Origin of the sequence: Pseudomonas nicosulfuronedens (genome assembly GCF_005877905.1) — a bacterium.
GTDB classification, from domain to species: domain Bacteria; phylum Pseudomonadota; class Gammaproteobacteria; order Pseudomonadales; family Pseudomonadaceae; genus Pseudomonas; species Pseudomonas nicosulfuronedens.
This window is the reverse complement of record NZ_SWDV01000019.1, coordinates 115,344-164,941: the sequence shown is the minus strand read 5'-3', so window position 1 is coordinate 164,941 and position 49,598 is coordinate 115,344. Positions and strand designations below refer to the sequence as shown.

Annotated in this window: 48 protein-coding genes (1 of these 48 only partly in view); 16 read left to right on the top strand and 32 right to left on the bottom strand. The window is 64.9% G+C overall.

Annotated elements, in window-relative coordinates:
* Positions 1–40: 40 nt before the first annotated feature.
* Together FAS41_RS16895 and FAS41_RS16890 are read left to right on the top strand one after the other, a co-directional pair.
* Positions 41–808, top strand: a complete 768-nt coding sequence (locus FAS41_RS16895) for a hypothetical protein (protein WP_138524233.1) — start codon at positions 41–43, stop codon at positions 806–808.
* Positions 809–1,138: 330 nt separating this feature from the next.
* Entirely contained in the window at positions 1,139–1,633 is a 495-nt protein-coding gene (locus FAS41_RS16890) for a phage infection protein (protein WP_138524221.1), read from the top strand.
* 81 nt (positions 1,634–1,714) lie between these two features.
* Here FAS41_RS16890 and FAS41_RS16885 read toward each other — a convergent pair whose 3' ends face one another.
* Entirely contained in the window at positions 1,715–3,025 is a 1,311-nt protein-coding gene (locus tag FAS41_RS16885) for an MFS transporter (RefSeq protein ID WP_138524219.1), read from the bottom strand.
* 218 nt (positions 3,026–3,243) lie between these two features.
* Between FAS41_RS16885 and FAS41_RS16880 the strand changes: the two genes are divergently transcribed.
* Together FAS41_RS16880 and FAS41_RS16875 are read left to right on the top strand one after the other, a co-directional pair.
* Positions 3,244–3,486 (top strand): DUF6868 family protein, encoded by a 243-nt coding sequence (locus FAS41_RS16880; RefSeq protein WP_138524217.1) that lies wholly within the window; start codon positions 3,244–3,246, stop codon positions 3,484–3,486.
* Positions 3,487–3,599: 113 nt separating this feature from the next.
* Entirely contained in the window at positions 3,600–3,815 is a 216-nt protein-coding gene (locus FAS41_RS16875; RefSeq protein ID WP_138524215.1) for a hypothetical protein, read from the top strand.
* 6 nt (positions 3,816–3,821) lie between these two features.
* Here FAS41_RS16875 and FAS41_RS16870 read toward each other — a convergent pair whose 3' ends face one another.
* Both FAS41_RS16870 and FAS41_RS16865 read right to left on the bottom strand, forming a co-directional pair.
* Positions 3,822–4,898, bottom strand: a complete 1,077-nt coding sequence (locus FAS41_RS16870; RefSeq protein WP_425048992.1) for a fatty acid desaturase family protein — start codon at positions 4,896–4,898, stop codon at positions 3,822–3,824.
* A gap of 20 nt (positions 4,899–4,918) precedes the next feature.
* Positions 4,919–6,019: a ferredoxin reductase gene (locus FAS41_RS16865; RefSeq protein ID WP_138524213.1), complete on the bottom strand. Its 1,101-nt coding sequence runs from the start codon at positions 6,017–6,019 to the stop codon at positions 4,919–4,921.
* 155 nt (positions 6,020–6,174) lie between these two features.
* Between FAS41_RS16865 and FAS41_RS16860 the strand changes: the two genes are divergently transcribed.
* The 5 genes from FAS41_RS16860 to FAS41_RS16840 all read left to right on the top strand — a co-directional run bounded on the left by FAS41_RS16860 (position 6,175) and on the right by FAS41_RS16840 (position 9,540).
* Positions 6,175–6,810, top strand: a complete 636-nt coding sequence (locus FAS41_RS16860; protein WP_138524211.1) for a TetR family transcriptional regulator — start codon at positions 6,175–6,177, stop codon at positions 6,808–6,810.
* Positions 6,811–7,150: 340 nt separating this feature from the next.
* The gene (gene ureE / locus FAS41_RS16855) at positions 7,151–7,651 is read left to right on the top strand and encodes an urease accessory protein UreE (protein WP_138524209.1); all 501 of its coding nucleotides are present in this window, start codon (positions 7,151–7,153) and stop codon (positions 7,649–7,651) included.
* Positions 7,648–8,316 (top strand): urease accessory protein UreF, encoded by a 669-nt coding sequence (locus FAS41_RS16850; protein ID WP_138524207.1) that lies wholly within the window; start codon positions 7,648–7,650, stop codon positions 8,314–8,316. Before ureE ends, FAS41_RS16850 begins: the two co-directional genes overlap by 4 nt.
* A 10-nt stretch (positions 8,317–8,326) precedes the next feature.
* Complete coding sequence (ureG, locus tag FAS41_RS16845; RefSeq protein ID WP_045216312.1) at positions 8,327–8,941, top strand: urease accessory protein UreG; 615 nt, start codon at positions 8,327–8,329, stop codon at positions 8,939–8,941.
* 26 nt (positions 8,942–8,967) lie between these two features.
* The gene (locus FAS41_RS16840; protein ID WP_138524205.1) at positions 8,968–9,540 is read left to right on the top strand and encodes a HupE/UreJ family protein; all 573 of its coding nucleotides are present in this window, start codon (positions 8,968–8,970) and stop codon (positions 9,538–9,540) included.
* A 152-nt stretch (positions 9,541–9,692) separates the two neighbouring features.
* On the opposite strand, the gene FAS41_RS16835 is transcribed toward FAS41_RS16840, so the two are convergent.
* From FAS41_RS16835 to amaB, 9 genes are all read right to left on the bottom strand, one after another.
* Complete coding sequence (locus FAS41_RS16835; RefSeq protein WP_138524203.1) at positions 9,693–10,457, bottom strand: SDR family oxidoreductase; 765 nt, start codon at positions 10,455–10,457, stop codon at positions 9,693–9,695.
* A gap of 515 nt (positions 10,458–10,972) precedes the next feature.
* The gene (gene lhpI, locus FAS41_RS16830) at positions 10,973–11,896 is read right to left on the bottom strand and encodes a bifunctional Delta(1)-pyrroline-2-carboxylate/Delta(1)-piperideine-2-carboxylate reductase (protein ID WP_138524201.1); all 924 of its coding nucleotides are present in this window, start codon (positions 11,894–11,896) and stop codon (positions 10,973–10,975) included.
* A gap of 221 nt (positions 11,897–12,117) precedes the next feature.
* Entirely contained in the window at positions 12,118–12,834 is a 717-nt protein-coding gene (locus FAS41_RS16825) for an ABC transporter ATP-binding protein (RefSeq protein ID WP_045216300.1), read from the bottom strand.
* Positions 12,831–13,706, bottom strand: a complete 876-nt coding sequence (locus FAS41_RS16820) for an ABC transporter ATP-binding protein (RefSeq protein ID WP_138524199.1) — start codon at positions 13,704–13,706, stop codon at positions 12,831–12,833. Before FAS41_RS16820 ends, FAS41_RS16825 begins: the two co-directional genes overlap by 4 nt.
* A complete protein-coding gene (livM, locus tag FAS41_RS16815) occupies positions 13,703–15,007 on the bottom strand; it encodes a high-affinity branched-chain amino acid ABC transporter permease LivM (protein ID WP_138524197.1) in 1,305 nt (434 codons plus the stop codon). Before livM ends, FAS41_RS16820 begins: the two co-directional genes overlap by 4 nt.
* Positions 15,008–15,009: 2 nt before the next feature.
* Positions 15,010–15,924 (bottom strand): ABC transporter permease subunit, encoded by a 915-nt coding sequence (locus FAS41_RS16810; protein WP_081515564.1) that lies wholly within the window; start codon positions 15,922–15,924, stop codon positions 15,010–15,012.
* 137 nt (positions 15,925–16,061) lie between these two features.
* Positions 16,062–17,198 (bottom strand): branched-chain amino acid ABC transporter substrate-binding protein, encoded by a 1,137-nt coding sequence (locus tag FAS41_RS16805; protein WP_138524195.1) that lies wholly within the window; start codon positions 17,196–17,198, stop codon positions 16,062–16,064.
* Positions 17,199–17,610: 412 nt separating this feature from the next.
* Positions 17,611–18,894, bottom strand: coding sequence for an L-pipecolate oxidase (gene amaA, locus FAS41_RS16800; RefSeq protein WP_138524193.1), 1,284 nt, complete (start codon positions 18,892–18,894; stop codon positions 17,611–17,613).
* A 262-nt stretch (positions 18,895–19,156) separates the two neighbouring features.
* Positions 19,157–20,647, bottom strand: a complete 1,491-nt coding sequence (amaB, locus tag FAS41_RS16795) for an L-piperidine-6-carboxylate dehydrogenase (protein ID WP_138524191.1) — start codon at positions 20,645–20,647, stop codon at positions 19,157–19,159.
* 120 nt (positions 20,648–20,767) lie between these two features.
* Between amaB and FAS41_RS16790 the strand changes: the two genes are divergently transcribed.
* Entirely contained in the window at positions 20,768–21,661 is an 894-nt protein-coding gene (locus FAS41_RS16790) for a LysR family transcriptional regulator (protein WP_138524189.1), read from the top strand.
* A gap of 190 nt (positions 21,662–21,851) precedes the next feature.
* On the opposite strand, the gene FAS41_RS16785 is transcribed toward FAS41_RS16790, so the two are convergent.
* A complete protein-coding gene (locus FAS41_RS16785) occupies positions 21,852–22,544 on the bottom strand; it encodes an NrtR DNA-binding winged helix domain-containing protein (protein WP_138524187.1) in 693 nt (230 codons plus the stop codon).
* 169 nt (positions 22,545–22,713) lie between these two features.
* On the opposite strand from FAS41_RS16785, the gene FAS41_RS16780 reads away from it, so the two are divergent.
* Genes FAS41_RS16780 through nadE form a run of 3 tightly spaced genes read left to right on the top strand, consistent with a single transcriptional unit; the run spans position 22,714 to position 25,423 of the window.
* Positions 22,714–23,361 carry a nicotinamidase gene (locus FAS41_RS16780; protein WP_138524185.1) on the top strand — a complete coding sequence of 216 codons (648 nt, stop codon included), beginning with the start codon at positions 22,714–22,716 and terminating at the stop codon, positions 23,359–23,361.
* A gap of 2 nt (positions 23,362–23,363) precedes the next feature.
* Complete coding sequence (gene pncB, locus FAS41_RS16775; protein WP_138524183.1) at positions 23,364–24,563, top strand: nicotinate phosphoribosyltransferase; 1,200 nt, start codon at positions 23,364–23,366, stop codon at positions 24,561–24,563.
* A 32-nt stretch (positions 24,564–24,595) separates the two neighbouring features.
* Positions 24,596–25,423, top strand: coding sequence for an ammonia-dependent NAD(+) synthetase (gene nadE / locus FAS41_RS16770; protein WP_138524181.1), 828 nt, complete (start codon positions 24,596–24,598; stop codon positions 25,421–25,423).
* 53 nt (positions 25,424–25,476) lie between these two features.
* On the opposite strand, the gene trhA is transcribed toward nadE, so the two are convergent.
* The gene (trhA, locus tag FAS41_RS16765) at positions 25,477–26,103 is read right to left on the bottom strand and encodes a PAQR family membrane homeostasis protein TrhA (protein WP_138524179.1); all 627 of its coding nucleotides are present in this window, start codon (positions 26,101–26,103) and stop codon (positions 25,477–25,479) included.
* A gap of 113 nt (positions 26,104–26,216) precedes the next feature.
* A complete protein-coding gene (gene azu / locus FAS41_RS16760; RefSeq protein WP_138524177.1) occupies positions 26,217–26,663 on the bottom strand; it encodes an azurin in 447 nt (148 codons plus the stop codon).
* Between the two features lie 381 nt (positions 26,664–27,044).
* On the opposite strand from azu, the gene FAS41_RS16755 reads away from it, so the two are divergent.
* Positions 27,045–27,632 (top strand): cytokinin riboside 5'-monophosphate phosphoribohydrolase, encoded by a 588-nt coding sequence (locus FAS41_RS16755; RefSeq protein ID WP_138524175.1) that lies wholly within the window; start codon positions 27,045–27,047, stop codon positions 27,630–27,632.
* Between the two features lie 7 nt (positions 27,633–27,639).
* Here the strand turns inward: FAS41_RS16755 and FAS41_RS16750 are convergent, their stop codons facing one another.
* The 8 genes from FAS41_RS16750 to FAS41_RS16715 form a co-directional block, all read right to left on the bottom strand.
* The gene (locus tag FAS41_RS16750) at positions 27,640–28,041 is read right to left on the bottom strand and encodes a type IV pilin protein (RefSeq protein ID WP_138524173.1); all 402 of its coding nucleotides are present in this window, start codon (positions 28,039–28,041) and stop codon (positions 27,640–27,642) included.
* 1 nt (position 28,042) lies between these two features.
* The gene (locus FAS41_RS16745) at positions 28,043–31,273 is read right to left on the bottom strand and encodes a pilus assembly protein (RefSeq protein WP_171049499.1); all 3,231 of its coding nucleotides are present in this window, start codon (positions 31,271–31,273) and stop codon (positions 28,043–28,045) included.
* A 32-nt stretch (positions 31,274–31,305) separates the two neighbouring features.
* Entirely contained in the window at positions 31,306–31,761 is a 456-nt protein-coding gene (locus FAS41_RS16740; protein WP_138524169.1) for a pilus assembly PilX family protein, read from the bottom strand.
* A gap of 14 nt (positions 31,762–31,775) precedes the next feature.
* Positions 31,776–32,714, bottom strand: a complete 939-nt coding sequence (locus FAS41_RS16735) for a PilW family protein (protein WP_171049498.1) — start codon at positions 32,712–32,714, stop codon at positions 31,776–31,778.
* A 1-nt stretch (position 32,715) separates the two neighbouring features.
* Positions 32,716–33,189, bottom strand: a complete 474-nt coding sequence (gene pilV, locus FAS41_RS16730; RefSeq protein ID WP_138524167.1) for a type IV pilus modification protein PilV — start codon at positions 33,187–33,189, stop codon at positions 32,716–32,718.
* A gap of 249 nt (positions 33,190–33,438) precedes the next feature.
* Positions 33,439–34,290, bottom strand: a complete 852-nt coding sequence (locus FAS41_RS16725) for a mechanosensitive ion channel family protein (RefSeq protein ID WP_138524165.1) — start codon at positions 34,288–34,290, stop codon at positions 33,439–33,441.
* 110 nt (positions 34,291–34,400) lie between these two features.
* A complete protein-coding gene (locus FAS41_RS16720) occupies positions 34,401–35,537 on the bottom strand; it encodes an SO2930 family diheme c-type cytochrome (protein WP_138524163.1) in 1,137 nt (378 codons plus the stop codon).
* Entirely contained in the window at positions 35,534–36,781 is a 1,248-nt protein-coding gene (locus FAS41_RS16715; RefSeq protein WP_138524161.1) for a parallel beta-helix domain-containing protein, read from the bottom strand. Before FAS41_RS16715 ends, FAS41_RS16720 begins: the two co-directional genes overlap by 4 nt.
* Before the next feature lie 178 nt (positions 36,782–36,959).
* Between FAS41_RS16715 and FAS41_RS16710 the strand changes: the two genes are divergently transcribed.
* The gene (locus tag FAS41_RS16710) at positions 36,960–37,370 is read left to right on the top strand and encodes a bacteriohemerythrin (protein ID WP_138524159.1); all 411 of its coding nucleotides are present in this window, start codon (positions 36,960–36,962) and stop codon (positions 37,368–37,370) included.
* Between the two features lie 36 nt (positions 37,371–37,406).
* Here FAS41_RS16710 and FAS41_RS16705 read toward each other — a convergent pair whose 3' ends face one another.
* Positions 37,407–39,656, bottom strand: a complete 2,250-nt coding sequence (locus tag FAS41_RS16705) for a YgiQ family radical SAM protein (protein ID WP_138524157.1) — start codon at positions 39,654–39,656, stop codon at positions 37,407–37,409.
* Between the two features lie 197 nt (positions 39,657–39,853).
* Between FAS41_RS16705 and FAS41_RS16700 the strand changes: the two genes are divergently transcribed.
* The gene (locus tag FAS41_RS16700) at positions 39,854–41,731 is read left to right on the top strand and encodes a GGDEF domain-containing protein (RefSeq protein ID WP_138524155.1); all 1,878 of its coding nucleotides are present in this window, start codon (positions 39,854–39,856) and stop codon (positions 41,729–41,731) included.
* On the opposite strand, the gene alr is transcribed toward FAS41_RS16700, so the two are convergent.
* The 8 genes from alr to rnr all read right to left on the bottom strand — a co-directional run.
* Entirely contained in the window at positions 41,732–42,808 is a 1,077-nt protein-coding gene (gene alr, locus FAS41_RS16695; protein WP_138524153.1) for an alanine racemase, read from the bottom strand. It abuts the gene before it with no gap.
* 68 nt (positions 42,809–42,876) lie between these two features.
* Positions 42,877–44,271, bottom strand: a complete 1,395-nt coding sequence (gene dnaB / locus FAS41_RS16690) for a replicative DNA helicase (RefSeq protein WP_138524151.1) — start codon at positions 44,269–44,271, stop codon at positions 42,877–42,879.
* A 142-nt stretch (positions 44,272–44,413) separates the two neighbouring features.
* On the bottom strand, positions 44,414–44,860 hold the full coding sequence (rplI, locus tag FAS41_RS16685) for a 50S ribosomal protein L9 (RefSeq protein ID WP_015479134.1): 447 nt from the start codon (positions 44,858–44,860) through the stop codon (positions 44,414–44,416).
* Positions 44,861–44,881: 21 nt separating this feature from the next.
* Complete coding sequence (locus FAS41_RS16680; RefSeq protein WP_045216250.1) at positions 44,882–45,751, bottom strand: hypothetical protein; 870 nt, start codon at positions 45,749–45,751, stop codon at positions 44,882–44,884.
* 34 nt (positions 45,752–45,785) lie between these two features.
* The gene (gene rpsR, locus FAS41_RS16675) at positions 45,786–46,016 is read right to left on the bottom strand and encodes a 30S ribosomal protein S18 (protein ID WP_003095634.1); all 231 of its coding nucleotides are present in this window, start codon (positions 46,014–46,016) and stop codon (positions 45,786–45,788) included.
* 29 nt (positions 46,017–46,045) lie between these two features.
* A complete protein-coding gene (rpsF, locus tag FAS41_RS16670; protein WP_015479136.1) occupies positions 46,046–46,462 on the bottom strand; it encodes a 30S ribosomal protein S6 in 417 nt (138 codons plus the stop codon).
* A gap of 203 nt (positions 46,463–46,665) precedes the next feature.
* Positions 46,666–47,418, bottom strand: coding sequence for a 23S rRNA (guanosine(2251)-2'-O)-methyltransferase RlmB (rlmB, locus tag FAS41_RS16665; protein ID WP_138524149.1), 753 nt, complete (start codon positions 47,416–47,418; stop codon positions 46,666–46,668).
* Positions 47,415–49,598, bottom strand: partial view of a ribonuclease R gene (rnr, locus tag FAS41_RS16660; protein WP_138524147.1) — the 3' portion only. 546 nt of this gene lie beyond the right edge of the window; only the last 2,184 of its 2,730 coding nucleotides appear in the window; the start codon falls outside the window, past its right edge; its stop codon occupies positions 47,415–47,417. The genes rlmB and rnr overlap by 4 nt, the downstream gene beginning before the upstream one ends.

Sequence of the window (49,598 nt, the reverse complement as noted above, 5' to 3'; positions counted from 1 at the left end):
CTGGATCAGGCGAACTCCCCACTCTTTCTGGAGCCGCATCATGAAACGCACCCTCGTACTTGGCTTTGCCCTCTCCGTACTTGCTGCCAATGCCGCTTTCGCCGGCTCCCAGCAGGAATCCCCTGTGATCAATGCCAGCCAGACCCAGGTTCTGGTTCAGGAAGGCGCCGAACGCAGCCTGGGTCAGCAGCAGAAACTGCTGGACGCGGCCAAGGCCCGTATCGCCGAAAACGGCTCCAGCCAGTCGGTCGATCGCCTGATCCAGAAAATGAACGTGGCCGAGAATGGTTCCAGCCAGACCGTCGACCGCCTGCACAAGCAACTGGGCGTCGCTGAAAACGGCTCGAGCAAAACCGTCGACCGTCTGCACGACGAGATGAGCGTCGCTGAAAACGGTTCAAGCCAGTCGGTTGACCGACTGCACCGGGAAATGAACGTCGCCGAAAACGGCTCCAGCCAGACCGTCGACCGCCTGCACAAGCAACTGAGCGTCGCTGAAAACGGCTCGAGCAAAACCATCGACCGTCTGCACGACGAGATGAGCGTTGCCGAAAACGGTTCGAGCAAGTCGGTTGACCGTCTGCACCAGGCAATGAACGTCGCCGAAAATGGCTCCAGCCAGACCGTCGATCGCCTGCACAAGCAACTGGGTGTCGCTGAAAACGGTTCGAGCAAAACCATCGACCGTCTGCATGAAGAGATGAGCGTTGCCGAAAACGGCTCCGAGCACACCATCGACCAACTGCACAGCAACATGGTGGCCGAATCGGGTGGCGACACCGTCTTCGATGCTCACCTGAAGGCATGAAGCTCCAGGCAGTACACCGCAAGGTGAGAGAAAAGCCCGGCCCCGCCGGGCTTTCTTATCGCTGGAAACCCGTGAAGTCCCGCCATCGATAACAGGCCAGCCGTGTTTTGTAACAGCTTCTTGCCTGAAACCTCCTGAAACACGCCTCTGAACACCGCCCTAGAGCGGTTTTCGTCGTTCCATCATTGACGGCGATAGTTGAAATTAGCCGGCTAAATAATCGACAACACTGATGCTCTGTATCACGCATCATCGTTTTTAAATCGATTTATCCGAAGGGAAAATAACCCTGTAGCCAAAACATATCGCCCCCCTTCGGAGCCGCACAACATGAAAACCAAGATCGCCCTCAGCCTTGCACTGACTTCCCTGATGACCGCCAGCGCCGTCTTCGCCGCCCCGGCCATCCTCAACAACGGCCCGCGCAGCACCCATCAACTGCAGCAGCAGAGCGCCGAACCTCGCGTATCCGCCAATGGCTCCGAACGCACCATCGATCGCCTGCACAAGCAAATGGGTGAAGCTCGCGTAGCCGATAGCGGCTCCGAACGCACCATCGACCGCCTGCACAAGCAAATGGATGACGCCCGCGTCGCCGACAACGGTTCCGAGCGCACCATCGACCGCCTGCACAAGCAAATGGACGATGCCCGCGTTGCCGACAACGGCTCCGAGCGCACCATCGACCGCCTGCACAAGCAGATGGATGACGTCCGCGTTGCCGAGAACGGCTCCGAGCACACCATCGACAAGCTGCACAGCAACATGGTTGCCGAGTCCGGTGGTGACACTGTGTTCGATGCCCATCTGAAGCGTGTTTCCTGATCGGCGTGAAATACGCCGAACAGGCGAAAGAAAAGCCCGGCATCTGCCGGGCTTTCTCATTTCTGCGCTAGCGCAAGGGGATCAGCTCTTCGTCTCGCCAGCACCCGGCTCGCCATCGGAGCGACCAATGCTCGCCGGCGCTTCCACCACCAGCTCTTCCGGTACTTCCTCGACACGCGGGTCCAGCGCGGCGGCCATCGGGCTGACGGTGTCGGGCATGGCCACGTGGTGCAACGGCGCCTCGTCGACGCGGTGTACACCGGTGACGCGCTTGGGCTGCACCCAGAAGATCAGGATCAGCGCATAGGCCGACACCAGCATGTAGAACATGCCCGGGCCGAAGTGACGCATCATCGCGCCAGCGAGCAGCGGGCCAATACAGGCGCCGACGCCGTAAGTGGTCAGCAGCATCGCCGACAGCGCCACCCGGCGCGACTGCTCGACGTGGTCGTTGCCCAGGGCCACGGCCAGCGGATAGAGGGTAAACAGCAGCATGCCGGTGACGAAACCGTTCACCAGCAGCAGCGTATAGGGCAGCTCGACCAGACCCCACATCGGCACCGCCGCCAGGCACAGCAGCAAAGCGTTGGCGCGAATCAGCCAACTGCGGTTGACCCGGTCGGACAACCAACCCAGCGGCCATTGCGCGCAGAAGCCGGCGACGATGCACATGCCGACGAAGAGGCTCGACTGCGCGGTGTCCAGGCCATTGCGCGCCGCATACACCGGCGCCAGACCGTAGAAGGCGCCAACCATCAGGCCGGCGACGAAGATGGTGCCCAGCGACTGCGGCACACGCTTCCAGAAGAATCCGATCTCCAACGGCGCCGCCACCAGCTTGGCCGGGTGGACGCGGCGAGTCAGCGCCAGCGGGATCAGGCAGGACGAGAAGCAGATGGCGACCAGCAGCAGCGGCTTGTAATCCAGCGCCGGGCTCAGCGCCAGCAGGCCCTGGCCGACCACCAGGCCGGCGTCCACCGCCACCATGTAGCCGGCGAATACCTTGCCGCGCTGGTGCCCTTCCGCCTGCTCGTTGAGCCAGCTCTCGATCACCATGTACTGGTTCATCATCACTGCGCCCATCACGAAGCGCAGGAAGATCCACACCTCCAGCTGCGAGACCAGCGCGTGGATCAGCACGATCACCGTGGCCATGCCGGCGCAGGCCACGTAGGAACGGATGTGGCCGAAGCCGGCGATCAGCTTGTGGCCGAACTTGCCGCCACAGACCAGGCCGAAGTAATAAGCCGCCATCAGGCCGCCGACCCACAGGTCACTGACGCCTTCCTGGGTCAGGCGCAGGCCCATGTAGGTGGTGAACAGGCCGGAGCCGGCGAGCATCAGCAGTGTGGCGGTATAGAGCGCAGGAAAGGTGACGAGCGGGCTGAACATGGCGAGTCCGGCAGGCAGATGAGAAAGGTGGGGTGTAACGGCAAGGTTAGCCGTCCGCACATCGGACAGCGGTCGCGCGGCAAAGATCACATGGTTTGCGGCAGGTGCGCATTATGGCCGTCGGCCAGCGCGCCGGCTATCGGACCGACGCCGGTTCGGTTGCCGGAAACCATCCCCGCTGGCACGCGTCCAACCCAGTACGTATCCGGAGAATCACCATGCTGCTCCAGGATCTGAAACCCTTCCTGCTCTACTGCACCCTGATCAACTACGCCATCCTGCTGGTCTGGTTCGCCGCCTTCGTCCTCGCCCACGACTTTGTCTATCGCTTGCATTCGCGCTGGTTCGCGCTGCCGGTGGAGAGGTTCGATGCGCTGCATTACGGCGGCATGGCCGTCTACAAGATCGGTGTGCTGCTACTCAACCTGGTGCCACTACTGGCGCTGTGCATGCTTTCCTGAATCGATGTGCCGCGGGTAGCGACATCATGACCGCCGATCGGAAAGCAACTTGTTGAAATTTATTGGAAATACTCAGGTCGTAGGGTGCACGCAGTTTTCAGGAGATCACCCACGTGCACCACGCAACCCGCAGCCTGCGAAAGACTCTCGACGCCGTCGCCACCAACAACGAGGCCACGGCCCTGGAAGTCATGCGGGCAGTCGAACAGGTCCAGGATGACCTGCTCCGACAGAAGCTGCTCAAGTCCATTCACCACCTCAACCAGGACGCCGCCGACCTGCGCGCCCTGCGTGAGGACATCGCCTCGCCGATGACCCGCCGCGCCTGATCCGCCTCAGGCGTTGGCCGGCACCGTTGGTCGACGGTGCACCCAGATGCGCTTGAGCACCGTGGCGAATTGCGCCGACAGACGGCCACTGTTGTAGGTCTGGCCGTAGCGCGCAGCAATCGCCTGCACGTCCTTCGACAGCTGCGCATAACGGCGCGCCGGCAGGTCCGGATAGAGGTGATGCTCGATCTGGTGACTGAGGTTACCGGTGAGGATATGGAACAGCGGGCCACCTTCCAGGTTGCTCGACCCACGCAGCTGGCGCAGGTACCAGTGGCCGCGTGTCTCGCCCTGCAGCACCTCGGGCGGGAATACCGCCGCCTTCTCGGTGAAGTGGCCGCAGAAGATCACGGTGAAGGTCCACAGGTTGCGCATCAGGTTGGCGATGACGTTACCCAGCAGCACCGCGCCGAAAGCACCGGTGAACAGGCCAAGCAGCGGGAATACCAGGTAATCCTTCACCCACTGGCGCCCGACCTTGGCGTTGAACTGGCTCAGCAGCGGGCGCAGCTCCTCCTTGCTCATCCGCCCCTTCACATACTTGTCCAGGCGCAGATGCTGCACCGCCACGGCGTACTGGAACAGCAGCGCCTGAAGGGTCACCCAGATCGGTTGCCAGCGGTAGAACGGCTTCCACTTCTGCTCGGGGAACAGCCGCACCACGCCGTAGCCCACGTCATCGTCCATGCCCAACACGTTGGTGTAGGTGTGGTGCACATGGTTGTGCGTGTGCCGCCAGAAGTCAGAGGGACCGACGATGTCCCACTCGTAGCTGCGTCCGGAGAATTCCGGGTCGTTCATCCAGTCGTACTGGCCATGCATGACGTTATGGCCCAGTTCCATGTTCTCCAGGATCTTGCCCAGCCCGAGCAGGAAGGTGCCCAGCAGCCAGGTCGGGGGGAACCAGCCAGCCATCAGCAGCACGCGGCCGCTCCAGCAGCAGAAGCGCACCGCCGCGCGGATGCGGCGGATGTAGCGGGCGTCGTTCTCGCCCAGGTCATGCAGGGTGCGCTGGCGCAGGGCGTCCAGTTCTGCACCGAAGGCTGCCAGCTCGGCAGCGCTGAGGTCGCGGTCTTCACGCATGGCGATGGCTTCCCGATTATTCAGAGATCGACAGTCAGGTCGCCCTGGGGCGCGCTGACACAAATGCGGATGGGCTGGCCGGGCTCGTTGAATAGCTCTCCGCTGCGCAGGTCGCGCACGCAGCCGCTGACCAGCGTGCAGGTGCAACTGGTGCAGACGCCTTGGCGGCAGCCATGCACCGGACGCAAGCCATGGGACTCGGCTTGCTCCAGCAGGCTGCGGCGGCTGTCACCAGCCACCTGCCGAGCGCTGCGGGCGAAGCGCAGATTCACCGTTCTTGCCGGTTCGTGGTCGTCCCAGGCCGGCGGGCTGAAGCTTTCCACCTGCAGACTTCGGCTACTCGCACCCAGCACCTGCCGCACGGTTTCGACGAAACCGCCGGGGCCGCAAGCGAGCACGTGACGGCCCTCCAGGTCGGCCACGTGAGCGCGCTGGAAACGTCCGGACAACTCGCCGTCCTGCGCGGTATCACCGCTCAGCGCCCAGCGCAGTTCGAGATTGGGGTATTGCCGCGCCAGCGCTTCCAGCCCGACGACGAAGGCCTTCTGGCCACGCTCGCGGACGTAATGCAGCAGCGTCACCGGGCCGCTGTAACCGCGCGCCAGTGCCTCGCGCAGCAGGCCGAGCAAGGGCGTCAGGCCGCTGCCCGCAGCCAGCAGCAATACACCCTGGTCTTCGGCCGGCCAGCTCAAGTCGCCATCCGGCTGGCCCAGCTCCAGCACTTCACCGACGCACAGTTGCTGCAGCAGGAAAGTGGAAATCCGCCCGCCCGGCTGCAGCTTCACGGCGAACTCCAGGCAGCCGTCCTCGGCGATACGGGTCAGGCTGTAGCTGCGGCTGTGGCGCACGCCGTCGCGCTCGACGAACAACTGCAGGTGCTGGCCGGGCCGAGCACCGCGCCAGTGCGCATTGGGGCGCAGGCACAGCTCGAGCATGTCGTCCGCCACCCACTGCCGCGCCTCGACCCGCGCGAACACCCGGCGCAGCGACCAACCGGGGTTGCAGGCGCGCAGCACAGCATCGACATCCGACTCGCGCAGCCACTGGCCGCGCACCAGAGCGCGAAGCGGAGACAGTAGCGGCGAGATGAAGCGCAGGCCGGCGAAGGGAAGCAGGGACATGATGGAACACCAAAACAGTAAACATGTGTTCACTTAAAATCTCACGAGGAGAGGTTTTCAGTCAACACTCGTTCACTATTTGCCGCAGGAACTTCCCCTGCACCGACCGGCATTTGTTAGAGTGCCTGCGCCCTCGCCCTGGATAGCACTGCCGTATGGCCACTCCCCGCGCCGAACAGAAACAACAGACCCGCCTGGCCCTGATGGACGCCGCGCGCAGCCTGATGGACAGCGGCCGCGGCTTCGGCAGCCTGAGCCTGCGGGAAGTGGCGAAGACTGCTGGGATCGTGCCGGCAGGCTTCTACCGGCACTTCACCGACATGGACCAGCTCGGCCTCGCCCTGGTGGCCGATGTCGACGAAACCTTCCGCGAGACCCTGCGCGTGGTGCGCCGCAACGAGTTCGAGCTGGGCGGCGTGATCGAGGCCTCCGTACGCATCTTCCTCGACGCCGTCACCGCCAACCGCACCCAGTTTCTCTTCCTCGCCCGCGAGCAGTACGGCGGCTCACACCCGATCCGCCAGGCCGTGGGCGCCCTGCGCCAGCGCATCACCGACGACCTGGCCGCTGACCTGGCGCTGCTCAACAAGCTGCCGCACCTCACCGCCCAGGACATCGACGTGATCGCCGACCTGGTGGTGAAGACGGTGTTCGCCACCCTGCCCGAGCTGATCGACCCGCTGGCGGACAGCCTGCCGACGCACCTCTCGCCCCAGGCCAAGATCACCCAGCAGCTGCGCTTCATCATGATCGGCGCCAAGCACTGGACCGGGATCGGTTCGCGGCCCTGAGCCCCACTCGATAATTCAAACGCAGGGTAGATAACGCCCAAGGCGTCATCCGTCGGTCCGGCTACGCGCTGATCCGCTGGCACGCGCTCGAAAATCCGCTGTTGGAGCGAGCTTGCTCGCGAACGGATTTCGCAGCGGGGCCGGTTCGCGAGCAAGCTCGCTCCTGCAAAATACCTGTCGCCCCGCCTTGGTGCGCACCGTTTTCGTGCGCACCAATGTTGCGCGCACGCACCATTCCTGATCGTTCGGACAACGCCGCCAGGCCGCGCCAGCACTGAGCCAGGACTGCACTGGCAAGCCCCTTGCTGTAGCACCGCCATTGCTACTGCCGGACACTGCCATGCTGGTCATCCATCAACGCATCGAACCCCGCGAACACTGGGACGCAGAACTGCGCCTGAACTACGAGGCACGCAGCAAGAGCCGGCTGCGCTGCTTTAGCAGCAGCGGAGAAGACGTCGGCCTGTTCCTCGAGCGCGGCCAGTCGCCGCTGGCCGATGGCGAGTACCTGCTGGCCAACGATGGCCGCGTGGTGCGCGTCTGTGCGGCGCCGGAAAAGCTGCTCCACGTCACCTGCGCCAACGCGTGTGAGCTGAACCGCGCGGCCTATCACCTGGGCAACCGCCACGTTGCCCTGCAGGTCGGCGAGGGTTGGCTGCGCCTGCTCGACGACTATGTGCTGAAGGCCATGCTCGACCAGCTCGGCGCCACCGTGGAGGCCATCGAAGCGCCTTTCCAGCCGGAGCACGGCGCCTACGGTGGTGGGCATCACCATTCGCATCACGGTGAAGAAGAATTCAACTACGCGCCGAAGCTGCACCAGTTCGGAGTGCGCCGGTGAACACCCTCTGGGCGCTGCTGCGCCTGGCCAGCCCCCAGTTGCCCATCGGCGGCTACAGCTACTCGCAAGGGCTGGAAAGCGCCATCGACCAGGGCCAGGTGAAGGATGCCGACGGCGCCCGCACCTGGCTCGTCGACCAGCTGCATCTCAACCTCGCGCGCTTCGAAGCCCCCCTGCTGGCCGAATTGCTGCGCGCCGCACAGAGCGCCGACTGGGACGCCCTGCGCGATGCCGCCGAGCGCCATCGCGCCAGCCGCGAAACCCGCGAGCTGGGCCTGGAAAACCGGCAGATGGGCTTCTCCCTCGGCCAGTTGCTCGAAGCCCTGCCCGAGCTGGACGAACCCGCTCGCCAGTGGCTCGCCGAGCAGGCCGAGCCCTCCTTCGCCGCCGCCTGGGCGCTGGCCGCCCGCGCCTGGGGGCTTTCCCCGGAGCAGGCCCTCGGCGCCTGGCTGTGGAGCTGGCTGGAGAACCAGCTGGCGGTGCTGATGAAGACCCTGCCGCTGGGCCAGCTGGCCGCGCAGAAGCTCACCTCGCAATTGCTCCCCGAGCTCGACGCTGCCTGCCAGGCCGCGCTGGCAAACGATCCCCTCGGCGGCGCGCCCTTCGGTCTCGCGCTGGCCTGCATGACCCACGAAACCCAATACAGCCGTCTGTTCCGCTCCTAGGAGAACTGCCATGAACTCTCAACCTCTTCGCGTCGGCATCGGCGGCCCGGTGGGCTCCGGCAAGACCGCCCTGACCCTGGCGCTGTGCCGCGCCCTGCGTCAGCGCTACAACATCGCGGTGGTCACCAACGACATCTACACCCAGGAAGACGCGCAGTTCCTGGTGCGCAACGAGGCACTGGAGCCGGAGCGGATCATCGGCGTGGAAACCGGCGGCTGCCCGCACACGGCGATCCGCGAGGATGCCTCGATCAACCTGGAAGCCGTGGACCAGCTCAACCGCCGCTTCCCCGGCCTGGACCTGATCCTGGTGGAATCCGGCGGCGACAACCTCTCGGCCACCTTCAGCCCCGAGCTGTCGGACCTGACGCTCTACGTGATCGACGTCTCCGCCGGCGACAAGATCCCGCGCAAGGGTGGACCGGGCATCTGCAAGTCCGACCTGCTGGTAATCAACAAGATCGACCTCGCCCCGCTGGTGGGCGCCTCGCTGGAAGTGATGGACCAGGATGCCTCGCGCATGCGCGGCGACAAGCCCTTCGTGTTCAGCAACCAGAAGACCGGCCAGGGCCTGGCCGAAATCATCACCTTCATCGAACGCCAGGGCCTGCTGAGCGCAGCCTGAACAGCCCCAAAGACCAAGGAATGACCATGACCCTGCGTAAAGCCCTCTACAGCCTGGCGCTGTTCCTCACCCCGGCGGTGGCCTTCGCTCATCCGGGCCACGGCGACCACGGCCTGATCGCCGGCATCGCCCATCCCATCACCGGCCTCGACCATCTCCTGGCGATGCTTGCCGTCGGCCTCTGGGCTGCCCAACAGCAAGGCGCAGCACGCCTGGCGCTGCCCTGCACCTTCGTCGGCGTCATGCTGGTCGGTGGGTTACTTGGCTTCGAAGGGATGCAGATTCCGCTCATGGAGACCGGCATCGCCGCTTCGGTACTGGCGCTGGGCCTGTGCGTGGCACTGGCGGTGCGTCCGCCGCTGGCAGTGGCGATGGGTATCACGGCGCTGTTCGCCCTCGCCCACGGCGTGGCCCACGGGCTGGAACTGCCGGACCTGAGCAGCCCGTGGCTGTATGCCACCGGCTTCGTCGGCGCGACTGCCGCGCTGCATGCGGCGGGTTACGGTCTGGTTCGCGTGCTGCCGCAGGCCGCGGCGCCGCTGGTGCGTTTCGCCGGCCTGGCCTCGGCAGGCGCCGGTGCCTGGCTGCTCGCCGGCTGATGCTTTACCTGTAGGAGCGAGCTTGCTCGCGAACAGCCTCGCAGCGGGGCTGGTTCGCGAGCATGCTCGCTCCTACAAGATCAAGAGCCCCTCACCCCAGCCCTCTCCCTCTGGGAGAGGGCTGGGGTGAGGGTAAAAAACCCGCACAGAAATCAACCCTTGCGATGCACCGAGAACCCCGCCCAGGCCTGGCTCACCGGCATGATCTCCAGGGTGTTGATATTGATGTGCGGCGGCTGGTTCAGGATCCAGTGGATGGTCTCGGCGATGTCCGCGGACTGGATCGGCTCGGCGCCGGCATAGGTCTTGTCGTACTTCGCCTGGTCACCGCCGAAGCGCACCAGCGAGAACTCACTCTCGCACATGCCCGGCTCAAGGTTGGTGACGCGCACGCCAGTGCCCTGCAGGTCGCAGCGCAGGTTCAGCGAGAACTGCTCGACGAAGGCCTTGGTGGCGCCGTACACATGGCCGCCCGGATAGGGCCAGTGGCCCGCGACCGAGCCCAGGTTGAGGATGCTCGCGCCGGGGCCGTGAGCAATCAGGCGCGGCAGCAACAGGCGGGTGGCGTACATCAGGCCCTTGATGTTGGTGTCCACCATGGTGTCCCAGTCATCCAGCTCGCACGCCTGCGCCGGGTCGGTGCCCAGGGCGAGGCCGGCGTTGTTGATCAGGCCACGCAGCTTGGCGAACTTCTCCGGCAGACTGTCCACGGCGGCGGTCATCGCCGCGCGATCGCGCACGTCGAGTACCAGAGGCAGCACGTCGGTCTCGGTGGAAAGCTCCTGGGCCAGCGCGTTGAGGCGCTCCTCGCGACGGCCAGTGATCACCAGCGACCAGCCATCACGGGCGAAACGCCGTGCACAGGCCTCGCCGAAGCCGGAGGTGGCGCCGGTAATGAACAGAGTGGGAGTGGTCATCGCAGAAGTCCTCTTGCTGGGCGCCGCCGTCACCGGTACCTGCCGGGCAATCGTGCCGCGCGCGTTCTTGTCGGTCGACCGAGCATAACAGCCTGAACCCGCCGCGTTGCGTTACAGCCAAGCTGGATAAAACCCGAACAGACGCCTGAAAGCCCCATGGCTACGGGCCTGCCGCGAGTTGCACCCACCTTGTCCACAGGCTGCTCCACGGATTCTGTGGGCAAGCGGGATCAGGGTTTCCCGCTGGACGATTTTCAAGCGCCTCGCTGCAGGCCGCGCCACCGCTGCGCTGGAGAAGTTCTTCCCAAGCTTATCCACAAGTCTTTCAACGGCTGGCGGGGACAACTATCGGAACTGCGGAACTTTTCCGCGAAGCCGTAACTGTCCATCCATACAGGGGTTGCAGGGCAATCGAACAGAAATCGAGCGGCGCTGGCGGGGCCTGTCGCCACGCGGTCTCGCAAGGTTCGCCCAGATGTTATCCACAGCGCCGCCCACAGAATCTCGGGACAACTTCACTGCACGAGCAAACGCGCCGCGATCAGGTCTTCCAGTGCATAACCCACGGACTTGAACAGGGTGATCTCGCTATCGTCCCTGCGGGCGCCACGACCTTGCAGCAGGTCGCTCAGCTGGTGGTGGATGGCGCTCTCGTCGATCACACCCTCGCCCAGGGGAATCAGCAGATCGCCCGCCTCTTCCAGCGCTCCTTCGCGGGTGTCGACGACGATGCGCGCACGGCGCACGGCTTCGCTGTCCGTCTCGCGCATGCTGGGAAGAAAGGCACCGACCAGATCGAGGTGGCAGCCCGAGCGCAGCCAGGCACCGTGGACGATGGGCTCGCGGGAAGTGGTGACGCAACTGATGCAGTCCGCCGCCGCCACAGCACCGCGCAGATCGACGCAGGCGTGGGCGGGATAGCCTTCGTCCTGCAGCTGCTTTACCAACGCATTCGCTTTCTCTTCGTGGCGGCCCCAGAGGGCAATGTCCTCATACTCGCGCACCGAACAGTGGGCGCGGACCATGTGTGGCGCCAGGGTGCCGCTGCCGACGATCAGCAGCCGCCGTGCGTCGCGGCGCACCAGGTAATCGGCGGCCAACGCGGAGGTGCAGGCGGTGCGCCGCGCAGTCATTTCCGAGGCTTCGAGCATCGCCAGCGGGTGGCCGGTTTCGCCATCGAACAGGCAGAACAGCGCGGCCACCGCCGGCAGGTTCTTCGCGCCGTTATTGGGGAACACGGTCACCAGCTTCACACCGATGTCCTGCCCCGGCCGCCACACCGGCATGGTCAGTAGTGAGGCGTTGTCGGGCAGTTCGTGGCAGCCGCGTACCGGGGCTTCGCATTCGCTGGCAAGGCCGATGCGCAGGGCTTCGATCAACTGGGGATAACCCAGGCGCTGGGCAACGTCGGCGTTGGTGAGGAATTTAAGGTCATGCATGGGGGCCTCGTACGGCAGAGTTGAAAGCCCCTCTCCCCTGCCCTCTCCCTGAAGGGAGAGGGAGCCGCCCGTGCCGGCTGACATCAAGGTTTCAACCTGCACCGAACGGTCCCCTCTCCCTTCGGAGCGGGGCGCGTAGCCAGGGTTAGGGAGAGGGTGGGAGGCGACCGGCGGCTCCCGTGTCGATCAGAAGCGAACCCGGCCCCATTCTCAGCGGAGCATCAGTGCCCGCCCAGGTACGCGTTGCGAACCTCCTGGTTACCCAGCAATTCCGCACCGGTACCGCTCAGGCGGATCTCGCCGTTGACCATCACGTAGCCACGGTCGGACAGCTTGAGCGCATGGTTGGCGTTCTGCTCCACGAGGAACAGCGTCATCCCGCTCTGCGCCAGCTCGCGCAGTGTCTGGAAGATCTGCTTGACCACGATGGGCGCCAGGCCCAGCGAGGGTTCGTCGAGCAGCAGCAGCTTGGGCCGGCTCATCAGTGCGCGGGCGATGGCGAGCATCTGCTGCTCACCGCCGGACATGGTCATGGCGCGCTGGTTGCGCCGCTCCTTCAGGCGCGGGAAGAGGTCGAACATGCGCTGCATGTCTTCCTGGGCGTGGTCCATGCCGATGGGGATGGTGCCCATCAGCAGGTTCTCCTCCACCGTCATGTCGGGGAATACCCGACGCCCTTCCGGCGACTGCGCGATACCGTTGGAGGCCACGTAGTGCGCCGACTTGTGGCGGATGTCCTGGCCCTTGTAGAGAATCGCGCCGCCGGCCGCGCGCGGCTGGCCGAAGATCGACATCAGCAGCGTCGACTTGCCCGCGCCGTTGGCGCCGATCAGCGCCACGGTCTCCCCTTCGTTGACGGTCAGCGAGACTTTCTTCAGCGCCTGGATCGGCCCGTAGAACACATCGACTTCACGGAATTCCAACATCGGCGCCGTCATGCCAACTCCTCTTCGTCTGCGCCGAGATAGGCGGCGATCACTTTCTCGTTGTGGCGGATCTCGTCCGGTGCGCCACGGGCGATGACCACGCCGTGGTCGAGCACGATGATGTGGTCGGAGATGTTCATCACCATGCCCATGTCGTGCTCGATCAGCAGCACGGTGATGCCGTGGTGGTCGCGCAGGTAGCGGACGATGCGCGCCAGCGCCTGGGTTTCCGCGGGGTTGAGGCCGGCAGCCGGTTCGTCGAGGCAGATCAACTCCGGTCGGGTGCACATGGCGCGGGCGATCTCCAGGCGGCGCTGCTGCCCGTAGGACATCTCGCCGGCCAGGCGGTTGGCGCAATCCACCAGGTCCACCACTTCCAGCCAGTAGAAGGCGTGGTCCAGCGCTTCGCTTTCCGCTCGACGGTAGCCGGGAGTGTTGAGCACGCCGGCGATGAGGTTGCGGTTGACGAACATGTGCTGGGCCACCAGCAGGTTCTCCACCACCGACATCTCGCGGAACAGCCGGATGTTCTGGAAGGTACGCGCCAGGCCGGCGCGGTTCACCAGGTGGGTACCGCCGAACATCTTGTAGTAGAGGCGGTTGCCGAATTGCGCCGGATTGACGAAGTCGCCGCCCTGGAACGGCTGGCCGAGCACCTTGATGACGTCGGTGGTGCCGCCCTGGGTGTTGAGCAGGATGTTGCCGCCGGTGGCCTTGTAGAAACCGGTGAGGCAGTTGAACACGGTGGTCTTGCCGGCGCCGTTGGGGCCGATCAGCGCGGTAATGGAGCCGCGCTCCACGTCGAGGTTGACGTCGTTGAGCGCCTTGATGCCGCCGAAATGCATCATCAGGTGCTCGACGCTGAGGATCTTGTCACCGCTCATGGTGCCACCCCCTTGCGTACGGCGAAGCCCGAGCGGCTGATGCGGATCAGCCCGCGCGGGCGCCAGATCATCATCAGCACCATGAGGATGCCGAACAGCAGCACGCGGTAGTCGGCGAAGCTGCGCAGCAGTTCCGGCGCGACGGTGAGGACGAAGGCGGCGATCACCACACCCACCGTCGAGCCCATGCCGCCCAGCACCACGATGGCGAGGATCAGCGCCGACTCGAAGAAGGTGAAGGACGACGGGTTGACGAAGCCCTGGTAGCTGGCGAAGAACACCCCGGCCAGCCCTGCCGTAGAAGCGCCGAGCATGAACGCCGAGAGCTTCACCAGCACGTGGTTCAGGCCCATGGCGCGGCAGGCGATCTCGTCCTCGCGCAGCGCTTCCCAGGCGCGGCCGACCGGCATGCGGGTCAGCCGGTGCTTGATGTAGAGCACCAGCAGCACGACGAGGAAGAGCACCACGTAGATGAACAGGAACTTGAAGTTCTGGTTGTAATCGATGCCGAGGAACTCGTGGATCGGCGTGCCGCCGTCCTTCGCCCGGCGACCGAACTCCAGGCCGAAGAAGGTCGGCGCCGGTACCGGCATGCCGTTCGGGCCGCCGGTGAAGGACAGCCAGTTGTTGAGGATCAGGCGGATGATCTCGCCGAAGCCCAGGGTCACGATGGCCAGGTAGTCACCGTGCATCCGCAGCACCGGGAAGCCCAGCAGCGCCCCCGCCAGCGCGGCGACGATGGCCGCCAGCGGCAGCACCGTCCAGAAGCCCAGCCCCAGGTACTGGTAGCCCAGCGCGAGACCGTAGGCGCCGATGGCGTAGAAGGCCACGTAGCCGAGGTCGAGCAGGCCGGCAAGACCGACCACGATGTTCAGGCCCAGGCCCAGCAGCACGTAGATCAGCCCGAGGATGATCACGGTGAGCAGGTACTTGCTGGCGAAGAACGGGAAGATCACTGCGGCAAGGATCACCAGCGGGACAATCCAGCGCAGGCGCGTCTTGTAGCCCGGCGGCAGGACGCTGATGCCCGAGTCTGAGGTCTCGAAGCGGTCCATCACGCGGGAGCCGGCGGGGGTCTGCAGGAACAGGCTGAGCAGCAGCCGGCCGAGCATCACCGCGCCGATCATCCAGGCGAGGCGGACCGGTTCGAGCTTGAAGCTGTAGCCATCGAGCACGATGCCGACGATCGGGCCGAACACGATCAGGGCGATCAGCCCGGCGAGCACGGTGTCGACGAGGCTCTTCTTGATATCGATGCGCGCGGCGTTCGGCGCGGCTGAAGTCTGGGGCGCGGACGTCATGCTTACACCTTCGATACCTGGGGACGACCCAGGAGCCCTTGCGGTCGGAAGATCAGGATGGTCACCAGCAGGCCGAAGGCGAACACGTCCTTGAAGTCGGTGTTCACCATGCCCGAGAACTGCGCCTCGGCCACGCCCAGGATCAGCCCGCCGAGCATGGCGCCGGGCAGCGAGCCGATACCGCCGAGCACGGCGGCGGTGAACGCCTTGATGCCGATGATGAAGCCCGCGTAGAAGTCGAAGGTGCCGTAGTTCATGGTGATCAGCACGCCGGCCAGCGCGGCCATGGCGGCGCCGATGATGAACACGTAGGAGATCACCCGGTCGGTGTTGATCCCCAGGATCGAGGCCATCTTGCGGTCCTGCTGGGTGGCACGGCACATGCGCCCGAGCTTGGTGTACTGGATCACGTAGGTCAGCACCGCCATGCCGACGAAGGCGGCGATGAGGATGAACACCTTGGTGTAGGTCAGCTGCACGAAGCCTTCGCCGATGTGGAACTTGAAGGCACCGTCGAGCAGGGTCGGCACGCCTTGCTGGCGCGGCCCCTGGGCCAGCTGCACGTAGTTCTGCAGGATCAGCGACATGCCGATGGCGGAGATCAGCGGAGCCAGGCGCGTGGAGTTGCGCAGCGGCTTGTAGGCGATGCGCTCGATCACCCAGCCATAAACGCCGGTGACGAAGATGGTGAAGACCAGCGTGCCAAGGATCAGCAGCGGGAACGACTGCAGGCCGAAGAAGGCGAGCAGCGCCAGGCCGACGGCGGAGAGGTAGGCGGAGATCATGTACACCTCGCCGTGGGCGAAGTTGATCATGCCGATGATGCCGTAGACCATCGTGTAGCCGATGGCGATCAGGCCGTAGACCGACCCCAGGGTCAGCCCGTTGATCATTTGCTGGAGGAAGATACCGTCCACGATTGAGTACTCGCGCAAGCTGGGCAGGAAAGGCGGACGGCTCGCGCAATCACCGGCTCGTGACCAGCTGCGCGCGTTTCGTCAACCTGCGGGGAAGCCGGCGCCGCGGGTAGCGGCGCCGGCCGGTCAGGCGGTGATTACTTCTTCATTGCGTCGAGCTGGTGGTACTTGCCCTTGTCGTCCCACTCGTAGACCACGTAGTCGGAGACTTTCAGGTCGCCCTTCGTGTCCCATTCCTTCTTGCCCATCACGGTCTGCACCGGGTTGGCCTTCAGCCAGGCGCTGGCCTTGGCCGGGTCGGTCTTGCCCGCGCCATTGAAGGCGGCGGCCAGGGCCTGCACCGAAGAGTAGGCGTAGAGGGTGTAACCCTCGGGCTCGAAGCCGTTGGCGCGGAATTTCTCCACCACGGCCTTGCCGTCCGGGATCAGGCGCGGGTCGGCGCCGAAGGTCATCAGCACGCCCTTGACGTATTGCGGGCCGCCAGCAGTGGTGACCAGTTCGTCGGTAACGATGCCGTCGTCGGACATGAACTTGGCGGTCAGGCCCTGTTCGCGCATCTGACGGACCAGCGGGCCGGCTTCCGGGTGCAGGCCGCCGAAGTAGACGACCTCTGCGCCCGAGGCGCGGATCTTGGTGACCAGGGCGTTGAAGTCCTTCTCGCCACGGGTCAGACCTTCGTACAGCACTTCCTTCACGCCGCGCTTGTTCAGCTGCGCACGGGTGGCATCCGCCAGGCCCTGGCCGTAGGTGTCCTTGTCGTGGATCACCGCGACTTTCTTGGCCTTCAGCACGTCGACGATGTAATCGCCGGCGACCACGCCCTGCTGGTCGTCACGGCCGCACATGCGGAACATGCCGGAGAGGCCGCGCTCGGTGACCTGCGGGTTGGTGGAGCCGGGGGTGATGGCGATGACGCCGGCCTCGTCGTAGACCTCCGAGGCGGGGATGGTGGAGGAGGAGCAGAAGTGGCCGACCACGGCGACCGCCTTGTCCTGGTCGACCAGGCGGTTGGCCACGGCCACGGCCTGTTTCGGTTCGCAGGCGTCGTCCGCCTTCACCAGTTTGATCTTCTCGCCATTGATACCACCGGCGGCGTTGATGTCTTCCGCGGCCTGGCTAGCCCCACGCCAGTACTGTTCCCCGAACGAGGCGTTGGCCCCGGTATGCGGTCCTGCGACCCCGATAACGACATCGGCCTGTACTACGGAAGACATGCCCAGTGCGGTGGTGACCGCCAGAGCCAGAAAGCCTTTTCTGAAAATCTTCTGCGACATGGAGTTTTGCTCCTGAGGGTTTTTGTAATGGCGCGTTGTAGGTCTTGTTGGCGATTTCTCGTTTAAGCGATTCAGCGAGTTATCGACAGCAAGCGGCGTGCCATTCGTTTTTGTTATTAACCAAGTCCTACAGCGAAAACAGCCCGAGCTGGCAGACATCAAGTGCTAGACACGTGCAACCCACTGAAAGCAAAAGGTGCAACCAAGCAGGCAAAAGGGTGCAACCAATCTTCCCGTGAGCTGGCTTTTTCCAGCCACCACAGGCGCAACCCCAACCGTAACCATCGCTGTCACCGAACTGCACATCCGCGGTGCAGACCCGTCGGGGTAACGCACCATAAGAGGCTAGACGAAAGTGCAGCGAGCGTGGGTGGGTCAAACCGGGGCGGTGCCCGCCCCGCTCTGCACGATCTCAGATCACCACCCGCAGGCATTGCCCGGCGTGGTAGAGGGAGAAGCCGGCTTCGTACAGACAGCTGCGCAGGCCCACGGCGGAGATTTCCTCCATGGGCCTGAGCGGCATCGGCAAGGCGCTGGCGTCACCGTCCAGCAGGAAGTCGGCAAAGGCCTTGCCCACCACCGTGCCGGTGGTGACGCCACGACCGTTGTAGCCGCTCATGGCGACCAGCCCCGGCGCCGGCTCGAACAGGCGCATGAGGTGGTCGGGGGTGAAGTCGATGCAACCGGTCCAGGTGAACTCCCAGTCCACCTTGCCCAGCTTCGGGAAGTAGTGCTGCTGGATGCGGTCCGCCCAGCTCTTGAGGAACCACGCCGGCTTGCCGGTGCCCTTGCCCAGGCTGCCGAGCAGCAGGCGGCCATCGGCATCGCGGCGGATGCTGCTGAGCACCTGGCGGGTATCCCAGGAGCCCTGCCCGCCCGGCAGGATGCGCGCGGCCTCGGCGCCCTCCAGCGGGCGGGAGGCGACCTGGTAGTAGTAGCCAGGGAAGAAGGTGCGGCGCAATTGCGTCCACTCGCCCTCGGTGTAGGCGCTGGAGGCGATCACCACCTTGTCGGCGGTCACGACGCCACCGGCGGTTATCACGTTCCATGCGCTGCCCATGCGCACCAGGCCGACCACCGGGGAATGGTGGTATAGCTCGCCGCCCAGGCCGACCACTGCGCGGGCGAGGCCGCTGACGTAAGCCATGGGGTTGAGCGTACCGGCGCGGCGATCGAGCAGCGCTCCCGCAATCTTGTCGGTGCCACAGGCCTGCTCGCAGTCGGTGCCGGTGAGCAACTCCACCGGGGCACCACGGCGGCTCCACTGCTCGCAGCGGCTGCGCAGGTCGGCCAGACCGCGGGCGTTGTGCGCCATGTGCAGCGTGCCTTCGCGGCGTGCCTGGCAGTCGATGCCGTAGTGGTCGATCAAGGAGAACACCAGCGAGGGAGCGTTGCCGAGCATGCGATTGACCCGCTGGCCGACCTCCGCGCCCATGCCTGCCTCGATCTCGTCCGGGGGAATCCACAGGCCGGCATTGACCAGCCCGACATTGCGCCCTGAACCGCCGTGCCCGGTGGTGTGGGCCTCCAGCACGCAGACTGTCTGGTCCCGTTCCAGCAGGTGCAGCGCGGCAGACAGGCCCGTGAAGCCCGCGCCGATGACACACACGTCGACCTTGCGATCCCCACGCAGCTCCGGGGCTTCCGGGCAGTCGGGCGTCAGGTATTCCCACAGACACTCTTGGCGAAGCGACATCCAGCGATCCTTCTACGCGAACCTTTGTGAATGACTCTGTACAGCGGCCCTATGGGCTCGTTCGTACCGTGAAAGCCTGGCATCAGGCCCGGCCCTCTCCCCCGCCCTCTCCCTGAAGGGAGAGGGAGTTGTCCGTGCCGGCTGATGTCGATATTTCAACCTGCGACGTACGGTCCCCTCTCCCTTCAGGGAGAGGGTTAGGGAGAGGGCGCCTCAGGCACCGAGTTCCAAACGAAGGCAGCTGTTCCAACAACAACCGGCATCAATCGAAGACTATGCCCTGGGCCAGCGGCAGTTCCCGCGAGTAGTTCACGGTGTTGGTCTGCCGGCGCATGTAGCCCTTCCAGGCGTCGGAGCCGGACTCGCGGCCGCCGCCGGTTTCCTTCTCGCCACCGAAGGCGCCACCAATCTCCGCACCGCTGGGGCCGATGTTGACGTTGGCGATGCCGCAGTCGCTGCCCACCGCCGAGATGAAAGTCTCGGCCTCGCGCAGGTCGGTGGTGAAGATGCACGACGACAGGCCCTGCGGCACGCCATTGTTCAGCGCCACCGCGTCGTTGAAGTCCTTGTAGGGCACCACGTAGAGGATCGGTGCGAAGGTCTCGCTGCGCACCACATCGCTCTGCTCGGGCATCTCGACAATGGCCGGCGACACGTAATAGGCCTCGGGGAACTGCTCGGCCAGTTGGCGCTCGCCGCCGAACACCACGCCGCCCTCGCCACGCGCCTGCTCCAGCGCTCCCTGCATGGCCAGGAAGCTGCGCTCGTCAATCAGCGGACCGACCAGGTTGCCTTCCAGCGGATGACCGATGCGCACCTTGGAATAAGCCGTCTTCAGGCGACTGACGAACTCGTCCTTCACCGACTCGTGGGCGATCAACCGGCGCAAGGTAGTGCAGCGCTGGCCAGCGGTGCCGACGGCGCTGAACAGCACGGCGCGCACGGCCATGTCGAGGTCGGCACTGGGCGCCAGGACCATCGCATTGTTGCCACCCAGTTCGAGGATGCTGCGACCGAAACGGGCCGCCACGCGAGGGCCGACTTCGCGGCCCATGCGGGTGCTGCCGGTAGCGCTGACCAGGGCGACGCGCACGTCGTCCACCAGCGCTTCGCCAGCACTGCGATCGCCGATCACCACCTGGCTCAGGTACTCCGGCGCATCGCCGAATTTCTTCAGTGCACGCTCGAACAGTGCCTGGCAGGCCAGTGCGGTGAGCGGGGTCTTCTCCGACGGCTTCCACACCACCGAGTTGCCGCAGACCAGCGCCAGCGCGGTGTTCCACGACCAGACGGCAACCGGGAAGTTGAAGGCGCTGATGACGCCGACCACACCCAGCGGGTGCCAGGTCTCGCGCATGTGGTGGCCGGGGCGCTCGGAAGCGATGGTCAGGCCATAGAGCTGGCGCGACAGGCCGACCGCGAAGTCGCAGATGTCGATCATCTCCTGCACTTCGCCCTGGCCTTCCTGGGTGATCTTGCCGGCCTCCCAGGACACCAGCTCGCCCAGCGCCGCCTTGCTCGCCCGCAGCTCTTCGCCGAATAGCCGCACCAGTTCGCCACGGCGCGGCGCCGGCACCTTGCGCCAGGCGTCGAAGGCGTGGGTGGCGCGGCCGATCTTCTGCTCCACCTCGGCGGCGCTTTCCAGGCGGACGACGCCCAGGCGGCTGCCGTCGATGGGAGAGTGGATGACCTGATCGCCACCGGTGACCAGGCGTGTGTCGACGCCAAGGGATTCGAGCAGTGCGGAAATCATGCGGACTCCAGTTCGTTTCAGATGACCTTATGGAATGCCGGAAGTAATAACTGGCTTGCCTGGGCACAACAAACGACGTTTCCTATGCACATCATTCCGTAAATTCATGAACTGCCCGCCATGCTGAGCAAACGCCACCTGCCGTCCATGACCGCCCTGCAATGCTTCGAAGCGGTGGCGCGGCACCTGAGTTTCACCCGTGCTTCCGAAGAGCTGAACCTGACCCAGAGTGCGGTCAGCAAGCAGGTGGCGCAGCTGGAGGAGATGCTCCAGCACCTGCTGTTCCGCCGCGTACGCCGGCGCCTGCAACTGACTCCGGCGGGCGACCTGTACCTGGTGGAGGTGCGCAAGATCCTCACGCAGGTGGAGATGTCCACCCACTATCTGCTGTCCTATGGTGGCGAGACCGAAGTGCTGCGCGTGGCGACGCCGCCGACCTTCGGCGCGCGCTGGCTGATCCCGCGGCTGAACGGCTGGCGCCATCGCCACCCGAACATCCACCTGGACCTGCGCCAGGAACTGGAACCGGGCGACCTGCTGCAGTCGCGCTGCGATATCGCCTTCTTCTTCGGCGCCGCCACCTTGCCCGGCGCGGAGTGTGTGGCGCTATTCGGCGAAGAAATGGTGCCGGTCTGTTCACCGGCGATCCTGCCGGCGCAACCGCTGACCAAGCCGACGCAACTGGCCGACCTGGTCCTGCTGCAGAACGCCACGCGCCAGGAAGCCTGGCACGAATGGTTCCTGAGCCTCGGCCAGCACAGCGAGCACAGCTACCACGGGCCGCGCTTCGATACCTTCTACATGTGCATTCGCGCCGCCCAGGCCGGCTGCGGCGTGGCGCTGCTGCCGCGCTTCCTGGTGGAAGAGGAACTGAGCGAGGGCAAGCTGGTGATTGCCTGGGAGCACGGGCTGGAAAGCCGCAGCGGCTATTACCTGGCGTACCCCGAGCATGCGGCGGCGGTGCCCAAGGTCAGGGCGTTCGTGGAATGGATTGGGGAGCGGATGGAGGGGTAGTTTCTGTGCGACGGCGAGCCCCCTCTCTCTAACCCTCTCCCTGAAGGGAGAGGGGACTGTCCGTGCATTCGGGCCGTTCAGAGCTCGCCGGCTGACTTCCCGCTATCCACGCAAGCCGAACGGCTCCCTCTCCCTTCAGGGAGAGGGCTGGGAAGAGGGAAAGCCCAACTCCGCACTGCCCCGAAAACACCTAAACCAACAAACTCCGATCAAACACGAACGCCCCATCCCCCTGCGGTGTGAAGCGCAGGACATGCTGCGGCCGCCCCATCGGCGGCTGGTGGCGCTCACCGGTGTCTTCCACCCAGCCCGCCGCCTTCATCCGCTCCAGCCTTCCGCGCAGGCTGGAGTGCTGGATTTCCTCGCCGATGGACCACTCGAAGGCCTTCAGCGCCTCCGCCACGGTGAAGCGTTCCGGCAGCAGATGCAGCGGCAACGCGCTGTACACCGACTTGCCCGCCAACCGCTCGCAGGCCTGCTGCACCAGCTGGGTGTGGTCGAAGGGCAAGGCAAAGCGCTCACCGCGCACGGCATCCAGCGGCACGAAATCCAGATCGCCGGCGGCCAGCTCGGTGTCAGGCGCCACCAGCACGAGGTAGAACACGCTCAGTGACCAACCACGCGGGTCGCGCACGGCGTTGCCCACCGTGGCCACCTGCTCCATGTAGGCCGGCTGCACCCGCGCCTTCTCGCGCAATGCGCGCAGGGCGGCATCGTCCAGGCCATGGTCGGCGCAGCGGCCATTGATCAGCACACCAGGCAGCGCCCACTGGCCTTCGAATGGCGCCTGGGCGCGACGGATCAGCAGCAGCTCCAACCCGCGCTCGGGGTGCAGGCGCAGCGCCACGATATCCACGGTGGCCAGCACTTCAGCGCTATTCATCGACGCTCCTCGAATGCTCCTTCATTGGAAGAAGTCCCGTGACTTATTTCACCATGTACAGAAAGCATCTTCCACCTCCAATCATTTTTAGCCTTTCTGCTTGACGACTTATTTCATGTCGTGAATTATGTAGCCACGACAGACCACCAACGGTCAAGCGGAGGCTTCCATGAACCTGATCGCCAGCTTCGATGTAGACGCCCAGAAAGGCTTCACCCCGCTCTGCCCCGATGAACTGCCGGTGCCCGGCGGTGACGCCATCGGCGGCGCCCTCAACCTCATGGCCGAACGCGCCAGCCTGCGCCTGGGCAGCAAGGACGCCCACAGCCCGCAAGCGCCCTGGGTGGTGAGCGAACCGGCACAGATGCTGCAGCCGCTCAGCCTGCCCAATGCCGACCTCACCTGGGTCAGTCACTGCGTGCCCGGTACGCCGGGCTTCGAGCTGCTGGACGAATTGCCTGAACCGATGGACTACGACTTCTTCATCTGGAAGGGCGTCGAACCGAACCTGCACCCCTACGGTGCGTGCTACCACGACCTGGCGGAACGGCGCAGCACCGGGGTGATCGAATACCTGCGGCAGAACGCGGTCAGCCACGTACTGGTGGGCGGCCTGGCGCTGGACTACTGCGTGAAGACCACCGCGCTGCAACTGCGCCGCGCCGGCTTCCAGGTGCTGCTGTACCTGCCGGCCTGCCGCGCCATCGCAGAGGAAACCGCGAAGGTGGCCTGCAAGGAAATGCGCAGCGCCGGGGTCATCCTCTGCACGGACGAGAACGAGCTGGACGAGGCCCTCATGGGCATCAGGGAGAATTGATCATGGCCGAGAGCGTGTTTGCCGAGCGCATCGTGCAGAACCTGCTGGACACCGACTTCTACAAGCTGACGATGATGCAGGCGGTGCTGCACAACTACCCCAACGCCGAAGTGGAGTGGGAATTCCGCTGCCGCAATGCCGAGGACCTGCGCCCGTACCTGGCGGAAATCCGCTACCAGATCGAGCGTCTGGCCGAGCTGGAGGCCACGCCGGATCAATTGGCCTTCCTCGAGCGCATCCCGTTCATCAAGCCGGACTTCATCCGTTTCCTCAGTCTGTTCCGCTTCAACCTGCGCTACGTGCACACCAGCATCGAGGACGACCAGCTGGCCATTCGACTGCGCGGACCGTGGCTGCACGTGATCCTCTTCGAGGTGCCGCTGCTGGCCATCGTCAGCGAGGTGCGCAACCGCTATCGCTACCGCGAAGTGGTGCTGGAGCAGGTCGGCGAGCAGCTCTACCGCAAGCTCGACTGGCTTGCCGGCAACGCCAGCGAAGAGGAGCTGAAGGAGTTCCAGGTGGCCGACTTCGGCACCCGCCGGCGCTTCTCCTACCGCACCCAGGAAGAGGTCGTGCACATCCTCAAGCGCGATTTCCCCGGACGCTTCGTCGGCACCAGCAACGTCCACCTGGCCCGCGAATTCGACGTGAAGCCCATCGGCACCATGGCCCATGAATGGCTGATGGCGCACCAGCAACTCGGCCCGCGGCTGATCGACAGCCAGATCGCCGCGCTGGACTGCTGGGTGCGCGAGTACCGCGGCCAACTGGGCATCGCCTTGACCGACTGCATTACCATGGACGCCTTCCTGAGCGACTTCGACCTGTACTTCGCCAAACTCTTCGATGGCCTGCGCCACGACTCGGGCGACCCGCTGGCCTGGGCCGAGAAGGCCATTGCCCACTACCGCCGCCTGGGAATCGACCCGATGACCAAGACCCTGGTGTTCTCCGATGGCCTCGACATGCCCAAGGCGTTGCAGCTCTTCCGCGCATTGCGTGGCAAGATCAACGTCAGCTTCGGTATCGGCACCAACCTGACCTGCGACATCCCCGGGGTGGAACCGATGAACATCGTGCTCAAGATGACGGCCTGCAACGGCCACCCCGTGGCGAAGATTTCCGACACCCCGGGCAAGACCCAATGCCGCGACGAGAACTTCGTCGCTTACCTGCGCCACGTGTTCAAGGTGCCGGTGTAACCCATTTTCCGCTTTCCACAGGAGCCCTCCAGATGAAAGACAGACAGGCCGCCATCGCCAGAGAACTCAACGTGCAGCCGCCCTTCCAGTCCGACGCCGAGCTGCAGGCCGAGATCCAGCGTCGCGTGCGCTTCATCCAGGACTGCCTGAAGGGTTCGGGAATGAAGACCCTGGTGCTGGGCATCAGCGGCGGCGTCGACTCGCTCACCGCCGGTATGCTCTGTCAGCGCGCCGTGGAAGGCCTGCGCACCGAGACCGGCAGCCCGGACTACCGCTTCCTCGCTGTACGCCTGCCGTACAACGTGCAGGGCGACGAGCAGGACGCCCAGGACTCGGTGGACTGCATTGCCCCCGACGAGCGACACACCGTGAACATCGGCCCGGCCGTGCAGGCGCTGGCCGCCGAGACCCAGGCACTGGAAGGGCTGGCCCCGGCCACCCGCGACTTTGCCCTGGGCAACACCAAGGCGCGTATCCGCATGGTCGCCCAGTACACCATCGCCAACGCCCGTGCCGGTCTGGTAGTGGGCACCGACCACGCCGCCGAAGCGGTGATGGGCTTCTTCACCAAATTCGGCGACGGCGCCTGCGACCTCGCCCCGCTCACCGGCCTGGTGAAGAACCAGGTACGCAGCATCGCCCGCAGCCTCGGCGCGCCGGAGCACCTGGTGGAGAAGGTGCCGACCGCCGACCTCGAGGACCTCGCCCCCGGCAAGCCGGACGAGCATTCCCACGGCGTGACCTACAAGGAAATTGACGCCTTCCTGCACGGCCAGGACGTCGGCCAGGAAGCCTTCGACATCATCGTCCGCACCTTCGAGAAGACCCGCCACAAGCGCGCCCTGCCCACCGCGCCGTAAGCGAACGGCAGCCGCCTGGCGCGGGGAAGTCCCGCGCCAGGCGGCTCAAGGGTTCAGTGCTGGGGAATGACGTAGCGCCAGATGGCGATGAAGTGCAGCAGGCTGCCGGCGATCACGAACAGGTGCCAGATGCCGTGCCAGTGGCGGAAGCGGCTGTCGTAGGCAAAGAAGATGATGCCAATGGTGTAGAAGGCCCCGCCGCCCACCAGCCAGGCAAAGCCGGCGCCGCCCAGCGCGCGGTACAGCGGACCGACCGCGATCAGCACGATCCAACCCATCACCGCGTAGATGATGATCGACAGCACCCGCGCCTCGGAGCGCGGCTTGATCTCCTGCAGCATGCCGATCACCGCCATCGACCAGACGATGCCGAACAGCGTCCAGCCCCAGGGCCCCTTGAGCGTCACCAGGCAGAAGGGCGTGTAGCTCCCCGCGATCAGCAGGTAGATCGACAGGTGGTCGAGCTTGCGCAGGATGATCTTCGCCCGCCCCCGCACGCTGTGGTAGAGCGTCGAGATGCTGTAGAGCAGGGTCAATGTCGTGCCGTACACCGCCACGCTGACGATGCGCAGCGGCTCGCCCACCAGGCTGGTGGCGACCAGCAGCCAGATGCCGCCCACCAGCGCCAGCACGGCGCCAATCAGGTGAGTCCAGGCGTTGAAGCGTTCCCCGTGGTACATGAGTCCCCCGTTGCAATGTCAACCACGCCCACACCCTACCCTCCTTGCGTGAAATAAAAAGCCCGACCATGGGTCGGGCTTTTCGGATCACAGACTTTCGAGCGAAAGCCGGATCACTTCACCGCCAGGGTGCCCTTCATCATGGCCGAGTGGCCCGGGAAGGAGCAGAAGAAGGCATATTCATCACCGGCCTTCAGCTTGGAGACGTCGAAGGTCACCGAATCCTTCTCGCCGGAACCGATGATCTTGGTGTGGGCGATCACGCGGGTGTCGCCGTCTTTCACGTAGTTCTTGTCCAGACCGGCGGCCATGCCGTCGGTCACCACGCCCTGCATGTCAGCGGCGGTGGTCAGAACCCAGTTATGGCCCATGACGTTCTTCGGCAGGCTGCCCGGGTGCGACAGGTTTACGGTGAAGGTCTTGCAGCTCTTGTCGACGGTGATGGCGTTGGTGCTGAACTGCATCTGGTCGTTGCCCTGGATGTCCACGGAGCATTCGGCGGCCAGCAGCGGGGCACTGAACAGGCCAAGCAGGGATACAGCGGCGAGTTTACGGAACATGACATGCCTCCTAGGCAGGTTGGGCGGAGAATCCTGAAGGGAAGACTGCCCGAACGTGATCGGGGTTCCCCTGATCTGCATCAATGGCCATCGGCCACGAGCCAAGCTTCGAACTGTCTATCAGGTCGATCAGCAGGATCAACGAGGCAGATCAGCGCACCCGGCCTAGCATAGACCCCATCCCACGGCCCAACAGGAGTTCGCGCCATGCACCGCTATCCATTGTTACAAAGTCTGCTCGCCTGCTACGCCCTCGGCGTCTGTGGCGGCAGCCTGCAACGAACAGAATTGGACTAGGGCATTTCGTACTTGGTCGCTCCCCGGACTGCCGCTACCCTGACGGCCTGCTAAACGAGGCCAGAGAAACCAGGAGTGCCCTCCATGACCTTGCGTTCCATCTGCGTATTCTGCGGCGCCAGCCCCGGCACCACCCCGATCTACCAGGAAGCCGCCGAAGCCCTCGGCCGCCACCTCGCCGAGAACGGCATCCAACTGGTCTATGGAGGCGGCGCCGTGGGCCTGATGGGCATGGTCGCCAACGCCGCGCTGACCGCCGGCGGCGAAGTCATCGGCATCATCCCGCAGAGTTTGAAGGACGCCGAAGTCGGCCACAGCGGTCTGACGCGCCTGGAAGTGGTGGACGGCATGCATGCGCGCAAAGCCCGCATGGCTGAGCTGAGCGACGCCTTCATCGCCCTGCCCGGTGGCCTGGGCACCCTGGAAGAACTGTTCGAGGTCTGGACCTGGGGTCAGCTCGGCTACCACGCCAAGCCACTGGGCCTGCTGGAAGTGAATGGTTTCTTCGATCCGCTGCTGACCTTCCTCGACCACCTGGTGCAGGAGCGCTTCGTGCGCCAGCCGCACCGCGACATGCTGCAGCGCGCCGCCTCGCCCGCCGAGCTGGTCAGCGCCCTGGCCGCCTGGAAGCCCCTGGCAGCACCCAAGTGGGTCGACCGTACGCCGACCTGACGCACGCCTACCAGCAACGCTCCGTGGCCGAGCCCCGGAGCCCACTGCTGGCCAGCGTCAGTGGCCCGCAGATATCCCCCGCCATCGCCCCGACCGGTTCGGCCTGCAGGACGTAGCCCAACTCATCCGGGCCACTGGCAAACCCCAAGCGGTAGAAGGCCTTCCCCGCCTCACGTGGCGACTGCTCGAACGGCAACGTTGCACCGACGTAGGTGCCACGGCTGGTGTAGAAGCGCTCCAGCGACTGCGCCAGCTCCACCAGGGATTTCTGCGCCTCCACCCGACGCACCCGCTGGATGTGCTCCTGATACGCCGGCAGTGCGATCCCCAGCAGGATGCCGATCAGGCTCAGGCAAACCAGCAGTTCCACCAGTGTGAAACCGCCCGCGCGCTCATGCATCGATTTCATTTCAACGAGACTCCCACCAGGCCTTGCGCCCGAAGTCGCGGGGTAGACCGAGCGCCTGCCCCTGCGGACGACCATCACGGTCCACCCCGAGGATGCGCAGAGCACCACCTGGATCGGATTGCTGCAGCGCGCCGCTAGGCTGAGACGCTGCGTCACTGTTCGCCAGAACATCGTTGGGCAAGCCGCCTGCCAACCGCTCCCCGCTGGCGACCTCCAGTACAAGCGACGCGTAAACGAGCGGATCGCTGCAAGGGTCGTCTCCCGGTGCGATCAGGTTGAACAGCACCCGCTTCCCGTCGCGGATCTGCGGCTGATCCACCACTCGCGAGCCATTCGCCGGCAAGTCGAGATACCAGCCATGGAAGCTGTCGAGGGCGCCGCTGGAGGACACGGGCTGAAGACTGGAGCGCCCGGCGAAGGCCTGCCCGCCATCAATCACGCCGTACAGGCTTTCAGTCTTTGCCGAGGGCTCGTCGTCACCCACGCGGTAGTAGCGCCCGGTTCCGAACAAGACCCGCACCAGTCCGCTGCGGTCCAGGGCAGCGGCCACCGGCGCACTGATCCCCTGCGGACTCCCATCCGGTGCCAGCGCCCGGAACAACGGCTTGCCGGCCAGCAACGGTGGAATCGCCGAATCGCCGCCCTCCTCGCCTACCAGATCCACACGCCATAGATTCCCGAAGCTGTCGCCCACATAAAGGCGGTTGGCGGTCACGTCTCCCGAGCTGCTGATCGCGGTCACCGGCCCCAGGTCGCCAGCCCCGGGCAGGTGGACGCGCTTGAGCACATGCCCATCCGCCGCATCGAGCAGCCAGATATCCCCGCCCTGGCTTTCCGGGTCCCTGGCGCCGGAGGAAACCGCCACGACGAACCGTCCCGACCCGAGGGCCATGAGGGCTGGCCGCCCCAGGGTGTAGCCAAGATCGGGATGACTGAACTCCCAGAGCACGCTGCGTGGCCCCATTTGCTCGGGATCGGTCACGTCCAACGCGAACAGGCTGTTGCCGCCCGCTCCCGTACTGCCCACCAGGAGGGTCCGCCACTCCCCGCCGATCCAGGCATTCCCCACCGCGGGCGATCCATCGACGTAAAAGCGATGGGCATAGCCGGGATCGGCCAGCTCATGGAGGCGCCCCAGTACTGCCGCCGGCACGAAGGCGAACAGCTCGTGCCCATCGCGCGCATCGAAGCCATGCAGCATGCCGTCGTTGGCGCCCACCGCCACCAGCGGCGCTCGCTGCTGATAGAGCTCGCTGGCAAGGAACGCCCGGTAGCCTGTACCCAACAGCTTGGGTAGCTCGCCGTAGGGCTGCGGGTCATGCCAGGCGTAGGCCGGGCGCGAGCCGACGATGTCGCCCAGCCGGCTGGCACGCAGGCGGAACGGCAGCGAACTGCCGGGCTCGCGTCGCTCCGGCAAACGCGAGCCGCGCAGGTAGTCGATCAGTAACTCGCCCTGCTCGCTCCCCAGCCTGCGACGCTGTTCGTCATCCAGGGCACCCCAGGCGAAGGGCATGCCTGTGCGCATGATCCGCGATCCGTCCACCGCAGTCGTGGCGGCCCCCACAGTGAGGATGTTACGTTCGGCCAGTTGCGCTTCGCTCAGCTCGTCCAGCTTTCGTGCAGCCGACCACTGCGGCTTCTCCTCGTCTTCGCGCCATAGCTGCAGGTCACCGCTCCAGTACCGCCCCGCCAGCAAGGTGCTGAACCACTCGCCGTACCTCGGGCCGGCGCTGAAATTGCCGATACTCATCGGCACGTCGTCAGCCGTTCGGGCAAACGCCTGTTTCAGCTCATCACGCAACCTGTCGGGGTCGGCGAGCTTCAGCAGGTTGGCCGGCCAGCCATCCACACCCCGCCATTCGCTTTCCGGCAACGGTGATGTGCGCGCAGAGGAGTAGCCGCGCGGAATCGCAAAGCCGCCGTATTGGGTTGCCAGCCACAGGGCGCTGCCCGGTCCGGCCACTTCACCGGACGACGCCAGCCAGTAGGTGGAGGCGCTTTGCCGGCCGGGCAGGTCCGGGCGCAGGTCGCTCACATGGGCCTCATAGGCCAGGCCTGCCAGCGCGAGTGAGGCGGCAGTCCCTCCTCCGCCCTGCATGGCCATCACCTGCTGCGCCGCCTGAGCGACCGCTGGATCACCGAGGCGCAGCAGACTCGCGCCAGCCTCACCCTCACCCTCACCCGCACCGCCAAGCCCGAGCATGAGATTGCGCTGACAGGCGTAGGTCAGCGGGTCCGCATGATTTCCCTGATGTCGCAGATAGCGTGTGGCGGCATGGAGCAGTTCGCCCACGTCATCAAACGGCAGTGGCGGGGACTCGTCGAAGCGGTTGAGCGTGGCGATCACTCCAGCCGGCCGGTCGATGAGCACGCCGGTCTGTGCCGACCACTCCTTCTGCGGATTGTCACTCCCATCGTCTCGCCACGGACCAACGAATTTCTGCGGCACGCGCAGCACAACTCCCCCTTCGCGGTCAGACCGGCCGAAGAGGCTGAAGCGCAGGCGCCCGGCGTACTGCTGCAACAGCCCCTCGGGCTTGTAGCGCTCACCATAGCGCTGGCAGTTGCGCTCCTGCTGGCCGGCAATGCAAACCTGCACATGCACCGCGAGCCGGTAGCTCTTCGCCGGTAACAGCGGCTCTCCGGGCAGGAACTCCTGTGGCTCGCCGGGAAAGTCCGGGCTGCGGCTCAGCAACAGACTGCGCTCCTCACCCGCAACTCGAAGGTACAGCATTGCGCCGGAGAATGGCGTGGCACCGGCAACGGTATCCAATGGCAGACCGCGATCCGGGAAGGCACCGTCCCGCTCCAGATTTCGCCCCTTCTGCAACACCGTCGTTTCGGTGCTGTCGATCAGGCGATCGCCCCCGGTCAGCACGGCGCGGTAGACATCCATGGCCTGCGCCGTCGCCCAGTTGAGGAAGTTGCCGCTCCAGGCCTGCCGGCAGACATGGGCCAGGGCCGGGCCGATGGGCTGGAAGTAGCGCTGCGTCTCCGCTTCGCCAAAACGGTAGGCATAGCACTTGTCTGGATCGAAATAGCCGAAGTACCGCTCGCCGGTGGCGTAGACAGGACTCGGATTGGCAGCAGCCGCCGTCGCCCCATGGGCCGATGATGGCAACAACAGGATGTTGCCTGGAGCACCGCTGGCGATCTGCAGCGGCACCTGGCTGACCGGCGCAGCCGACAGCGCGCTCGCCAGCGCAGCACCCACCATCAGGGAACAGAGCATTCCGAGCCTCACTGCCATCTCCTTCCTGTCAGCTAACGGATGAAATAGACGCTGCTCAGCCGGACGCTGGAAACCGGCTCCCCCGAGGGTTGGCGACGTGCGCCGAAGCCTTCGGCGCGCACCTCGATAGCGACACCACGGGTCGAGCCGCCCTTGCCGACTTCCAGCCCTTCGCTGGCCAGCCAGCGCAAGAAGCGCAGCCGGAAGGCCGGCTTCGCCGAGCTCTCGGAAAAGCCATCAACCACTCCTTTGGCATCGTCGATGGAGGCCATGGGGCCGTCGTGCCGATAGCGCTCCAGTGCAGCCGCTTCCCCTGCGCGCAGTGCCGCTTCCGCTGCCTGAAAGGCCATCTGTCGGTCACGCAGGTTGCCGGCCATGCGCTCTTCCAGTTGCACCATGCGCATGCCCGCCAGACCGATGAGGGTGAGCAGCAACAGCATGACCAGCGAGACCAGCAGCACCGCGCCGCGCTCGGATTTATGGCGCATCGTCGACCTCTCGTTCACCGCGGTGGATTACGCAGTGCGATGGTGCTGCTCATCACCAGCCGCAGCCTTCGCTCTGCATTCGGTGCGAGGGTGCGGCCGTCGAACACCAGCGACTTCGGCGCTTCGTCGACCTCGCGGGCCTGACTCTGCAGCAGCAGGCTGACACGCACCGTACGTACCCTCTGCCAGTCGCCAGCGGTCATTTCCCGCGCCGCCTTGTAGGCCGACACCGCCTCGCTGCCGGCCCCAGCCACGCCATAGCGCAGGCTCATGCCGGCGACACCGTTCACCAGTTCTTCGGTGTTCGGTTTGAGTGAGGTCTGGCTGTTATCCGTCACGAACAGCCCCGGCGTCCCATCGACGCCACGGCCGATCCAGTAGATCGCGTAGCGGTACGGGTAGACCCGCGTCGCGAACGCCAGGAAGTGCTCAAGCGAACGATCCGCCAACAGGCTCGCCGCGTTCCCGGCATTGCGCAGCAGCAGGCAGGATTGCTGATCGCTGAGCAGATAGAAGGCCCCGGCGACCGCACTCGATGAGGTGAGGAGCACTCGGTTTGCGCTGATCGAACGTGCCTCGAGAACAGGCTCGGACGCATGGCGCAGGAGCACCGCATCAGTGTTCGCCAGGCGTCCGGAAGGCACCCAGGCGGACGCCGACATTCCCGTGCCGTACCCTTCGATTGGCGACTGCTCCACGGCGTACTGCGCGTCATCGATGCCACTGGCATTGACCAGCCCAGCGGCACAGGCGCCAGTGAACCCAGCATTGCGCAGGTCCTGCGCCATGGCCTCCAGCGCGAAGCGGCCGCTCTCCTGCAACTCGGCCAGGGCAACGCCACTCTGGTAGCTGCGTTTGCTGCTCAGGACGACCTGGATAACGCCCGCCAGAAGCAGCAAGCCGAGCGCCATGGCCACCAGCAGCTCGACCAGCGAAAGCCCGCGCTGGTGCATGTCAGAGGCCCGCCCGATAGGTGAAGGTTTCCCAGGCATTTCCAGCCTCACCCAGGCGCTCGCGAGCCCGCCGGTCGTTCCAGCGCACGGCGATCACCGCGCTGTACTGATCACCGCTGTGGAGCACCTGCACCGAGCCGCTACCCGATCCGCCGAGCGTCTCGCAGACATCGGCCTGCCACTGGCCGAGATCGAGCTGCGCACGCGTCGAACCACCGCCTTTCGGGCACCCAGCAGCGGCGTCGACGAAGTTCGTGTCGTAGGCACCGGCATGGGCGGCGTCCGGATTGGCACGCAGCAGGTCGGCCATCTCGCTGGCCAGCCAGGATGCCTGGGAGCGTTGCAGCGCGCTGTAGCCGGCGCTGATGCCGACGTTCTGCAACCCCGCAAGCCCCAGCAGGCCAATGCCGAGGATGAGCAGTGAGACCAGCACCTCCACCAGGGTGAACCCTTCGCTCTGCTTGCCGCCCGCCATGTTGATCGCCTCACCGCTGAGGAATGAGCCTCAAGGGTGCAAGGCACAGCGCGGGGTGGTCAGCCAGACATTTGCTGGGAGATCGACGGGAAAAGTCCGCCAGCCAAACGAGATCAGGCGTGCGACTAGGACTGCGTCCGATACACCAGACCACTTATCGGGGCCGACACACCATCGGTCCCAGCCGATCAATTCTCACCGGGAAAAGAAAAGGCCACCTTGCGGTGGCCTTTGCAGGAGCGGGAGCCGTCAGCTGTTCGCCGACTGCTGCACGATCACCGTCTGCGCCGGCATCGGTGCCGGGAAGTCGGTGCCCAGGGCTTCCTTGATGGTGCGGTTGGTGTCGAAGTAGACCTGCCAGTAGTTGTCGTTGTGACAGTAGGGGCGCACCGCCAGCACGGGGCCGACGAGGTTGAACTCGAGGATCTCCACATCCACCGCCGGGTCGCTCAGCACATTGGGGATCGCCGCGATGCGCTGCTTGAGCACCGCAGCGGCAGCCTGCCAATCAGCAGCGCCGGAGAGCTGCGCCTTGAGTTCCACGCGGCGGTAGGGATTGTGGGTGTAGTTCTGGATGGTGTCGCTGAAAATCTTGTTGTTGCCCACCAGGGTCATCACGTTGTCCGGCGTATTGATTGCCGTAGCGAACAGGCCGATCTCCTTGACGGTGCCAGTGACGCCGCCAGCAGTGATGAAATCACCGACCTTGAATGGCCGCAGCACGATGATGAACCCACCGGCCGCAAGGTTCGCCAGCAGTCCGGACCAGGCCATGCCGATGGCCAGGCCGATGGCAGCGATCAGCGCGGCGAGGCTGGTGGTCTGCACGCCGAAGTAACCGAGGATACCGACGACCAGGAGGATGTTCAGGGTGACGGTGATGAAGGAGCCGACATAGCGCAGGACCGTCGGATCGACGCTCTGCTTGGCCAGTGCCTTTTCCACCAGATTGACGGCGAAGGTGATCAGCCAGCGGCCGAGAACCCAGAAGAGAATGGCTACGAGGATCTTCACACCGAAAGCGAGCGCGTACTGCGAAACCGTCGCCCACAGTGCGTTGATCTTCTCCGTACCCACATTGATGATGTTCGTATCGTCCATGGAAGCGCACCTGCGAGAGAAAGGGACCAGATGAACGCTAGCACGGCCCCAGCCGTTTGCTCGTCGCAATGCGCAGCCCAGAGCCCTGGCGGGCTCCGGGCGCTATTCCACTAGCAGTCGCCGGGTAGCGAGGCGATCCAGCGGTTGAGCAGTTCCAGCCCCTCGCGGTGCACCAGGGTGCGGCCCAGCTCGGGCATCATGTCGCCGGGTTTGTCGCTGCCGACGCGGTAGCTGAGCACGGATTTCTCCGGGCTGCCGGGGTGAATGTCTTCGAGTCGCCCGCCGGTGCCGCCGCCCGCCGCCACTGGCGGTTTGCACAGGCCGTAGGCAATGGAGACCGGCGTATGCGGGTCGAGGTGCAGGCCCGAAGTGCGCGCTGCCCCCTTGGGGTTGTGGCAGTGCGAGCAGTTGGCGTCGAGGTAGCTGCGCGCCTGATTCTCCAGATCCTCACCGGGACGCGGATGCCCCCACAGCGCGTTCTGCGGCACCTGAGCCAGCGCCGGCAGGCCCTTGAGGAAACCGCGCGCCTGCCAGTGCTGCAACTGGTTGTCGTTGCCTTCGGCGTAGGCGAAATCCTTGTTCAGGTGCCGTGCCTTGGGTCCCAGCGGGGCGATACCGCCGCCCTTCTGCTCGGCGTGGCATTCGGAGCACTGGTTGGCGTCCGGCACCATGTAGGTGAAGGCGGTCTTCTTGCCGTCCTCGGCGGTCAACTCCAGTGCCGGGCTGTCGCCCGCAAGCTCCAGGGTCGCTTCGCTCTGGTCGGCATTCCACACGTAGGGCAGCGCCGCCCAGCCGTCCTTCTGCCGAACCAGTACGCGGGTTTCCACCAGATGGACCTTGGCCATGTCGAGCCCGGCCTTCGGGTCACGGTCGTCCTGGCTGTTCTGCAGCAGGTTGCCCTGTGCGTCCTTGGGGTAATAGAAGGTCTTGGTCAGCACGGTGCCGACGGGGTAGTCGAAGCGGTCCTCGGCATACTGCGCCGACTGCCCTTCGGGCATCCACACGGTGCGCAGCTTGTGCGCGTAGTCGGTGAACAGCGAGGTATTCAGGTCGTAGGGCAGCACCTCGGCGGTCGGCGTCAGATGGCCGTCCGCCAGGTGCAACATGCCCCAGCCGCTGAGCTTTTCCGGGTAGTCGCCGCCTTCGGGCTGATAACGCGGCTTGCTCTCCTGCCCGCACCCGGCCAGTGCACCAGCAAGGGCAGCGGCCAGGGCGAGCGACAACAGGAACGAAGCGGGTTTCATCATGCCTTGTTGCCCTTCTCACCCAGGCCGGCCTGTTCGATTTTCGGCAGCGGCTTGAGCTTGCACTGGTGCGAGCTGATGTCGGTGCTGATGTTCTTGTAGCCGTTGGGGCCATCGACGTTGACGATGCCGGCATTGCCGTTGTCGATGCAGATGGCCAGGGCTTCGGGGAGCTTGCCGTCGACCAGTTTCTTCTCGTTGAAGTAACCGTCCCAGAGGATGTCCGGCAGACGCCCATTGAGGCCGAACTTGGCGATCTTCAGCGCCTTGAGCTCCAGGTGGTCGGGGCTGTCGCCACCGGGGCCGAAGGTGTTGCCATGAATGAAGATGCCTTCGGGGTACGGATCGAAGTTCGGCTGCGTGGCCTTGTCCGAATAGCCGGTGCTGAAGTAGCTGCTGACGATGACGTTGGCGGTCTTGTGGTTGCCGATCTTGTTGTTGAAGATTTCCACATCGTCGTTGGAGTTCACCACCACACCAGAGCCCGCCGGCACGCTGGCCACCGGGGTGCCCTTGTGGCCGAAGTTCTCGTGGTTGTTGCCCTGTACATCGTTGTCGAAGACGCGGGTGCCGCGCCCCGGCTGCGGCAGGTTGGGCATGTTGAAGACGAGGATGCCTCCGGTGTTGTCGGTGGCGACGTTGTTGTAGACGTCGGCGCCGATGGTGTTCTCGATCTCGATGCCGGCGACGTTGCGCTCCGCGCGGTTGTTGCGCACCACCACGTTGCGCGACTGGCCGACGTAGATACCCGAGTCGGAGGCGCCGATGGCGACGTTGCCTTCGAGCAGGGTGTTCTCGGTCTGCACCGGGTAGATGCCGTAGCCGCCGTTTTCCGTGGAGGCCCCGTTGGTCCACTCGGTGCGGATGTTGCGGATGACGATGTTCTTGCCGCCGATGACCTTCAGGCCATCGCCCTTGGTGTCCTCGATGGCGAGGTTCTCGATGGTGAAGTCGGAGGCGTCGACGAACAGCCCTTCGGCGCCAGCCTTCTGGTTCTTGAAGCTCAAGATGGTCTTGTCCATGCCAGCGCCGCGAATGGTCACGCCATCCACCTTCAGGCTGAGGCTGCGGTCCAGATGGTAGGTGCCTGCAGGAATGTCGATGACATCACCGGCCTTGGCCTTGATCAGGCGGGCCTGCAGGTCTTTCTGGAAATCGCTGCTGACGGCGGCGGTGGGCTTGTCACCTTCGCCGCAGGCGGCCAGGGCGACAGAGAGTGCGAGAAGGGAGAGGGTAGCGAGACGCATGGCGGGCTCCGGTCTTGTTTTTATCATATGGAACTATCGTACCAATTGAGGCCGAGAATACTCCTACATCCCACGCCACGCCAGCCCTTCAGACACATCGCACTTTGATTGATTGACGTCACTGTTTCGCGGTGGCGGATCGGGATGATCTGCGCTTCCACCCCCAAGGAGTGCACGGATGAGCTTCATGCCCTGGAACGATGAGTTCGTGATCGGAATCGAACGGATCGATGAACAGCACCGCTGGCTGGTCGACCTCACCAACGCGCTGTACGACAGCCTGAACGGCCCGGATGGCGAGGGTCAGCCCATCGGCGAGCTGCTGGAGCAACTGGTGGAGTACACGATGAATCACTTCATCGTCGAGGAAGTGCTGTTCCAGCGCCTGGGCTACCCCGAAGAGGAGGCGCACAAGGCCGAGCATGACCGCTTCAACCGGCAGATCATCGACCTGCTGTACCGCCATGAGGATGGCGAAGTCGTCTCGGTCGAGGCGCTGGAGCTGCTCAAGGCCTGGTTGATCCACCATATCCTGAAGGTCGACAAGGCCTACGTGGGCTTCTTTCGCGAAAAAGGCGTGACCGCTTAGCGTGCACGCCTTTTCTCGACTGCAGCAAACAATGACCTAGCGCGGAATGTTTGGCTGCCGCTTGGTGCTGCGCTTCTTGCCCTTGGCATAGCCGGTGGCCTTGCCTTCCTCGGCCTTGTTCCACGGCTTGGAACCGTTGCTGGCGCGCGGCGGCAGGCCGGTATGCTGGGTCAGCAGCGGCTGGCCGGCCTTCTTGCTGCCGGCCGGGGTGGAGTTCTTGCGGCGCGCGCTCTGGTACTCGTCGGTCTGCGGCTGGTAGGTCGGGATCAGGTGGTGCTTGCCGTTGCCGATCAGGTCGGCACGGCCCATGCGCTCCAGCGCCTCGCGCAGCATCGGCCAGCCCTTCGGGTCGTGGTAGCGCAGGAAGGCCTTGTGCAGGCGGCGCTGCTGGTCGCTCTTGACGATGGTCACGCCGTCGCTCTTGTAGGTGACCTTGCGCAGCGGGTTCTTGCCCGAGTGGTACATGGCGGTGGCGCTGGCCATGGGCGAGGGATAGAACGCCTGCACCTGGTCCGCGCGGAAGCCGTTGCGCTTGAGCCACAGGGCGAGGTTCATCATGTCTTCGTCGGTGGTGCCCGGGTGCGCCGCGATGAAGTACGGGATCAGGTACTGCTCCTTGCCCGCCTCCTTGGAGAACTTCTCGAACATGCGCTTGAAGGCGTCGTAGGTGCCGATGCCCGGCTTCATCATCTTCGACAGCGGGCCTTCCTCGGTGTGCTCCGGGGCGATCTTCAGGTAGCCGCCGACGTGGTGCGTCACCAGCTCCTTGACGTACTCGGGCGACTCCACGGCGAGGTCGTAGCGCAGGCCGGAGGCAATCAGGATCTTCTTCACGCCCGGCAGGGCGCGGGCCTTGCGATACAGTTCGATGAGCGAGGAGTGGTCGGTATTGAGGTTCTCGCAGATGCCCGGCCAGACACAGGACGGCTTGCGGCAGTGACGCTCGATCTCCGGGTCCTTGCAGGCGATGCGGTACATGTTGGCGGTCGGGCCGCCGAGGTCGGAGACAACGCCGGTGAAGCCCGGCACCTTCTTCATCTCCTCGATCTCGGCGAGGATCGACTCGTGGGAACGGTTCTGGATGATCCGCCCCTCGTGCTCGGTGATCGAGCAGAAGGTGCAGCCACCGAAGCAGCCGCGCATGATGTTCACCGAGAAACGGATCATCTCGTAGGCCGGGATCTTCTCCTTGCCGTACTCCGGGTGCGGCACGCGCGCATAGGGCATGCCGAACACATAGTCCATTTCCTCGGTGCTCATCGGGATGGGCGGCGGGTTGAACCACACGTCCACTTCGCCGTGCTTCTGCACCAGGGCGCGGGCGTTGCCCGGGTTGGTCTCCAGGTGCAGCACGCGGTTGGCGTGGGCATAAAGCACCGCATCGCTGCGCACCTTCTCGAACGACGGCAGGCGGATCACTGTGCGCTCGCGCTCCAGGCGCGGGTGGGCCAGCAACTGCACGACCTTGGCTTCGTTCGGGTCTTCCTGCTCGCCCTTCTCCTGCTCGATGGCGCAGGCGGCGGTGTCCTGGGTGTTCACGTACGGGTTGATGATCTTGTCGACCTTGCCCGGACGGTCGATACGGGTGGAGTCCACCTCGAACCAGCCTTCCGGGGTGTCGCGGCGCACGAAGGCGGTGCCGCGCACGTCGGTGATCTGCTCGACCTGCTCGCCAGCGGCCAGGCGCTGGGCGATCTCCACCACGGCACGCTCGGCGTTGCCGTACAGCAGGATATCGGCGGTGGCGTCCATCAGGATGGAGCGGCGCACCTTGTCCTGCCAGTAGTCATAGTGAGCGATGCGGCGCAGCGAAGCTTCGATGCCGCCGAGAACCACCGGCGTGTCGCTGTAGGCTTCCTTGCAGCGCTGGCTGTAGACCAGGCTGGCGCGATCCGGGCGACGACCGGCGAGACCACCGGGGGTATAGGCGTCGTCGCTGCGGATCTTCTTGTCCGCGGTGTAGCGGTTGATCATCGAGTCCATGTTGCCCGCCGCCACGCCGAAGAACAGGTTCGGCTGGCCGAGCTTCATGAAGTCGTCCTTCGAGCGCCAGTCCGGCTGGGCAATGATGCCCACGCGGAAACCCTGGGCTTCCAGCAGACGACCGATGATGGCCATGCCGAACGACGGATGGTCGACGTAGGCATCCCCGGTGACGATGATGATGTCGCAGGAATCCCAACCCAGCTGATCCATCTCTTCCTTGCTCATGGGCAGGAACGGCGCCGGGCCGAAACACTCGGCCCAGAACTTGGGATAATCGAACAGTGGCTTGGCGGCTTGCATCACGGGCACCGGGGTATCTCTAGTAGGGTTCGCGGAAAAACGCGGGCGCGGAATATAGCACAAAAAGTGTACAAATCCGACTATCGAGCTCAGATTTAACCGGCGTACGGTAGATTGCCAATGCCATCATATGGCTATACTTCAGCCACTATCCGCAGTACGCCTGGCCATCGCGCCCAGGCCAGGGAGTGCCTGTCGTGCGTCGTGCCATCGTGCTGTTGCTTACCCTGCTGTTCTGCCACACGGCGCTAGCCTTCGAACTGGACGACAAGGCCAGCGGCGCCTGGCTCAACGATCACCTCGAACTGCTGCAGGAACGTGACGGGCCACTGTCGCTGGAAGCCGTGCAGGCGAGCCGCGACTTCGTTCCGGCCAACGGCCGCACCAGTGTCGGCCAGAGCCCCGACGGCTGGTGGCTGCGCCTGGACCTGGATCGCCGCATTTCGCCGCTGGGCGGCTGGTGGCTGGAGGTCGACGCGGTCAACCTGATGGACCTGCGCCTCTACCTACCCGACGCCCAGGGCAATTACCGCGTAGTACTCTCCGGCGAGGCCGTGCCCTTCGCCGGGGGCCGCGACCGTGACTACCGCCGGCCGCTCTTCCACCTGCCCGAAGGCACCGGCCCGGTGCGCATCTATGCCCGCGTCCAGGACCCGGCCGGCAACTCCTTCCCGCTGCGCATCTGGTCGCTGGACGACCTGCAGGACCACCGCGCCGACACCAGCCTGTTCCTCGGCTTCATCTACGGCCTGATCGCCGCACTGCTGCTGTACAACCTGTTCATCCTGCTGACTCTGCGCGACCCGGCGTACTTCTGGTACGTGCTGACCACCGCCAGCGCGCTGCTGTTCAGCCTGGGCATGACCGGCCATGGCTTCGAGTACTTCTGGCCGGATCACCCGGTACCCTGGTGGCTCGACCGCATCACCCTGCCCTCGCTCTGGGGGCTGTGCGTGCACCGCTTCACCATCACCCTGCTGCAGACCCGCCGCCACGTTCGCTGGTCGCACTGGCTGCTGAACCTGAACTGCGCGCTTTATGGGCTGACCATTATCGTCGGCGCCCTGGGTCTGCGCGGCGTGGCCGGCTGGATGCTGGTGGCCATCACCCTGATCGGCGTGCCTGCCGCCCTGGGCGGCGCCCTGGTGCGCTGGCGCCAGGGTTCGTTCCCGGCCTTCCTCTACCTGCTCGGTTTCGGCCTGGTGCTGACCAGCGTGAGCATCTCGGTGATGCGCGCGACAGGCCTGGTGCAGCCGTCACCGCTAACCTCGTACATCTTCCCCATCGCCGTGGCACTGGAGTCGGTGCTGTTCTCCTTCGCCCTCACCTCCCGCATCCAGGGCCTCAAGCGCGAACGCGCCCAGGCGCTGGAACAGGCTGACCGCGAGAAGAGCGCACGCCTGACCCTGATGCAGAGCGCCCAGCAGGACCTGGCGAGCGCCGTGGCCGAGCGCACCGCCGAACTCACCCAGAGCAACCAGTTGCTGCGCGAACGGGAAGTGCAGCTGCAGCACGCCGCGCACTATGACCCGCTGACCGGCCTGCCAAACCGCCGCTACCTGGTGGAACACGCCGAGCACGCCCTGGCCAGCGCCCAGCAGAACGGCGAGACCCTGGCCCTGATGCTGATTGACCTCGACCACTTCAAGCCGATCAACGATAGCCACGGCCACGACGCCGGCGACTTCATGCTGCAGAACGTCGGCAATCGCCTGCGCCAGTGCGTGCGCGGGAGCGATTGCGTGGCGCGCCTGGGCGGCGATGAGTTCGCGGCACTGATCTCGGGGCCCGACGCCGAAGGCCACGCCAAGGAGATCGCCTGCCGCATCCTCAACGAACTGTCGCGGCCGGTGAAGTTCGAAACGCTGGAACTGCGCGTCACGCCGAGCATCGGCGTGGCCATCTACCCCAGCCACGCGATGCAGTTCAGCAAGCTCTACAAGGCCGCCGACCAGGCGCTCTACGAAGTGAAGGGCAACGGTCGAGCAGCCTACGCCATGGCCAGCGAGGCCGCTGGCGAGACCAGCGAGCTCTGGCAGGAAAACGAATGGCTGGAAAGCGAAGACCGCGCCTGATCAGCTGCGGTAGCGACGCGGCACACGGGCGGTGACCTTGGTCAACAGCTCGTAGCCAATAGTCCCGGCGTGGGCCGCCACCTCGTCCACCGGCAGGTTGACGCCCCACAGCTCAACGCGGTCGCCAACGGCGGCCTCGGGCAAATCGGTCAGGTCCACGGCCAGCATGTCCATGGACACGCGGCCGGCCAGCGCGGCGCGCTGGCCCCCCACGAGCACCGGCGTGCCACTCGGTGCGTGGCGCGGATAACCATCGGCATAACCGCAACTCACGGTGCCGACACGCGAAGGTCGCTCGGCCACCCAGGTCGCGCCGTAACCAACGCTTTCCCCCACCGCCACCTCGCGCACGGCGATCAGTTGCGCTTCCAGACTCATGGCCGGGCGCAGGCCCAGCTCGGCGGCGCCGATGTCAGAGAAGGGCGTGGCGCCGTAGAGCATGATGCCGGGGCGAACCCAGTCCATGTGCGCGGCGGGAATGGTCAGCACGGCGGCGGAGTTGGCCAGCGAACGCTGGTCGAAATCCAGGTCCAGCACGCTGAGGAAGCAGGCCACCTGATCTTCGGTCAGTTCGTCGCCGCGCAGATCAGCGTTGGCGAAGTGGCTCATCAGGTTCAGCTCGGCCACCTGTGGCGCCTGGCGCAGGCGCGGATGCCAGTCACGCAGCGCTTCGGGCGAGAAGCCCAGGCGGTGCATGCCGGTGTCCAGTTTCATCCACACATTGAGCGCGCTGGGCAACTGTGCGGCGAGCAGTGCCTGGGCCTGCTCGGGGCCTTGCACCGCCACGTCCAGGCGCAACTGAGCGGCAATCAGGTATTCCGCCGGCTCGAAGCAGCCCTCCAGCAGCAGGATGCGGGCGCCGGCGTGCAGCGCGCGCACTTCGGCGGCTTCTTCCAGGCAAGCCACCGCGAAGCCGTCGGCCTCGTCGTGCAGGCAGCTCACCACCTCCCGCGCGCCATGCCCATAGGCGTTCGCCTTGACCACCGCGAAGGCTTCACGCCCGGGCGCGCAGCGCTTGGCGACGGCGTAGTTGTGGCGAATGGCGGCTAGATCGACGTGGGCGACGAGCGGGCGCATGGTGGACTCTGCAATGAAAACGGGCGCCTATATTAAGGCGCCCGTCGTTCACGCGGAATGCGGCATCGTTACTCGTCTTCGAAGTTGTACATGCCGGGCGCGAGATTTTCGAAGCGGCTGTAGCGGCCGAGGAAGGCCACGCGCACCGTGCCGATGGGGCCGTTACGCTGTTTGCCGAGGATGATTTCGGCGACGCCCTTGAACTCGGTCTCCGGGTGATACACCTCGTCGCGGTAAACGAACATGATCACGTCGGCGTCCTGCTCGATCGCTCCGGATTCGCGCAAGTCGGAGTTCACCGGGCGTTTGTTGGGACGCTGTTCCAGCGAGCGGTTGAGCTGGGAAAGCGCCACCACCGGGCAATTGAATTCCTTCGCCAGCGCCTTCAGCGAGCGGGAGATCTCGGAAATTTCGTTGGTCCGGTTGTCGCCGGCGGAACCAGGGATCTGCATCAGCTGCAGGTAGTCGACCATGATCATGCCGATCTCGCCGTGCTCACGGGCCAGGCGGCGGGTCCGCGCGCGCATTTCCGAGGGCGAGATGCCGGCGGTGTCGTCGATGAACAGCTTGCGGTCGCTGAGCAGGTTCACCGCCGAGGTCAGGCGCGGCCAATCCTCGTCATCCAGCTTGCCGGTACGCACCTTGGTCTGGTCGATGCGGCCGAGCGAGGCAAGCATACGCATCACGATGGAATCGGAGGGCATCTCCAGCGAGTACACCAGGATCGCCTTGTCGCTGCGCATCAGGGCGTTCTCCACCAGGTTCATGGCGAAGGTGGTCTTGCCCATCGACGGACGGCCGGCGACGATGATCAGGTCGGAGGGCTGCAGGCCGCTGGTCTTCTCGTCGAGGTCGGTGAAGCCGGTGGTGATACCGGTCAGCGCGTCCGAGGTGTTGAACAGGTGGTCGATGCGGTCGATGGTCTTGACCAGGATGTCACCGATGCCCACCGGGCCGCCGGTCTTGGGCCGCGCTTCGGCGATCTCGAAGATCTTGCGCTCGGCTTCGTCGAGCACTTCGTTGGCGCTGCGCCCCTCGGGGTTGAAAGCGCTGTCGGCGATATCACTGCTGATACCGATCAGCTGCCGCAAGGTGGCGCGCTCGCGGATGATGCCCGCATACGCCTTGATGTTCGCTACCGAGGGCGTGTTCTTCGCCAGCTCGGCAAGGTACGCCAGGCCGCCCACCTGAGACAGTTGCCCTTCGCGCTCGAGCTGCTCGGAAAGCGTCACCACGTCGATCGGCTGGTTGGCTTCGGCGAGCTTGTAGACGGCACGGAAGATCAGGCGGTGGTCATGGCGGTAGAAGTCGCCATCGGACACCGCGTCGGAGACCCGCTCCCAGGCGTTGTTGTCGAGCATCAGGCCGCCCAGCACCGCCTGTTCGGCTTCGATCGAGTGCGGCGGCACCTTGAGGGAAGCGGTCTGCAGGTCGTATTGCTCGGGGACGGTAATGTCGTTCATGGGCTCTTCGAGTTGGCTCTTCGCAGGAGAGGATCAAACGGCGGAAAAACAAAGGGCACGGACCGAGGATCGGCACCGTGCCCATTGTTATTGGACTGATTCACCCAGGCAAGCTGTGTGAAACGTCCTAGCGACGGATCGCTTACTCGGCGACTACAACCACGTGCAGGGTTGCATCAACATCCATGTGCAGTTGCACTTCGATGTTGTATTCGCCTACAGCGCGCAGGGCGCCGTCGGGCAGGCGAACTTCGCTCTTTTCCAGCGGGTAGCCAGCAGCCGAAACGGCGTCGGCGATGTCGCGGGTGCCGATCGAACCGAACAGTTTGCCTTCGTCGCCAGCGTGGGCGCCGATGGTCACGATCAGTTCGGCCAGTTGGGCAGCACGAGCTTCAGCAGCGGCTTTTTTCTCAGCAGCGGCTTTTTCCAGCTCTGCACGGCGCTCTTCGAAAGCAGCGACGTTGGCAGCGGTGGCAGCGGTGGCTTTGCCCTGCGGCAGCAGGTAGTTACGAGCGTAACCGCCCTTTACGTTCAGCTTATCGCCCAGGTTGCCCAGTTTGGCGATCTTTTCCAGCAGGATGACTTCCATTTGAGTCTTACCTCTTAACTTTTAACCTTCACCGTTCGCAGCTTTCTGGCGCTTGGCCAGACGACCGCGAAAATCAAACAGACTGTCGACGACGGCGACAAGACAGATCACATTGCCCAGTACGAATACCAGCAGGTACAGCGGTGCCAGCCAGAAGCCCGGAAGCTTCTTCAGCGCGGCCAGGCCGTGCCCCAGTGCAATCCCGGCAAACAGCAGCGGGATCATGCAAAGCGGCGCCAGCATGGTGGCCGCGGGTCCTGCGAAGGGCAGTGCCACAACGCCGACCAGCAGCGCTACAGCCGTGCCCGGCGACAGGCGCAGTGCGCGGAACTCGCGGCCAAACCCTTCCGGGTTGAACAGTACTGCTTGCCAATAACGCGCCAGCATCAGGCACAACAGGCTGATCGTCTGCAGCGAGGCTGCCATCAGGCCGGTGATGGTCGGAACCATCTCCGCCTGCAGAGCGGCCATCTGTTCCGGCGAAAGCTTGGCTTCGGCCAGAACCTGCGGCAGCGCCTTGCCGAATGCATCGGCAAGACCTGCGACCAACCCGGCCGACACCGTGCTGAGCAGCAGCACGAACACCGCACCGAGCACAACGCTCGCCAGCATCACCTGGTTCCAGGACACCTTGCTGCGCAGAACCTGCGCCAGCACGGCACTACCCACCAGAACCAGACTTACGCTGGGGTCACCCAGGTACCACCAGGCCAGTGCCGGAAGCAGCGCCCAGGCCAGGATGCCAAAGGCATCGCTGGGACCACGGCGCAACAGCACCAGACTGCCTGCTGCGGCACCGAGCCAGAACAAAGGCTGCAGTACCGCGGCTGCGACGACCACCAGGGTCGCCTGCATGCGGCCTCGCATGACAAATTCAGCCAATGCGCGCATGCGATCTATCCATCAATTCCAGTCGACTGCCCGATCAACGGCCGTGGCTGTCGGTGTAGGGAAGCAGGGCCAGGTAACGGGCGCGCTTGATAGCGGTCGCCAGCTGACGCTGGTACTTGGCTTTGGTGCCGGTGATACGGCTCGGAACGATCTTGCCGGTTTCGGAAACGTAGGCCTTCAGGGTGTTCAGATCTTTGTAATCGATCTCTTTCACGCCTTCAGCGGTGAAACGGCAGAACTTACGACGACGGAAGAAACGTGCCATGTGTGTGGCTCCTCAATACTGGTCCGGGATTACTCGTCAGCGCTGTCGCGGCTATCTTCGCCGTCAGCGGACTCGCCCTCGTTCGATTCGGGACGCTCACGGCGCTCGCGGCGCTCGTTGCGGCTCTCTTCGGCCTTCAGCATTTCGGACTGGCCGGTAACGGCTTCGTCGCGACGGATGACCATGTTACGGATCACGGCGTCGTTGTAACGGAAGTTGTCTTCCATTTCTGCCAGGGCCTTGGCGGTGCACTCGACGTTCATCAGAACGTAGTGAGCCTTGTGCACGTTGTTGATGGCGTAAGCCAGCTGACGACGGCCCCAGTCTTCCAGACGGTGGACTTTGCCGCCGTCTTCTTCGATGGCCTTGGTGTAACGCTCGACCATGCCACCGACTTGTTCGCTCTGGTCCGGGTGAACCAGGAACACGATTTCGTAATGACGCATAAATGCTCCTTACGGATTGCAGCCTGCCGACAAAGCGGTCAGACAAGGAGTGAATGATTTTTTCCTTGCCACTCGGAAGCACGCGCGAACGCCTGCCCGGACGACAAGGGCCGACATTCTAGAGAAGCGCGCCGGGGGGCGCAAGGAAAACTGGTGAAACTTTGAACAGCGCGAGGCGGAGCAACCCGCCTCGCGTGGGGACGTCAGGCGCCAGCCTTGAGCTGGCGCTGGCGGACGATCTCGAACAGACACACGCCGGTGGCCACCGAGACATTCAGGCTGCTGACGCTGCCCTGCATCGGCAGCTTGGCCAGGTAGTCGCAGTGGTCGCGGGTCAGACGGCGCATGCCCTTGCCCTCGGCCCCCATCACCAGCACGGTCGGCCCGGTGAGGTCGAGTTCATAGAGCATCTGGGTGGCCTCGCCGGCGGTGCCGACGATCCACAGGCCGCGCTGCTGGAGTTTCTCCAGGGTGCGCGCGAGGTTGGTCACCGCCACCAGCGGGATCACCTCGGCCGCGCCGCAGGCAACTTTTCGCACGGTGGCGTTGAGGGTGGCGGACTTGTCCTTCGGCACGATGACCGCCAGCGCGCCCGCCGCATCGGCGGTGCGCAGGCAGGCGCCAAGGTTGTGCGGGTCGGTCACGCCGTCCAGCACCAGCAGCAGCGCCGGGCCGGCGGAGCGCTCCAGCAACTCCTCCAGCATGTTCTCGCCCCAGACCTGGCTCGGGCTGACCTCGGCGACCACGCCCTGGTGCACCCCCTCGGCCCACTCATCCAGCTCCTTGCGGTCGCGCGTACCCACCGGCACGCGCGCCTGACCGGCCAGCTCGACCAGCGCCTGGACGCGTGGATCCTGACGGCCTTCGGCCAGCCACAATTGCTTGACCCGCTTGGGGTGATGGCGCAGCAATGCTTCTACGGCATGGACCCCGTAGACCTTTTCCCACTGACTCATTTCTTCGCCTTACGCTTGCTGGCCGGTGCGCCACCAGTGGCACCCGCTTTGGGCGCAGCAGAGCCCTTGCGATGCTTGGACGGCTTGGCGGACCGGGCTTTCTGTTTCGAAGGATTGCGCGGTTTGCCCGCAGCGGGCGCACCTTTGCCTTTCCCGGCCGCCGGCTTGTTGCCACCGACCTTGGCTTCCTCGATCAGCGCCTTCTTCACTTCACGGCTCTTGCGCACATCGGTATTGCCGAGCATTTCCTCGGCTTTGGCGAGCATTTCCGGTGCTACCGACGGCAGTGCCTGGACCACGCCGACCTTGCGTTTGCGCGGCTGCACGGCCACGTCCGGAGCGAGGTACGGATCATCCGCAACGGCACGAGGAGCCCTGGCCGGCTTGTCTTTCGCCGCCACACCCTTGGCTGCCTTGCCCTTGGCCACTTTGCCCTTGGCGGCCGGCTCGGCCTTCTCGCCACGCTTCTTGCGGCCAATGGGCGCGCTGAGCACATTGCCGGAGAGTTCGAAGTCGATCTTGCGTTCATCCAGATCGACCCGCGCCACGACCACTTCCACGGTGTCACCCAGGCGGAAGCTGCGCCCGGTGCGCTCGCCACTCAGACGATGGTGCACAGCGTCGAAGTGGTAGTAGTCGCCGGGTAACGCAGTGACATGCACCAGGCCTTCTACATAGATCTCGCTCAGCTCGACGAAGATGCCGAAGCCAGTCACTGCGGTGATCACGCCGGGGAAGGTCTCGCCCACGCGCTCGCGCATGAACTCGCACTTCAGCCAGTTGGTGACGTCACGGGTCGCCTCGTCGGCACGCCGCTCAGTCATTGAGCACTGCTCGCCCAGTTGGGCCAGGCGTGCTTCGTCGTACGGATAAATGCGTGCCTTCGGCATGCTGGTGGCGCCAACGCGCTGCACGTGCTCGGATGCCGCCTTGGAGCGGATCAGACCACGGATGGCGCGGTGAGTCAGCAGGTCCGGGTAGCGACGGATCGGCGAGGTGAAGTGGGTGTAGGCCTCGTAGTTCAGGCCGAAGTGCCCGGCGTTCTCGGGGCTGTACACCGCCTGGCTCAGGGAGCGCAGCATCACGGTCTGGATCAGTTGCAGGTCCGGGCGGCCCTGGATGGACTCCAGCAGCTTCTGGTAGTCAGCCGGGGTCGGGTCACCCTTGCCGCGGTACAGGGTCAGACCCAGCTCACCGAGGAACTGACGGAGGTTGTTGAGTTTTTCCTGCGGCGGGCCGTCGTGGACGCGGTACAGCGCGGGAATGGCGTGCTTCTCCATGAACTTTGCGGTGGCCACGTTGGCCGCCAGCATGCATTCCTCGATCAGCTTGTGCGCATCGTTGCGCTGGGTCGGGCGGATTTCCGAGATCTTGCGGTCCGCGCCGAAGACGATACGGGTTTCCTGGGTTTCGAAGTCGATGGCGCCACGCGCATGGCGTGCGCCCACCAGGACCTTATACAGGTCGTACAGCGTATTGAGGTGCGGTACCACCGCCGGCAGTTGCTCCTTGAGGCGCTGGCCTTCGGGACTGTCCGGGGTTTCCAGGTACTGGCTGACCTTGGTGTAGGTCAGGCGCGCATGGGAATGGATGACCGCCTCGTAGAACTGGTAGTCGGTCATCTTGCCGGCCTTGGAGAGGTTCATCTCGCAGACCATGGCCAGGCGATCGACCAGCGGGTTCAGGGAGCACAACCCGTTGGAGAGAATCTCCGGCAGCATCGGGATCACGCGCTCGGGGAAGTACACCGAGTTGCCGCGTTTGGCTGCCTCTTCATCCAGGGCCGAACCGACTTTCACATAATGAGAGACGTCGGCGATGGCGACGAACAGCTTCCAGCCGCCACCTTTGCGCTTCTCGGCGTAGACCGCGTCGTCAAAGTCGCGGGCATCCTCGCCGTCGATGGTGACGAAAGGCAGGGCGCGCAGGTCGACGCGCTTCTCCTTGTCCTTCTCCAGCACTTCTGGCTTGAGCTTGGCCGCTTCTTTCTCAACGGCCTCGGGCCAGGTGTGGGGAATGTCGTAGCTGCGCAGGGCAACTTCGATTTCCATGCCCGGCGCCATGTAGTCGCCGAGCACTTCCACCACCTCGCCCTGGGCCTGGCGGTGCACGTTCGGCCAGACGTCGATGCGCACCTGCACGAACTGGTTGTGCTTGGCCTTGCCGGCCTTGCCTGGCGG

Bases quoted from the DNA above. Each gene is read 5' to 3' on its own strand.
- FAS41_RS16895 (WP_138524233.1), top strand. From the start codon at position 41: ATGAAACGCACCCTCGTACTTGGCTTTGCCCTCTCCGTACTTGCTGCC.
- FAS41_RS16890 (WP_138524221.1), top strand. From the start codon at position 1,139: ATGAAAACCAAGATCGCCCTCAGCCTTGCACTGACTTCCCTGATGACC.
- FAS41_RS16885 (WP_138524219.1), bottom strand. From the start codon at position 3,025: ATGTTCAGCCCGCTCGTCACCTTTCCTGCGCTCTATACCGCCACACTG.
- FAS41_RS16880 (WP_138524217.1), top strand. From the start codon at position 3,244: ATGCTGCTCCAGGATCTGAAACCCTTCCTGCTCTACTGCACCCTGATC.
- FAS41_RS16870 (WP_425048992.1), bottom strand. From the start codon at position 4,898: ATGCGTGAAGACCGCGACCTCAGCGCTGCCGAGCTGGCAGCCTTCGGT.
- FAS41_RS16865 (WP_138524213.1), bottom strand. From the start codon at position 6,019: ATGTCCCTGCTTCCCTTCGCCGGCCTGCGCTTCATCTCGCCGCTACTG.
- FAS41_RS16860 (WP_138524211.1), top strand. From the start codon at position 6,175: ATGGCCACTCCCCGCGCCGAACAGAAACAACAGACCCGCCTGGCCCTG.
- ureE (WP_138524209.1), top strand. From the start codon at position 7,151: ATGCTGGTCATCCATCAACGCATCGAACCCCGCGAACACTGGGACGCA.
- ureG (WP_045216312.1), top strand. From the start codon at position 8,327: ATGAACTCTCAACCTCTTCGCGTCGGCATCGGCGGCCCGGTGGGCTCC.
- FAS41_RS16840 (WP_138524205.1), top strand. From the start codon at position 8,968: ATGACCCTGCGTAAAGCCCTCTACAGCCTGGCGCTGTTCCTCACCCCG.
- FAS41_RS16835 (WP_138524203.1), bottom strand. From the start codon at position 10,457: ATGACCACTCCCACTCTGTTCATTACCGGCGCCACCTCCGGCTTCGGC.
- lhpI (WP_138524201.1), bottom strand. From the start codon at position 11,896: ATGCATGACCTTAAATTCCTCACCAACGCCGACGTTGCCCAGCGCCTG.
- FAS41_RS16825 (WP_045216300.1), bottom strand. From the start codon at position 12,834: ATGACGGCGCCGATGTTGGAATTCCGTGAAGTCGATGTGTTCTACGGG.
- FAS41_RS16820 (WP_138524199.1), bottom strand. From the start codon at position 13,706: ATGAGCGGTGACAAGATCCTCAGCGTCGAGCACCTGATGATGCATTTC.
- livM (WP_138524197.1), bottom strand. From the start codon at position 15,007: ATGACGTCCGCGCCCCAGACTTCAGCCGCGCCGAACGCCGCGCGCATC.
- FAS41_RS16805 (WP_138524195.1), bottom strand. From the start codon at position 17,198: ATGTCGCAGAAGATTTTCAGAAAAGGCTTTCTGGCTCTGGCGGTCACC.
- amaA (WP_138524193.1), bottom strand. From the start codon at position 18,894: ATGTCGCTTCGCCAAGAGTGTCTGTGGGAATACCTGACGCCCGACTGC.
- amaB (WP_138524191.1), bottom strand. From the start codon at position 20,647: ATGATTTCCGCACTGCTCGAATCCCTTGGCGTCGACACACGCCTGGTC.
- FAS41_RS16790 (WP_138524189.1), top strand. From the start codon at position 20,768: ATGCTGAGCAAACGCCACCTGCCGTCCATGACCGCCCTGCAATGCTTC.
- FAS41_RS16785 (WP_138524187.1), bottom strand. From the start codon at position 22,544: ATGAATAGCGCTGAAGTGCTGGCCACCGTGGATATCGTGGCGCTGCGC.
- FAS41_RS16780 (WP_138524185.1), top strand. From the start codon at position 22,714: ATGAACCTGATCGCCAGCTTCGATGTAGACGCCCAGAAAGGCTTCACC.
- pncB (WP_138524183.1), top strand. From the start codon at position 23,364: ATGGCCGAGAGCGTGTTTGCCGAGCGCATCGTGCAGAACCTGCTGGAC.
- nadE (WP_138524181.1), top strand. From the start codon at position 24,596: ATGAAAGACAGACAGGCCGCCATCGCCAGAGAACTCAACGTGCAGCCG.
- trhA (WP_138524179.1), bottom strand. From the start codon at position 26,103: ATGTACCACGGGGAACGCTTCAACGCCTGGACTCACCTGATTGGCGCC.
- azu (WP_138524177.1), bottom strand. From the start codon at position 26,663: ATGTTCCGTAAACTCGCCGCTGTATCCCTGCTTGGCCTGTTCAGTGCC.
- FAS41_RS16755 (WP_138524175.1), top strand. From the start codon at position 27,045: ATGACCTTGCGTTCCATCTGCGTATTCTGCGGCGCCAGCCCCGGCACC.
- FAS41_RS16750 (WP_138524173.1), bottom strand. From the start codon at position 28,041: ATGAAATCGATGCATGAGCGCGCGGGCGGTTTCACACTGGTGGAACTG.
- FAS41_RS16745 (WP_171049499.1), bottom strand. From the start codon at position 31,273: ATGCTCTGTTCCCTGATGGTGGGTGCTGCGCTGGCGAGCGCGCTGTCG.
- FAS41_RS16740 (WP_138524169.1), bottom strand. From the start codon at position 31,761: ATGCGCCATAAATCCGAGCGCGGCGCGGTGCTGCTGGTCTCGCTGGTC.
- FAS41_RS16735 (WP_171049498.1), bottom strand. From the start codon at position 32,714: ATGCACCAGCGCGGGCTTTCGCTGGTCGAGCTGCTGGTGGCCATGGCG.
- pilV (WP_138524167.1), bottom strand. From the start codon at position 33,189: ATGGCGGGCGGCAAGCAGAGCGAAGGGTTCACCCTGGTGGAGGTGCTG.
- FAS41_RS16725 (WP_138524165.1), bottom strand. From the start codon at position 34,290: ATGGACGATACGAACATCATCAATGTGGGTACGGAGAAGATCAACGCA.
- FAS41_RS16720 (WP_138524163.1), bottom strand. From the start codon at position 35,537: ATGATGAAACCCGCTTCGTTCCTGTTGTCGCTCGCCCTGGCCGCTGCC.
- FAS41_RS16715 (WP_138524161.1), bottom strand. From the start codon at position 36,781: ATGCGTCTCGCTACCCTCTCCCTTCTCGCACTCTCTGTCGCCCTGGCC.
- FAS41_RS16710 (WP_138524159.1), top strand. From the start codon at position 36,960: ATGAGCTTCATGCCCTGGAACGATGAGTTCGTGATCGGAATCGAACGG.
- FAS41_RS16705 (WP_138524157.1), bottom strand. From the start codon at position 39,656: ATGCAAGCCGCCAAGCCACTGTTCGATTATCCCAAGTTCTGGGCCGAG.
- alr (WP_138524153.1), bottom strand. From the start codon at position 42,808: ATGCGCCCGCTCGTCGCCCACGTCGATCTAGCCGCCATTCGCCACAAC.
- dnaB (WP_138524151.1), bottom strand. From the start codon at position 44,271: ATGAACGACATTACCGTCCCCGAGCAATACGACCTGCAGACCGCTTCC.
- rplI (WP_015479134.1), bottom strand. From the start codon at position 44,860: ATGGAAGTCATCCTGCTGGAAAAGATCGCCAAACTGGGCAACCTGGGC.
- FAS41_RS16680 (WP_045216250.1), bottom strand. From the start codon at position 45,751: ATGCGCGCATTGGCTGAATTTGTCATGCGAGGCCGCATGCAGGCGACC.
- rpsR (WP_003095634.1), bottom strand. From the start codon at position 46,016: ATGGCACGTTTCTTCCGTCGTCGTAAGTTCTGCCGTTTCACCGCTGAA.
- rpsF (WP_015479136.1), bottom strand. From the start codon at position 46,462: ATGCGTCATTACGAAATCGTGTTCCTGGTTCACCCGGACCAGAGCGAA.
- rlmB (WP_138524149.1), bottom strand. From the start codon at position 47,418: ATGAGTCAGTGGGAAAAGGTCTACGGGGTCCATGCCGTAGAAGCATTG.